This is a genomic window from Arthrobacter sp. AK01, from assembly GCF_021109375.1.
In the GTDB taxonomy this organism is placed as follows: Bacteria; Actinomycetota; Actinomycetes; order Actinomycetales; family Micrococcaceae; genus Arthrobacter.
On the sequence record NZ_JAJOHP010000038.1, the window covers coordinates 1 to 49,395 of the forward strand.

The following is a 49,395-nucleotide window of genomic DNA, read 5'->3' on the forward strand; positions in this document are numbered from 1 at the left end:
CCCCCGGGGGGGGGGAGCCCCGCATCACTAACCGGGCGGGGGGTCCGCGCACCCCGTCCCCCGCGCGGGGGGGGGGGGCGGCGGGCCGGGGGCCCCCGGCCCCCACGGCCATCGCAGGGTAGCTTGTTTGACTCCCGCAACGGCGGCCGGCACCTCCGGCGGTACCCGGTACCGTGCGTACTCGGAGGCGTTGGCGGATGCGGGGATTCCGGAACGCGACGATTTCGTTGGCTTGTTCGATGGCACCAGTGCCGGGGCCTACGCCGCGGCCACGCGGCTGCTCAGCCTGCCGGACCGGCCTACCGCCATCTACGCCACCACCGATTACGCGGCTGTCAGCGCCATTAATGCCGCCCAGCGCCTGGGCCTGGCCGTTGGCACTGATGTGGACATCATCGGCGTGGGCAACACCGTGGAAGGTGAGCGGATGTCACCATCGCTGAGCACCGTGGGTCCCGTCGATTTCTTCGACAAACTCGCCCGGGTTCTCTTGAGGCGGGCCACAGGTCCGGCCGGCACGGCCGCGACGGAGCAACCCGGCGTCCTCGACTTTCCCTGGCACTTGTTCGTGCGCGAATCGGCGCCGCACCGCAGCGCCGCAACCAGACTTTACTAGGAACCAGAAGAAGGAAAAAGCACACCATGGAAAAGGATTTGAAGGTCGGCATCGTAGGTTTCGGCCTGCGTTCAGGGCTTTGGAAACACGCCCATAAGCCGGGCCAGGGCTCCGAGGTCACCATTGTTTGCGACCTCAGTGAACGAGGCCGGGCGGACGCTGCGGAGCGCATTCCTACGGCCCGGGTCACGGACGATCTTGAGGAACTGCTGGCCAGCGGCCTGGACGCCGTCCTGGTCCTGACCCCCGATAACCAGCACGCCGCCGTCGCGGTCCGTACGCTCAAGGCGGGCATCCCCACCTTCTGCGAGAAGCCGCTCGACATCACTGTGGAGGCTGCGGACTTGATCCTTACGACGGCCTACGAAACCGGCACCCGCTTGTACGTCGGCCACAATATGCGGCACATGCCGGTGGTCGTCCAGATGCGCCAGCTCATCGAGGAAGGCCGAATTGGCGATGTCAAGGCCGTGTGGTGCCGCCACTTCGTCGGTCACGGCGGTGACTACTACTTCAAGGACTGGCATGCGCAGCGCGCCAATGTCACCTCGCTGCTGCTCCAAAAAGGTGCGCACGACATCGATGTGATCCACTGGCTTGCCGGTGGCTACACCAAGCGGGTTGCCGCCGTCGGCGATCTTGCTGTCTACGGTGACGTAGCCAACCGCAGCAACAATGCCGGCAAGCGCATGGGGGATTGGTTCTCCATGGACAACTGGCCGCCCACTGAGCAGAAGGACCTGGCGGAGGTGATCGACGTCGAGGATATCTCCATGATGAACATGGTGCTGGACAACGGCGTCCTGGCCTCTTACCAGCAGTGCCACTTCACGCCTGATTACTGGCGCAACTACACGGTGATCGGCACCAAGGGCCGGATCGAGAACCTCGGCGACGGCCCCGGGGAAACCATCAACGTGTGGACCAGTCGGACGTCAGGCTATGCAGTGCCTGACGAGGTCATCACCATCCAGGACGGGGAAGGCGGCCACGGCGGCGCGGATCCCCGCCTGATCGAGGAATTCCTGCGGTTCGCTTCCGTAGGCGGCCAGACCCAGACCAGCCCCATCGCCGCGCGCCAGGCAGTAGTGGCCGGCATCCTCGCAGCCGAATCGCTGCGCGGGGACGGCTCGGCCCGCGAGGTTCCGGAACTCCCTGAGGAGATGGTGGAGTACTTCGACGCCGGCCAGCCCGCCCTGGTCCGCGACTGACCGTCCGCGGTCAGCGGGGGCTGGATAGCTCGATAAGCTCGGTCATGACGGTTTGAAGTGACTCGCAAACCGTCATGACCGATTTCCGTTTAAGTGTCTCCGGCCGGGCCAGGATGTCGATCTTGCGCACCGAATTCACCCCTGACAGCGGTCGCAACACCACTCCGGCGTCCAGGACCCTGCGTGCCGTGAACCGCGGCAGGAGCCCGATCGCTCCGCCCGCCGAGACCAGCGCAGCGACAGTGGAGTAGTCGTTGATGCGGTGCAGCACCTCTGCCGGCCGCCCGCTCACGGCAACGACGGCGGCCAGCACATCGGCGGGGGAGTAGCCGTCGCGGCTGGTCACCCAGGATTCGCCCACGACGTCGGACGGCTCCAGTTCGTGCCGGGCTGCCAGGGCGTGGCCCGCGGGGAGCGCGATGTCCAGTGGCTCGTCGGCGAGCGGAATCACCGCCACTTTGTCTCCAGGCCACTGCGGGCTGTTGTCCATCCGGTGCGCCAAAACAAGGTCGTACCGGGCAGCCAACCCCGGGAAATCCTCCTGTGCCACGTCCTCATCGGAGAGTCGCAGCCGAGGCGACTTCCCGTCGTCGGACGACTTTCCGCTGGCCAGCAGGGCCGCCAGCGGCGCGAACAGCGCCTGGCCGGCACTGTGGAATGCGCTCACACTCACCGGCGCATCGGGAGCGTCGTGGTAGGCGCCGATTGCTGCCCGTGCATCCGCCATGGCGTTCACGACGGCGGCACCGGCCTCGGCGAGCACGCGGCCTGCGTCGGTCAGCACCAAAGCCCTGCCCTCTTTGCGCGTCAACGGGACGTCCACCGACTTCTGCAGCAGGGCGAGCTGTTGGGAAACGGCCGAGGGTGTGACCATGAGTGTCTCTGCCACGGCCTTCACGCTGCCAAGGTCGCCGAGTTCCCGGAGCATCTGCAGCTGGTGAATTTCCATTAGCAAATACTAAATCGTTGATTGAGAAGAATCTAGTTGTGCTAAATCGTCGGCGGGGATTCAATGGACTCAGCAGCAGCGAAGCAGCCCCAGCAGTGAGGAATTCCATGAAGGCTCTCTACAAATCCGGACCGCACGCAGGGTTCGAACTCGTCGACCGTCCCGAGCCCGAAGCGGGCCCCAGCGACGTGAAGATCCGTGTGATGACCACCGGCATCTGCGGTACCGACCTCCACATCCAAAGCTGGGATGCCTGGGCTCAGGGCATCATCGAAACGCCACTCATCGCAGGCCACGAGTTCTACGGCGAAGTAGTGGAAATCGGCGAGGACGTCCGCGACGTCAAGGTGGGGGACCGGGTCTCCGGCGAAGGCCACGTAGTCTGCGGCATCTGCCGTAACTGCCGCGCCGGTCGCCGCCAGATGTGCATCCACACGGTCTCCGTCGGCGTGCAGCGCGATGGCGCCTTTGCCGAGTACGTCGTCATCCCCGAAACCAACGTCTGGGTCCACCATGATGAATCCGTCACGCCGGAACTCGGCGCTATCTTCGATCCCTTCGGCAACGCCGTCCACACCGCACTGAGCTTCCCGCTGGTCGGCGAAGACGTGCTCATTACAGGTGCCGGCCCCATCGGACTTATGGCAATCGCCGTCGCCCGCCACGCCGGTGCCCGCAAGATCGCCATCACTGACGTCTCCGCGCCGCGGCTGGAACTTGCCCGCCAGATGGGTGTGGACCTTGCCGTGGACGTCTCCAAAATGCGCGTTCGCGAGGCACAGCAGGAACTGGGCATGCGCGAAGGCTTCGACATCGGTTTGGAAATGTCCGGACACCCCACGGCACTCCCTGAGATGATCGACAACATGAACCACGGCGGCCGCATCGCCATGCTCGGCCTTCCCAGCCAGTCCATCGACATCGACTGGGGCAAAGTCGTGACCCACATGCTCACGCTCAAGGGCATCTACGGCCGCGAGATGTTCGAAACCTGGTACGCCATGAGCGCCATGCTGTCCTCCAACCCCGTGCTGCACCGCAGCATCTCCGCCGTCGTCACCGACAAGCTGTCCGCAAAGGATTGGGAAAAGGGCTTCGAAATCGCCCGCAACGGTACAGGCGGCAAAGTGGTCCTCGACTGGACCGAACTGTAAGACCTGACTGCAACCGGATACCCCCAAAACCTAGGAGCACCCATGTATTCAGCCATCAAAGACCAACTGCAGGGCGAACTCGACGAGATCCGCAGCGCCGGTCTCTTCAAGACCGAACGGCACATCGACTCCCCGCAGGCCAGCCACATCGCCGCCGGCCAGCTCGGCCAGCCCGCCAACAAGGTCCTGAACTTCTGCGCCAACAACTACCTTGGCCTGGCCGACCACCCGGACATCATCGCCGCAGCAAAGTCCGCCATGGACGAGCGCGGCTTCGGCATGGCGTCCGTTCGCTTCATCTGCGGAACCCAGGACCTGCATCTGGAACTGGAGACCCGTGTCTCCGCGTTCCTGGGCACCGAGGACACCATCCTGTTCTCCAGCTGCTTCGACGCCAACGGCGGCGTGTTCGAGTCCCTCTTCGGCCCCGAAGACGCCATCATCTCGGACTCCCTGAACCACGCGTCCATCATTGACGGCATCCGCCTGAGCAAGGCCAAGCGCTTCCGCTACGCCAACCAGGACATGGCAGACCTCGAGGCCAAGCTGGTTGAAGCAGAAGGCTCCCGCCGGAAGATCATCGTCACGGACGGCGTGTTCTCCATGGACGGCTACCTCGCGCCGCTCGAGGCCATCTGCGACCTCGCCGAGAAACACGACGCTTTGGTGATGGTGGACGACTCCCACGCCGTTGGATTCATGGGACCCACAGGTGCCGGCACGCCCGAGCACGCCGGTGTTTCCGAGCGCGTGGACATCTACACGGGGACCTTCGGCAAGGCCCTCGGCGGCGCATCGGGCGGCTACGTTTCCGGTCGCGGCGAGATCGTTGCGATGCTTCGCCAGAAGGCCCGCCCCTACCTGTTCTCCAACTCGCTCGCCCCGGCCATCGTTGCGGCCACCATCAAGGCAATCGAGCTGGTCCAGGAATCCGGCGAACTCCGTACCCGCCTGTTCGAGAACGCAGCGCTGTTCCGTCGCCGGATGAGCGAGGAAGGCTTCGAGCTCCTCGACGGCGAACACGCCATCATCCCGGTCATGTTCGGTGATGCCGTGGTTGCCGCGAAGGTTGCCGACGAGATGCTCAACAACGGCGTTTTCGTCACCGCTTTCAGCTTCCCGGTGGTCCCGAAGGGCGTGGCCCGCATCCGCGTGCAGCTTTCCGCAGCCCACAGCGCGGACGACGTCGAAGCGTGCGTTCAGGCGTTCGTCAGGAGTCGCGCCGCGGTCGCCTGACCCCCTCTCACCTCCGGTGGGTTCCCGCCTGATGCTCTCTCACTCCCTTGGAGCAAGTGAGAGAGCATTTGGGTTTAGGGGCTGTTAGGTGAGAGATGGTCGGTGGGTGGCAAGGGTTGGAGGCCTGTCGCCGCGGCCGCGTCGGTCTGACAGGATGGAGCCATGGCTTCGAATTATGACGTGGTAATCGTTGGCGGCGGCATCGGGGGACTGTCGTTGGCGGCGGCTCTGGCGGGTAAGTGCACTGTTGCGCTTGTTGAGGCTGAGCAGTCCCTGGCCTTCCACACTTCGTCGCGTTCCGCGCGGCAACTCATCCCCAGCTACGGCCCAGCGGTGGTCCAGGAGCTGACCATCCGGACACTGGAGATGTTGGCGGAGAGGGATGCCCAGGCGGCGGAGCCGATCCTGACGCCTCGCGGGTTCATGCTGGTGGGGGACCAGGAGACTGTTCGCGCCGAAGCCAGCGGCAATATGCACCCCATCACCCACCAAGAGGCCATGCAGCTCTGCCCTGCGCTGAATCCAGATTCCTTCACCGCCGCAGGGCTGGATAACGGCTCCTTCGGCTGCAACGCCCCGCTGTTGCTCGAGGAACACCGCCGGACCGCCGAAGCTGCGGGCGTGGATATCATCACCGGCGCCAAGGTCCATTCGGCCCAGCGGCTGGGGAGTGGCTGGCAGGTGGGCGCGGGAACAGAAGGCTTCCAGTCCGGCGTCGTTGTCAACGCTGCCGGTGCGTGGGCGGATGAGTTGGCCGTTATCAGCGGCGTGGAAAAGCTCGGACTCCAGCCTTACCGCCGGACCGCAGCGATCGTGAACGTGGAGAACCCGTTGACGCCTGAAACACCCATGGTCTGTGCTGCAGACGACACGTTCTATTTCCGCGCCGAGGGCAACCAGGTACTGATCTCGCCGTCGGAAACGGTGCCCAGCGGAGCCGAGGACGCCAAGCCTTACCCAGGTGACGTTGAGGCGCTGATCAGCAAACTCAACGGTGTAACGTCGCTGGGCATCCGCTCCGTGGACCGTGCGTGGACAGGCCTGCGGACCGAAGCCGCGGACGGCATCCCCGTGGTGGGATTCGACGCCGAAGCGCCCGGCTTCTTCTGGTTGGCCGGACAGGGTGGCTACGGGTTCCAGACGTCCTCGGCCATCGCCGAACTTGCGGCCTCCCTGATCCTCGACCACGTCGCGGCAGACAGTCCGGAATCCCGGACAGCGGAGCAGCTCGCGGCAATACGCTGGTCCATCCGGCGCTGAACAATAGGGTCATGAGCGGAATCACGAACGGGAACAGCGGCACCACCATTGTCATCACCAACATCGGCGAGTTGATGACCCAGGACCTGGAGCATCGAGTCCTCAGGGACGCGGCGATCGTGATCGAAGGTGAGCGCATCGCCTGGATCGGCCCCGCCAAGGACGCCCCTGCCGCTGACGCGAGAATCGACGCGGAGGGCCGTGCCGTCCTGCCCGGTTGGGTTGATTCGCACTCGCACCTCGTTTTCGCCGGCGACCGCACGGCCGAGTTCGAGGCCCGCATGGCCGGCGAAAGCTACAGCGCCGGCGGAATCGCAGTCACCACGGGAGCCACACGCAGCGTCAGCGACGACGAACTAACCCGCCTCGTGCGGGACCGCGTGGCTGAAGCGGTCTCGCAAGGAACCACATACCTGGAGAGCAAAACCGGCTACGGCCTCGACGTCGCGAATGAGGCCCGCAGCGCCCGCATCGCCGCGGCCGAAGTGGACGAGGTCACCTACCTCGGCGCGCACTTGGTCCCGAAAGGCTCCGATCCGGAGGAATACACGGACCTGGTCTGCGGCCCAATGCTCGACGCCGTCCTGCCGTACGTCCGCTGGGCCGACGTCTTCTGCGAGCGGGGCGCCTTCACGGAAGACCAGTCGCGTCGCGTCCTGACGGCGGCCCGCAACGCCGGGCTCGGCCTGCGGGTCCATGGAAACCAACTGGGCGAGGGGCCCGGGGTAGCATTGGCCGTCGAGTTCGCGGCCGCCAGCGTGGACCACGTCAACTATCTCTCGGACAAGGACATCGCCTCGCTCGCAGGAACCTGGGCGGGCTGGGACCCGGCAACGGGCGCCGGCACAAGGGGAACCGTGGCAACCTGCCTTCCCGCCTGTGACCTCTCCACTCGCCAGCCCCTCGCGCCTGGCCGTGAATTGCTCGACGCCGGCGTGCAGGTAGCGCTGGCGGCCAACTGCAACCCTGGCACCTCGTACACCAGCTCCATGGCCTTCTGCGTGACCACGGCCGTCCTCCAGATGCACCTGAGCGTCCATGAGGCCGTCCGCGCAGCAACGTACGGCGGCGCCTTGGCGTTGGGCAGGGAGTCCGGGAACGACGCCGACGGCGAAAGGGCGGTGGGTTCGCTCGCCGTCGGGCATCGCGCAGACCTGCACATGCTGAAGGCGCCGTCGGCCACCCACCTGGCCTACCGTCCCGGGATCCCGCTGACACACTCGGTATGGCGGGCGGGCGCTCGGGCCGTCTGATTAAAGCAACGCGGGGTCACTTATGGCCCCTTCCGAGGTTACGGATGGGCTATAAGTGACCCCGCGTTGGGCTTACGCGCAGCTGAACTTCGCGTCGGCCCAATCACCCCAGTCGTCGCCGGCGTCGTCACCGTTCTTGTCGGCGATCAGCTCGACGTTCTGGACACCTGTGATGTCCACGTTGAGGGGAAGTGCTGCCGAATCGGCACTGAGAACGGGAGTCCTCAGCAGTTCGCGCCCATCGCCCTTGACGATAAAGACCACGGATCCGTGCAGGCCCTTGTTCAGCTTGGCGTCGTCCACTCCCACCACGGCGGTGAAGGCGTTGCACTTGGCTTCCGTTGCGATGCTGATCTTCGAGTCGGCGTGGACGCCGATGCCCTTCGGATAGACGACGCCGTCAAGCCGTAACGCGGGTCCGTCACCGGCGTTCTGCTCACCGTTGGCACGGCCGCGTTCCGCAGGTCCCCAACCGTTGGTGCTGCCGATCCACGGCAGGTCGGAGGCGAACACAGTGCCCGTCAGGACGGGCGCCGGCGGCTCCTGCGACGTCGAGGAACAGGTGAACTTGGCGTCGGCCCAGTCCGCGTGGTCGTTGCCGTTGGAGTCGCCGGCGTCGTTGGCCACCAGCTCCACGTACTGTGCTCCGGTGACGTCCACGGTCAGCGGCAGGGGAGCGCTGGTGGCGCCCAGGACAGGGGTGGTGACCTTGGTGGCGCCATCTGCCACAACGGAGAACTTCACGCTGCCCCGCGTCGGCTGGGCGTCGTCAATACCTACCGTTGCCGTAAAGGCAGTGCAGTAGCCGCCGAGGTAGTAGCGGACATTGCCGTTGGCGTGGGCACCCAAACCCTTGGCATAGACCGTGCCGTTCAGGGTGAGGGGTGTGCCGTCGCCCGTTCCCGTCCCGCCGTTGGACTGGTCCTTCTCAACGGGCCCCCAGCCGTTCGTGGCGCTGACCCAGGGGTGGTCGCTGGCGAACACGGTGGCCTGCGGTGGTTTGGGCAGCGTCCGGACGGTGGACGTCGTGCTGATGGTGCGACCGCCTGCAGGCTCTGTTGTGGTGGTGTATTTGGCCGAGGCAGTGATGGGGTAGTCGCCATCGGCCGAAGCGGGCGCGGTGATCTTCCACGTGGTGGTCAGGGTGCCCCCGGCCGGCAGGGTCGCGGCCGTTGCAGGCGTGGAAGGGGTTGCCGTCCAGCCCTCGGGAAGTTCGAGCGCAACGGCGAGGCCGCTGATGGCCGCCGGTTCGTCCGAGACGAACGTGGTGACGAAGTCCTGCGCTTTGCCCTGCTGGACCACGTCGCCTTGAAGCGCAGCCGAGAGTTGGGCGCAGGCCGGGACGGCGCCCGAGGCGCCGAGGTCCTCCACCAGGAAGTTGTCCAGGGTGAAGTCCGAACCATTCGAGCTGCCGGTTCGCTGCAGCCCCACAAAGTAGTCTCCGCAGAAGCCGGTATCGAGGATCTGCTCAAAACGGGCGGTGGTGGTTTTCGCATCGATGGCTTGGCTGCCCGTCACTGCGGGACCTGCCTGCGAGTCATAACCGGAAACCCAGGCGTATTGCCCGGCCTTGGAGTTCTGGTAGTCGAAGGACACCTTGTACTTGTGGCCCGCCTGGAACGGTACGGTCGCCTCGGTGGTGCGGTAGACCATGCCCGATCCACCGTTGGGGGCGAGGTTTTCATCGTGGGCGATCAGCGACCAGGTGCCGTCCAGCACTTCGTCGATCACGTTGGCATCCCAGCCCTTTTGGGTGAAGGGTTCGTTGCGCTCGGTGATGTGCGTGCGCGGGTCCGTGGAGCCGCCGGCGTCGCCTTTCACGAACGGTCCCCAGCCCTGGTCCACGTCCTCGAAGTCCTCGCTCAACACGCCGGTGGTTGCCACCCGGCTGGTCTTGACCGCCCGGAAGTCATCGACGCGCACGGTGGCATCGCCGTCGGCCGCTTGGACGGAAACGGTGGCCTTGGTGTTGTTCCGTGGCACGTCCACCAGCACCCGTACGCGCTGGAAAGCCGTGCCATGCTTTTCGTCGCCTGCCACGTAGTTTTCGGCGTTGGACGAATCGATGGTGACGCTTTCGGTCTTGCCGTTGATGGTGACGGAGAGCGTGGTGGGACGGGTCTTGCCGGGTTGGATTTCCACCCAGGCACTGACGGATTGGGTTCCGGCGTCCAGCTTTACTTCCTGGCTGATCGACGACGGCGTTGCCCCCATCTGAGCGTAGCGGCGGCCTTTGTCGTCGCGGACCTGGGTGACGTTGCCTGTGGGGGTCCACGGGGAGAGATCGGCACCGTTGAAGCCGGGATCGTTGAACGCAGTGCCTTTACCGAAGTCGGCCTTCTTGGGCAGATCGGCCTTGTTGTTCTTCGGGGCAAGGACATACGGCTGCTTGGCGTCGGCCGTGACGGTGACCTGCCCGTTGACCACAGGCACATCGGCCACCTTGACGCGGCCGTTGTCGGTCAGCTTGAACAGTTCAAGCGGGCCGGACGTGGCGAACTCCTTGGTGAGGGTCCACGTGCTGGCACCCCCGGCCGGGTTGTAGTGGTAGAGCTTGTCGGCCTTGCCGTTCTCCTTGGAGGACCACGGCAGCAGGTACGTTCCACCCTGCAGTACGGAGGTTCCACCCACCGTGATGTTGCGTTCCTCGGCGGTGTTTCCGGTGACGGCCAAGCCATCGGCGAGGTCGATGCGGTCGGCCGTCCACTTGGTGATCTGGTGGTGCTGCAGGAACTTGGCGGGCACGTTGGCCGTCCAGACGTTCTCGCTGAAGGCGTTGAAGTCGTTCTGGCCAGTCCAGCCTTCGAACTCCACAATGTGGCTCACGCCAAGCTTGGGATCGGGGTTCCAGACGTCCGACTGGGTGTTGTTGATGAAGCGCAGGATCTGGGAGTTGATGCCCTTGTTGGTGGATCCACCGTACTTTTCGTCGTTGGCCCAGTGGGACCAGGTGTTGTTCCGGGAAAGGTGGTCCGCCCATTCCGAGCCGACCCGGAAGCCGTTCTTGACGAGTTCCTGTTGCAGCCGCTCGGCCAGCCAGCCGAATTCGTAGTAAACGTCCACGTAGACGAAGTCCAGGTTCTTGTCCGTGGCTTCGCGCAGTTCCTTGATGCGCTGGGCGAGCTTGCCCGAGTTGATGTCCTCGCGCTGGTTCATGTAGTAGGACTGGTCCAGCCAATTCCAGCCCAGGCCTTTGTCGGCGCGCAGCAGGTCCTCGCTGAAGGACTTGGCTTCAGGGTAGATCTCGGTGGCATTGATGTGGACGCCGAAACTGGCGTTCCAGTCTTTGCCTTCCTTGACCAGCTTGTTGAGGTCCTCGAGGCCACCGGCCCGGGTGTTGAAGTTGTTGCCATAGTCCGTGTTCGCCGAGTCGTGGCCCTCGCTGGTGTAGCCCTTGAGCATGGCCACCTGACCCAGGCCGTCTGTGGCCAGGGAGATGCGTTTGACGTCGTCCAGGGTGCGCAGGAACGGGTGGGTTGCCAGGGAGGCAAAGTTGAACGGGATGTGGGTGATCACGTTGTCCGGTGTCTGTTCGCCCTTGTTGGCGCTGACCTGGATGGACCTCATGGCGATCGCCGCATCCTGCCAGTCCACGCCGCCGTCGGCATTCGCGTCAGGGGTGATGGCGACGCGGGTCCATGGAAGTTCCTCGGTGGCGTCGGAGCCCTCAGTGCGATACAGCCACTGACCGCTGGCGAGACCCATGGTGACTCCGCCTGCACCGTCGCTGACGGCTTGGCGCCAGAAGCGGCCGCGGTCCTTCGCGCCCGGCCCGGAGGACGTGTCATACAGGGCGTTGGATTCAACTGCGGCACCCAAGGTCCCGGTGTTGGCCAGTGCGTAGGCGGAGCTCTTGGCAGCGGCATCCAGGGGAGTGGACGCGGTGATCGGCGTGAATTCGTCGCCCGTAACACTCCGGTCCACGGAAAGGTTGGCGGTGGATATCTGGGCTCCGGGCTGGGTGGAGCCCACGGTCACCAGGTTCAGCCGGGGGAGTTGAAGCGTCTTCACCTGGTGCTCGGTGGAGTCCTTGATCTCCGTGACATTAAACGAGACCACGTTCTTTTTCACTGAGAGCCGGGCTTTGATCACGGTGTTGCCGAATTCGGGCACGGTCAGGACGTAGTCCCTCGCGTCCTTTCCGGAAGCGGTGGACGTTCCGGTGACCGTGTACTCCACGCCGTTGATGGTGATGGTGTTGAGCCGCGTTGTGGTGCCGTCGAGGCGGGCTTTGGAAGCTGTATGGGTATACCCGAGGACCTGCGGGAACGTGGTGGCCACATCCACCCTGAGTTGGCCGGACGTGAGGGTCGTTGAATCGGCGGCGCTGACGATCTCCGCGGGTTGGGTGGATGGGGCTGCGGTGGCGGGTTGAATAGCCAGCAGACCCAGCGAGGATGAGGCGACGACGCAGGCCAAACTTAGTGAGGCGAGGCGTCTGGGGGAGGACAAGCCGGGCATTATGCTCCTTCTTGATTTTTCCGAGCTAGTAACAATCATGTTCTTGCGGACCCGTCTAAGACTGCTGCATGGGACAGAAGTTGACAAGAGTTAACAGTCACTTAACTTAAAAGCACATGTCGGCACACGCTTTCCATGGTTATGCGACCAGCTCAGCCACCCGCAGTTAATGAGCGGTCTTCGCATGCGGATGATCCTTGTGAGATCGAAAATGATCGTTTAGTGTTTCTATAGATCAGAAAACGTCATTAAGCTGAGCGGGAGCGAAACAAACGATGAGCGAGAACACACTGGGTGCCTTCATGGACGAAGAGCTGGCCTCCCAGCCCGAAGTCTGGCAGCGCGCCGTCGAGCAAGCACGTTCCGAGCAACTGCTTCCCGCCGATGGCAAGCGCATCGCCGTCATCGGCTGCGGGACGTCCTGGTTCATGGCGCAGAGCTACGCTGCAGCCCGCGAATCCGCGGGTAAGGGCGTCACGGACGCGTTCGCGGCGTCCGAGGCTTTCCTGAACAACAACAGTGCCGATCGCCAGTACGACGCCGTTGTGGCCATTACGCGGTCAGGAACCACCACTGAGGTTCTTGAGATCCTGGCTGAGCTTCAGGGGATCGTCCCCACGGTGGCGATCATCGGCGACACCTCCTCGCCGATCGTCCCGTTGGCAGACGCCGTGATTGGACTGCCCTACGCGGATGAGCGTTCCGTGGTGCAGACCCGCTTCGCCACCACGGCATTGGTCTACATGCTGACCAGTCTCGGAATCGATGTGCAGCAAGCAATCGAGGACGCCCGGGACGCCGTCAGCGCTCCGGTCTCCCAGGAACTGCTGGACGCCGAACAATTCACTTTCCTGGGCACCGGCTGGACGGTGGGCCTGGCTCACGAGGCCGGCCTGAAAATGCGCGAGGCCGTCCAAGGCTGGACCGAGTCCTACCCCGCGATGGAGTACCGCCACGGTCCCATTTCCATTGCTGCACCTGGCCGCGTCACCTGGTTGTTCGGAACCCAGCCTGAAGGCTTGGACAACGACATGGCAGTCACCGGCGCCCTCTACATCCACACGGACAAGCATCCGCTGGCTGAACTGGCGCGGGTCCACAAGGTAACCCTGGAGCGTGCGCGCGTCCGCGGACTGAATCCGGACCTGCCCCGCAACCTGACGCGTTCCGTCATTCTCGACGCCTCCGCCTAGGCACCCGATCATGGTTCTCGGAGCCGCAGAATCACCTGTCCTTTCATTCGACGTTGGCGGGACGGACATCAAAGCTGGTCTGGTGGATGCCCGGGGGACCGTTCTGGGCATGCGCCGGGTCCCCACGCCGTTGGATTCGGCGAGGCCGGGCGAGGCGGTCCTCGACCGGCTCGCCGAGCTTGCTGCGGAGTTGGCGTCCGAGTTCCCGGGCTCACCGGCCCGCGCCGCCGGCATCATCGTTCCGGGCATCGTGGACTCTGCTGCCGGAGTTGGCGTCTACTCCGCCAACCTGGGATGGCGTGATTTCCCGTTCACTGCCGAGGCCGAGAAGCGCCTGGGAATCCCGGTGGCGTTCGATCACGATGTCCGCTCCGCTGCTGCGGTGGAACACAGCATTGGTGGCTCGAAAGAGTTCAACGACGTCGTGGTGATGGTGGTGGGAACTGGAATCGCAGCGGCCGTGTTCTCAGGTGGGAAGGCTGTCACAGCGGGCGGTTTCGCCGGCGAGCTCGGCCATGCCCAGGTGCCGGACCCTGATGCCGCCGCCGGAACCGCCAACTCCACCATCCTGGAAGCCGTAGGTTCCGCCGGGGCCATCGCGAAGCGCTACCACCGGGCGTCGGGGAACAGGGTGAATGGCGCCCGTGGCGTCCTGCTCAGGGCAAATTCGGGCGACGAACTGGCAGCCCGTATCTGGGCTGATGCCGTGGATGCCCTCGCTTTCACCATCTGCCAGTGCGTCAACATCATCGGTACCGAGGCAGTGGTTATCGGCGGAGGCCTGGCTGAAGCCGGGGATGAACTCCTGGAGCCCCTCCGCGTCCGGGTGGACCAGATCCTCGATTTCCAGCGGCGTCCCCAACTCATCCGTGCTGAGCTGGGTCAAGATGCAGGCTTGCTCGGTGCGGCCTTGAATGCCAGGGCACTCTTGGGAGGCACCCAGTGAAACGCGCTGCTGTGAACCGCATCATTACCGTCACGCCCAACCCGGCCATTGACATGACCTACACCGTGCAGGGGATCACCGAGGGCGCCAGCCACCGCGTCCCCACGCCCTTGAGCCGGGCGGGCGGCAAAGGGATCAATGTAGCCCGCGTTACGCACCAGCTCGGCTACCCCGTCCTTGCCATTGCACCCACGGGTGGGGCGGCGGGCCAAACCCTCGCTGCTGAACTCTGGACGAGTGGAGTGCCGCACGCCCTGGTGGGGGTCGCCGCCGAGACCCGCCGCAGCATCGCACTCGTCGATACCATCGCGGGGGAGACGTCCATCTTCAATGAGGAGGGCCAAGCCCTGCTGCCGGATGACTGGCGATCGCTCCGGATTGCGGTGGTTGAGGCCGTGAGCGGAAACCGCAACCTGCCGGCCTCCGTCCTGGTCGGTTCCGGAAGCCTGCCCCCTGGCGCCCCCGCGGACTTCTATCCGGAACTGGTCCGGTTGGCCCACGACGCCGGCATCCCCGCCATCATCGACACTTCCGGTCCCGGAATCATCGCGGCAGCAAAAGCTGGAGCCGACGTCCTCAAGCCCAACCACCACGAACTCGCAGAGGCCACCGGGGAGTCCAGCCTTGAAGCGGCGGCCCTTTCACTGATCGACATGGGTGCCCGCACCGTGCTCGTCAGTGCAGGTGCGGACGGGATGCTCGCCTTCGACCACGCAGCCCCCGGCGGTTACTGGAGCGCCCGCTTGCCCGAGGCGCTCAGCGGCAACCCCACAGGAGCGGGCGACGCCGGTGTGGCGGCTGCCGCCGTCGCGCTCGCCGAAGGCATTACCGAACCCCGCGAAATACTTCGCCGTGCCACCGCCTGGTCGGCCGCGGCCGTACTCATGCCCGCGGCGGGCGAAATCTCGCCGCGGTACCAGGAACTTCAAGACCAACTGATCGTGACATGGAAGGAGACCCGGTGACCCTGGTCAACACGCGGGAACTCATGGACAGGGCCGCCGCCTCCGGCACGGGCCAAGGCGCGTTCAACATCATCCACATCGAAACGGCCGAAGGGCTGGTGGCTGGAGCCGAAGCGGCCGGTGTTCCGCTGATTCTGCAGATCTCCGAGAACTGCGCCAAATACCATGGCGGGCTCGAGCCCATCGCCTCAGCCGCACTGGCGATCGCCCGTTCGGCCGCTGTGCCCGTTTCGCTTCACCTGGACCACGCCGAGTCCGAAGACCTGGCGCTCGCCGCAGTGGATCTCGGTTTCGGTTCGGTCATGTACGACGGCGCGCATCTTCCCTACGAATGGAACGTCGAAGTCACCCAGCGCGTAGCCAAGTACGCCCACGAGCGTGGTGTCTATGTGGAGGCCGAACTGGGAAAGGTGGGAGGCAAGGACGGCGCCCACGCCCCGGGCGTCCGGACGGACCCCGCTGAGGCCAAGGCATTCGTTGAGGCAACAGGAGTGGACGCGCTGGCTGTGGCTGTGGGTTCCTCCCACGCCATGACCGAGCGCAGCGCCGCTCTGGACCTGCACTTGATCACACGGCTGAAGTCCGCCGTCGGAAAACCGCTGGTCCTTCACGGCTCCTCAGGCGTCACAGACGAGGTACTCGTAGCCGCTATCGGCGCGGGTATGACTAAAATCAACGTATCCACACATTTGAACGGGTTCTTCACCCGCGCCGTCCGTGAGTACCTCGATGCCAACCCTGCAGTGGTAGATTCCCGGAAGTACATCAAGGCCGGCCGGGAAGCCCTGGTGCTGGAGTCCGCACGTATGCTGACGCTGTTCGCCAAAGCGAAATAGCAGGAACCCGCGAAAGGCTCGTCATGACCCGCACCGATCGGCTGACCGCCATCCTCGATCTCCTGGCCGAGTCCGGCCATGTGGAAGTCGAGGACATCGTGACGCGTCTTGGCGTGTCACCAGCCACGGCACGACGAGACCTGGATAGCCTCGCCAAGCAGCGGTTGCTCAGCCGGACCCGGGGTGGCGCCACCACTGGATCAGTGGCCTACGACCTTCCGGGCCGGTACAACCGTGACGATCACGCTGTGGCCAAACAGGAAATCGCCCTGGCAGCGTCTGCCTTGATCCGGCCCGGTGCTGTGATTGGGCTCAGCGGTGGAACCACCAACACAGCGTTGGCTCAGCTCCTTTCCACCCGTGAGGACCTCAACGCTCCGTCCCACACGCCCACCCTGACCGTGGTGACCAATGCCATCAACATTGCCTCGCAGCTGGCAGTGCGTCCCAACATCAAGATCATGGTCACCGGCGGCATCCTGAACCCGCGCTCCTACGAACTCGTGGGCCCCTACACCGATGTCATCATGCAGAAAGTTGCTTTGGACATCGCGTTCATTGGCGTCAACGGCGTGGACCCGGACCTCGGCCCCACCATCACCGACGAAGGCGAAGCCATGGTCAACACGGTGATGGCACGCCGGGCCACTGAATCCTATGTTGTGGCGGACTCTTCCAAGGTAGGCCGCCGTTCCTTCGCCGCCATGGCCGGCTACGACTTCAGGCACCTCATCACCGATTCCGGCATCAGCGCCGAGGACAAAGCCGCCTTCGAAGCCAAGGGCACCGAAGTCATCGTCGCGGCCGCCAGCTAGGGTACCTGCTAGAACCGCATCTTCGGTGCGTGAAGCACTGAGTCGTCAACATCCCTGGGCACCCACTGGCTGAACGGCAAATCCAAACTGTACTGCCCGTCGTCGTTCTTGATCAGTGTGCGCAGCTCGGCGTTGTCCGGGTTGTTGAGCGACTCGAAGTACTCAACTGTCCAGTGGAACCAGCGCATGCAAAACAGGCGCATGGTCAGTCCGTGCGTCACCAGGAGTGCGTTCGGGGCATAGCTGGGCTTTTGCCAGTGGCGGTAGAGCGTCTCCATGAACGATGACACGCGGTCGTACACGTCAGAGCCGGACTCACCCTCGCGGAACCGGTAGAAGAAATGGCCGTACAGGTTGCGCAGCTCCTTTTGATCTTCGATTTCCCCGGCAATTTGGAAGTTGGCCCAGTCCTGTTCCCGCAGCCGGGGTTCCTCGATCACGCGCTCGATCAGAGGTCCAAGTTTCATCGCTTCCAGGGTTTGGTAGGCCCGCAAATACGGCGATACGTAGACGCAGACCTGCTCGCCATCGAGTTTCCGGCGAAGTGCTTCGCCGGCAATCCGGGCCTGCTCCACCCCCATCTCAGTCAGGGGGATCCGATAATCCGGCACACGGTTGTAGATGGTCGTGTCGGCATTCGCGGCCGACTGTCCGTGCCGGATCATGAAGATTCTCGCTGGGGCGCCCATCCCACCAAGCATAGGTGCGTGGTTCCCGGCAAAGTGGCAGGAACTGCGGGCAAGATAGGTACATGTTCCTTGCTTCCCGCCGCCGACTGCGCGCCGAAGTACTTATTGTGCTGGGCCTTTCCCTGGGCCAGTCGGCCGTCTACTCCGTGGTGCAATTACTGGACAAGATGACGCGGGCACCGTTGGCCGACGCCACCTCAACCCTGAACAGGTCCCAAAGCACCCGGGAGTACTTCGACCTTACGTACCAACTGCTGGACATCATCTTCGCCCTGGTGCCGGTGGCCCTGGTGTTCTATTTCCTGTCCATGCATATCCAGGCGAACCGGGATGGTGAGAGCGGTTCGGCCTTCGCCCGGCTTGGCTTCAATTTTGCCCGCCCCGGGAAAGACCTGCTTCAGGGTTTGGGACTGGCGGCGGCTATCGGTATTCCATCGCTGGGTCTTTACGCGGCCGGGCGGGCCCTCGGAATCACCACGGCCATCGTGCCCAGCGGGCTGGACGCCTACTGGTGGACCGTGCCGGTGCTGGTCCTCTCGGCCATCCGGCACGCAGTCGTCGAAGAAGTGATCGTGGTGGGTTACCTCATGGACCGCTTCGGCAAGTTCGGCTGGAGCATGCCGGTAGCCATCGTTGTCAGTGCCGTCCTGCGGGGCAGCTACCACCTGTACCAGGGCTTCGGGCCGTTCATCGGCAATGTGGTCATGGGGCTGGTGTTCGCGTGGATCTACACCAAAACCAAGCGGGTGATGCCGTTGGTGATTGCCCACGCCTTGCTCGATATCGTGGCGTTTGTTGGCTTCAGCCTGTTCGGTAAGGCGGTTGGCTTGGGATAGGGCCTTAAAATTATCCGGCCGCCATCAGTGGGTGACGTCATTGGCACCCGCTGATGGCGGCCGAAGTTTTACCGGACATGGTTGACCGGTCCCGGGACTGGCCCGGATGGAGGGGGCTGTCAGATGGTGACGGCCCCGGAGGCGGTTTCGAAGGTGACGGCCAGGATGCCGGGGGTCCCGTGCGGGGCCATCCACTGGACCGCAACGTCCTCAAGCGGCTTTTCCACCGGCTCGCCCAACCACTCGGTGACGCGTTCGGCCGAGCCTGCAATGGTGAGGCTGGACATCTTGACGTCGCTCTCGTAAATCCTGGACGGGTGCAGTGCCGGGTCGCCCTCCCACTTGAGCAGGTACGGGACCTGGGGATCGGCGATCAAGCCGAGGATTCCGATTTGCTGCCACACCAGTTCGCGACCGTCCGGGAACTTGCGGTTGCCCGGAACAGCGGAGCGGCCAAGCCGGTCTTCGAACGGGGCGAGGTCCTCAACAGCGACGCACCAGCCCATCCACCCTCCTCCGGCAGCTGAGCGTGCACGAACTGCTTGGCCAAATGGTGCTTTGTCTGAAGCAGGGTGGTCCAGGACCTCCACCACTTCAAGGTACTTGTTATCCGCAAGGGGAATGATCATGTTCCGGGTACCGAAGCGCGGGTGCACTCCGCCCCGGACAGCGTCCACTCCCAATGCCGCGGAAATTCGTTCGGTAGTGGCCAAAAGGCCATCTCGTTCACAGGCGTAAGAGACGTGATCCATGCGCATGGCTTCATCTTGGCACTTTGTGATCGGGGTCTCAGCTAAGTCAAGCCTAACTAAGGTGGGATGTGTATAAACCGTGACGGTGGGCGTCATGGAGGGACGCGAAAAGACCGAAAGATTCCACCGGCGTCACAAAGCTGTCCTAGCCTCCGGACAGTTCCTAGACTGGCCCCAGCTCACACCGCACCACATTCCCGCCAAACCCATGCGTTATGAAGAGGAGAACTCCATGTCCCAAGGATGGTCTTTCGAAACCCGCCAGATCCACGCAGGCCAGGAGCCCGACTCCGCCACAGGCGCGCGGTCGCTGCCGATCTACCAGACCACGTCCTTCGTGTTCCCCAGCGCCGAAAGTGCTGCCAACCGCTTTGCCCTGGCCGAACTCGCACCCATCTATACCCGGATCGGCAACCCGACGCAGGATGCCGTGGAGCAGCGGGTTGCGAGCCTTGAAGGCGGACTGGGTGCACTCTTGCTCAGCTCCGGCCAGGCTGCCGAGACATTCGCCATCCTGAATATCGCCGAGGCCGGGGACCACATCGTAGCGAGCCCCAGCCTGTATGGCGGTACCTACAACCTGCTGGCGCACACGCTGAAGAAGTTTGGCATCTCGGTCACGTTCGTCGAGGATCCTGACAACCTGGACCAATGGCGTGACGCTGTCCAGCCGAACACCAAGCTGTTCTTCGGCGAAGTGGTTTCCAACCCCCGCCAGGATGTGCTGGATATCGAAGGCATCGCCCGTACGGCACATGAGGCCGGTGTGCCCCTGATCGTCGACAACACCCTGTCCACGCCGTACCTCATCCGACCCATCGAGTGGGGCGCGGACATCGTGGTCCATTCCGCAACCAAGTACCTGGGTGGCCATGGCTCCGCAATCGCCGGAGTGATCGTGGACTCCGGCAACTTCGACTTCGGCAAGGACCCGGAGCGTTTCCCTGGCTTCAACACGCCGGACCCGAGCTACAACGGACTCGTCTACGCCCGGGACTTGGGCAAGGACGGCGCGCTGGGTGCCAACCTTTCCTACATCCTGAAGGCCCGCGTCCAGTTGCTTCGCGACCTTGGCTCGGCTGTGTCCCCGTTCAATGCCTTCCTCATTGCCCAGGGCCTGGAGACGTTGAGCCTGCGCGTGGAACGCCACGTAGCGAACGCCACCAAGGTTGCCCAGTGGCTTGAAAGCCACGACGACGTCGAATCGGTGGCCTATGCGGGCCTGCCGTCCAGCCCGTGGTACGACCGCGGCCGAAAGTATGGCCCCAAGGGCACCGGCGCAATTGTTGCCTTCAACATCAAGGGCGGCGTGGACGCCGGCAAGCGCTTCGTGGACGGATTGGAACTGCACTCCCATGTCGCCAACATTGGCGACGTCCGTTCCCTGGTCATCCACCCGGCGTCCACCACTCACAGCCAGCTGACGGTGGAACAGCAGGTCGCTGCCGGCGTCAATCCCGGCCTGGTCCGCTTGTCCGTAGGCATTGAGCACGTCGATGACATCATCGCCGACCTCGAAGCCGGATTCAGGGCTGCCAAGGGCGCCTGACGCCCGAGCTCATCACCTCCGCCGGGAACGCCGCCCGCGCCGACGATTATTCGCCGGGCGGCACTTCCGGGTGCTTCTTCGTGAATGAAGCTGGCCCAAACCGTCACACTGTTGTCACATTCTTCGCCAGAACCGCCCTGCATTTCCTAGACTCTTCGTATTAGGTCATGAGTGCCAGCACACAGCCCCGGCTTGCTGGCCGGCAACCCTCCTCCGCGGTGGGGTGCCCCGGGTGAAGACCTGGCCTGTTCGCACGCAAGGCGACGGGCAAGCGCGAGGATAGGTGTCAAAGGAATGACCATTACTGCTACAGCCCTTCCAAAATCCGGAGAAGAAGACGGAACCGTCAAGTATGCCGGGATCGGACCGCTGGAACTTGAAGCCGGCGGACTCCTTCCGGACGTTGTCCTGGCGTATGAAACCTGGGGCCGGTTGAACGCGGACGCGTCCAACGCCGTGCTCATCGAGCATGCGCTCACGGGCAGCACGCATGTCGCCCGTGGAGCCACTGACGAAGAAGGCTGGTGGGAGCAGCTGGTGGGGCCTGGTGCCACCATCGACACCAACAAGTTCTTCGTCATCTCCATCAACATCGTGGGTGGCTGCTATGGGAGTACCGGACCATCGTCGGAAGCGCCGGACGGCAAGCCCTGGGGCTCACGTTTCCCCTTGATCACCCTGCGCGACAGCACGGAGGCCGAAGCGCGACTGGCTGATGCCCTGGGTATCGATGCCTGGCATGCTGTGTTGGGCGGTTCGATGGGCGGCGCCCGGGCACTCGAGTGGGCCGTGACATTCCCGGACCGCGTCAAACGCTGCGCCGTCATCTCGGTGGGCGCCTACAGCACGGCCGAGCAGATTGCCTTTGCGCAAGCCCAGACTTTGGCGATCAGGCAGGACCCGAACTTCAACAACGGCGACTACTACGGCGGCTCTGCGCCCGAGCACGGTCTGGCGCTGGCCCGGCGCATCGCCCACATCACCTACCGCTCGGCACTGGAGCTGGATTTCCGCTTTGGCCGGCAAGCCCAGCACCAGGAGACACCGCTTGCTGCCGCGGTGTTGGGGGAGCGTGGCCGCTACCAGGTGGAAAGCTATTTGGACCACCAAGGGACAAAGCTGGTGCGCCGTTTTGATGCCAACAGCTATATCGCCATCACCGAGGCCCTGATGTCCCATGACGTCACGCGTGGCCGCGGCTCGCTGGAAGCGTCGTTGTCGCGGACCACAGCTGAGTTTTTCGTAGCGGCAGTAGACAGCGACAGGCTCTACTTCCCGGCGCAATCGCGTGAATTGGCTGCTGCGCTCCCGGCCGACGTGCCGGTACAGGTCATTGAGGCACCCATTGGCCACGACGGGTTCCTCACCGAAATCGGGCAGCTTTCAAGCCAACTTCGCCAGGCGTTCTTCGCCTAAGCCTCCGGACGCATCAAACGGCTTAGCCGTTCATGATGTCGGCGCGCTGCTTCATGTAGTCCTCCATGGCGATCTCGCCGTTGCTGAACTTCGCGTCCAGTTCTGACAGCTTCCGTGCCCGGTAGCCCTGCGGCTCGGAGCCGCTGGATGCCGGGAACGGCGCAGGGGATGAAGGGCTCGACGGCGGCCCGGCCTGCGGTGGCGCATCCGCGGGGCGGACGACGGCCGGCTCGGATGGGTAGCCGGGGTAGTTCTGTTGCGGGAAGTTCTGTGGGGGATAGCCCGGACCCGGCAGGTTCTGCTGCGGGTACCCGGGGCCGCGGAAGTCGCCATGCTGGATCCGGCGCGCCCGGGAGCGGTTGTACATACGGATCCCGAGTGGGATCAGCCACGAGCAGACGATGATCCAGAAGATCAGATTGTTCACAGTGCAGGCCTCCTAGGTCTTCTCCCAGCTTAGCCCTGCTGCTGAAATCGACTCGGCGACGTCACACCAGCTTGGTGTCCATTCCCAGGAACCGGCCATAGCGCTCCGCCTCGGCCTCAAGTGCGGCCTGCTGCTCCGGCGTTGCCGGCCGGTTCATGCGCACGTCCAACTCACAAGCCCCGCCGGAGAAGCCATGACGCCACCAACCGGCCAGTCTGCCGTTCAGCAGGACCACGTGCAGGGGTCCGTTGTCCTCGGGGAAATATGGAGCAGTCCCGCCCAGGTAATGCCGGGACTGCGAGTAGCCCATGACGTATTCGTCGTAACACTGAATGAGGTCGACGCGGGGGAGCCCGGACTCCCCGGCAGGCGAAGAATCGCTACCGCTCGAGAGGGCCTCCGCCTCCTCTGCGGCCAGGTAAAAACCGAGACCGTCAAAGGACACCGACGCGAGGCTGCCGGGAGACAGGTCGTCAGCCACGTGCAGGCCCAGCTTCACATCTTTCATGGTCAGACCGGACCACACGGAACAGTCTTTGATGGTGGCCGGCCCGCGGCTGCTGAAGTACCTCAGTGCCAGTTGCCCCAAGGCGCGCTCGCGGGCGTCCCCGGTCAGTGAGGACGTACCAACGAAACCCGGCACTCGTTCCTGGAACAGTGCATACGTCTGTTTCAGGGCGCCACCGGCGGAGCGGACGGGGGCGCCGCTCACCAGGGTGCAGCTGATTTCCGCGTGCATCAGATGGTAGATAAACCCCAGTCCCTTGCTGGGGAAGCCGGCTTGCCCCAGTACTTCAGCCAACTCTTCGCGGGTCTTATGGGCGCCGTCCGCCACGGCCTCACCGAGGATACGGCCACTCAATGCCGCTGATTCCTCATCCACACCCGTCTGGCGGTACATGCCCTTGTTTCCCTGATGAAGCCGATCCGCCGAGAGCCCCATCAACCAGCCGAGATCGTCCCGGTGCACAAAATGCCAGGTGGGCCGGAGGATATGCGTCCGCAGGATCGTTCCGTCTGCTACAGCCTGCTCCACCTCGGTGGAGGTGCTGCCGGCCGTCCTTTGTGCCAGCGACCATCGCGCGTAGGGGAACTCCTGCGACTGGACGGCCAAGAGGTTGCGGACCACCTCTCCGGCATTCCGGGCAAGCGGAGCCCGTAACTGTTGCCTTCGCAGGCGCAGTCGCCGAACATTCTCCGCCATGCGGGTCTCGTCAGCCGTCACTGCGGTCCTCGACAAGCATTGCCGTCACCCTAACGGCGCGGCAAGAGGGTGCCGCTGGAACCAAAGACGGGTCCCGGCGTCGGACGCTTTGGACTGATGCCGTCGCCTGAAGATTGGTGTCGCAGCCTTCGGATGACCCATGGGACGAAGTACTCGCGCGCCCAGACGAGGTCGGAAGAGCGGGCCTCGCGCCATGTACGTGGGGGTAATGGTTTGGGCATCAGGGGCTCGAGTGTATGTTCTACGTTCAGTGCCTCCAGGACCATGGTTGCGATGGTGTGGTGGCCCAACGGGGAGAAATGCAGGCGGTCGACATCCCACATTTGCAGATCAGCCAACTGCCGTAGCGACCACATGTCGGCCACCACGGCGTCGTGGCGTGCCGCTACGGTACGGAGGTTCTCGTTGTAGATAGCCACCTTGCCGCGAATGCGTCCCGGGACGGAGGCGGCCGTGTCCGGGCCGTTGAACAACACCACAGTGGCGCCGCCGGAGCTCAGCTCGCCCACCGCGACGTCGAGTTTTTCAGCCAGCAGATCGGGGTCGCCGCCAGGCCGGATGAGATCGTTGCCGCCGGCCGAGATGGACACCAGGTCCGGCTGCAACTCCAGGCAGGGACCAACCTGTTCGTCCAGAATCTGCTGCAGGAGCCGGCCCCTGATGGCGAGGTTGGCATACGCGAAATCCCCGTGCCCCCGGCCAAGCTCCTCAGCGACGCGATCGGCCCAGCCGCGGTAGCCGCCGGGGTTCGCGGGTTCGGGATCGCCGATCCCTTCAGTGAACGAATCACCCAGGGCCACGTAACGGCTCCAAGGGTGTTTTTGAACAGGTTCGCCCGGCTTCAACAAAGGATTGTTCTCACTCACGCTCATATCCTGCCTCGTCACTGACAACCTACGCCACCGTAGGTTGTTACTTCCGGGTAACTGTAAGAATGGAACCATGACTGAAGCCCCCGCATTCCCCGCGCCCGTTGTCCTGTGGTCCCACGACGAAGCCGAGCGTGCCGGCAAGCCACTCCTGGTCCTGCTGCACGGCTACGGTTCCAACGAGGAGGACCTCTTCAGCCTGGCCGGGCTGTTGCCTGACGGCTTCGTGGTGGCGGCACTCCGGGCGCCGATGCCCATGGGGCCGGGCTTCACGTGGTTCCCCCTCACAGCGTCCATCGACTACTCGCTGGACGCCGTGAAGCTTGCCGCGGAATACGCGCTGGGGTGGCTGGACACGGTCAAAGCCAACCACTCATCGGTGACCTTGCTTGGCTTCTCCATGGGCATGGCGATGGCTACCACCATGGTCCGCTACCGTCCCGCGGACTTTGCTGCCGTCGTCGGACTTTCAGGTTTTGTGATCGACGCCGGCGCTGACGCCGCCTTCCGGGACCACGAACTGGATGGCTCGATGCCCATGTTCTGGGGCCGGGACCAGCAGGATCCGGTCATTACCCAGGACAAGATCGAATACACCATGGGCTGGGTGCGAAAGCACGTAGACCTCACCAAGGTGCTCTACACCGGGATGTGGCACGGCATCAACCAGCAGGAGATTGGGCACGTGGGTGAATTCCTGACCCACAAAGTCCTCACCGATTGAGTTTTTGTACAGATAACGCCCCCAAGAGCCGTTCTTGAGGGCGTTATCTGTACAAAATCCCGGTGCGTCAGGCGGCGGTGATCCGCACAGTCTGGCCGTTGACGGTCACGGTATCGCCCACGTGGAGTTGGCGGCCACGGCGGTCATCGATCTCGTCGTTGACTTTGACCAAGCCGTTCTTGATGAGCTCCGTGGCTTCGACACCGTCTTCCACGAGATTGGCAAGCTTCAGCAGTTGGCCAAGGCGGATCATGTCGTCGCGGATGGGGATCTCTTCGATTTCCGGATTGCTCATACAGTAATGATGCCTGAAGTAGTGTGGGGACGGTGCCGCAGCCTTCTCCCCGTCCTGTCCTTCCGCTCGCCCTTGGCCTCCCCATTGCAGTCGCAACAGGCTTGGTCATCCCGCTCCAAGGAAGGATCAACGGGGCACTTGGCGCCAGGCTCGAGGACGGCATTGCCGCCGCCGTGGTGAGCTTCACCACAGGCCTCCTGCTCATCAGTGCAATTTCCTTTGCAACACCCAAAGGCAGGGCCGGCCTCCAGCGCATTATCCCCGCCGTCCGGAACCGCAGCTTTCCACGCTTCTATGTCATGGCCGGTGCCATCGGTGCATTGTTCGTATTTGCCCAGTCGTTCACCGTCGCCCTGCTGGGGGTAGCGCTCTTCACTGTTGCCGCGGTGACGGGGCAGACATTGAGCGGATTGCTGGTGGACCGGATGGGCATCGGACCGGGAGGGAAACGTGCCATCACGGGAGTGCGGGTCCTGGGCAGCGTCCTGACCGTTGCCGCCGTCGCCTGGGCAGTTTCGCCCCGGTTCGGCGGCGACGCCGATATCGCCTCCCTCGTGTTGCCCGTCCTGCTGCCACTTGCTGCCGGATTCTTCATGAGCTTCCAACAAGCCATGAATGGAACGGCCACCGTTCACTACGGGACGCCGATTGCAGCCACGCTGGTCAACTTCATTGCAGGGTCAGCCATCCTCTGGATCGCATGGCTCATTAAGCTTGCCGTCGCAGGCCCGGGCAATCCGCTTCCCTCGGAGTGGTGGTACTACCTCGGCGGGCCCATGGGCTGCCTCTTTATCGGGCTGGCGGCCCTCCTGGTCCGCAGCCTCGGCGTGCTGATCACCGGCTTGGGCATGATTGCCGGTCAGCTGGTGGGATCGTTGCTGCTCGACGTCGTGATCCCCAGTCCCGGCGCCGTGGTCGCCTTGCCCACGGTGCTGGGTACGGTACTGACGCTCGCCGCCATCATCGTGGCCACCCTGCCGTGGCCCAAAGGCGCTTTTGCACGAAGAGGCCCTGCCAAAGGCCGGTAGGCTAGGAGACGCAGTGCCCCCAAGTGCTTTTTCCAGTAGGGTCAAGTACTTTGCAGTAAATTTCCCCCAGCACCCCGCCGGACAACCTCGTCCGGAAACCGGGGCTAACCACCGCGGACCGCACCCAGCGGCCCTGTAGAACAAATGGAGTACCCATGGCAGCAAAATCCGTCCTTGACCAGGTCATTTCCCTCTCCAAGCGGAGGGGCTTTGTCTTCCAGGCCGGTGAAATCTATGGTGGCTCCCGTTCCGCATGGGACTACGGTCCCCTCGGTGCGGAGCTGAAGGAAAACATCAAGCGGCAGTGGTGGCAGAGCATGGTCCGAGGCCGCGAGGACGTTGTAGGCCTGGATTCCTCCGTTATCCTTCCCCGCCAGGTATGGGAAGCATCGGGCCACGTGGAGGTCTTCTCCGATCCTTTGGTGGAGTGCCTGTCCTGCCACAAGCGCTACCGTGCAGACCACCTCGAGGAAGAGTACGAGGAAAAGAAGGGCCGTCCCGCTGAGAACGGCCTCAAGGACATTGCCTGTGCCAACTGCGGCACCCGTGGCGAATGGACGGAGCCGCAGGAATTCTCCGGCCTTCTGAAGACGTTCCTCGGCCCGGTGGCCAGCGACGAAGGTATGCACTACCTCCGCCCGGAAACCGCCCAGGGCATCTTCGTGAACTTCAACAACGTGCTCACCACCTCCCGGAAGAAGCCGCCGTTCGGCATCGGCCAGATCGGCAAGTCCTTCCGTAACGAGATCACCCCGGGCAACTTCATCTTCCGTACCCGCGAGTTCGAGCAGATGGAGATGGAGTTCTTCGTCGAGCCCGGCACCGATGAAGAGTGGCACCAGTACTGGATGAAAGAGCGCATGTCCTGGTACACGGGCCTGGGCATCCGTGAGGACAACCTCCGTTTCTTCGAGCACCCGCTGGAGAAGCTCAGCCACTACTCCAAGGGCACTACGGACATCGAATACCGTTTCGGTTTCCAAGGCTCCGAGTGGGGCGAGCTCGAAGGCATCGCCAACCGGACGGACTTCGACCTCTCCACCCACGCCAAGGCCTCGGGCACCGACCTGAGCTACTTCAACCAGGCAACCAACGAGCGCTACACCCCGTTCGTGATCGAGCCCGCCGCTGGCCTGACCCGCTCCTTCATGGCCTTCCTGATCGACGCGTACACCGAGGATGAGGCACCCAACGCCAAGGGCGGCGTCGACGTCCGTACGGTGCTGAAGCTGGATCCGCGCCTTGCCCCGGTCAAGGCCGCCGTCCTGCCCCTGAGCCGCAACGAGGACTTGTCCCCGAAGGCCAAGGCGTTGGGCGCCCAGTTGCGCAAGAACTGGAACATCGACTTCGACGACGCCGGAGCCATCGGCCGCCGCTACCGTCGCCAGGACGAGATCGGTACCCCGTTCTGCATCACCGTGGACTTCGACACGCTCGAAGACCAGGCAGTCACCATCCGTGAGCGCGACACCATGAGCCAGGAACGCGTGTCCTTGGACAAGGTTGAAGGCTACCTGGCAGCACGCTTGATCGGCGCCTGATCGTGGCTTTGGAGTACCGCGAATGGAAGGAAGGCGACGACCTCGCCCTCCTGGAGATCTGGGGTAGCCCGGAGACCCTTCCCGCCGAGCAGTTCCGTGCCGCCCTGGCGCCGTCGGGCAACCAGCCCTGGCGCCGGTGCATCGTGGCCGAGGACGTCGTGGATGGCGTACGGATTCCCGTTGCGGCAGGCGTGGTCCATGAGGCATCGCTGCACCCCGAACGCCTTTGGGTTTACATCGAGGTTGCCAAGGACCATCGCCGGGAAGGCGTCGGTGCCACGCTGCTGACCATGCTTCGCCGCGAAGCCGGGAACTCGCCGTCTGGCGTTTCCAAGCTGCGCAGCAAGGTGGAGCCGGGAACTGCTGGTGCGGCATTTGCTGCGGCTGCGGGACTGGCACCGATCCAGCGTTCGCAGCTGGTGGTTGTGGAGCCTGAGCCTCTGTCATTGCCGAGGTTCGGCGACGGTTCCGAGGAAGCTGCGTCGGAGCGTGTGGAGGACCTGGCGACTGGTTCCGTTGAGCTCAGTGATGTGGTGGGTAAGTACTACTCGCACGTCCACCACTGGGATAGCCCGGGGGAGCTGGGCGTTGCAACGGTTCAGCGCTTATTCCTGCATGACCTGACAGGTGCCCATGGCGCAATAGTCCTGCGCGCGCCCAAGGCCAGTGCCTTCGGCGAAGGCGTTCCCGCGAGCCGCAAGGGAAAGATCCAGGCGTTTGCCATCAGCTACGCCCAGGGCAACACCGACGAACCGTCGGACGTCTTCCTCGGCCATGATCCTCAACTGTCCACTGACGATGCGTCGGCTGCGGTGAGGGATCTGCTGGCGCTTATTGCCTACCAGCACCCGGTGTTGTTGGAAGTTGACGAATCGATGACGGCCCTGCGGAATGTCCTCACTCCGTTGCTGGAATCAGGCAAGGCCCACGTGCGCGGTGCGGATACGTTGATCGTGAGCGACTGACCACTGTTTCCGCACGTCAGGATCCCACGCCGTCCGTCACCATGGGGCAGCGTGGGATCCTGCGTTTAAGCTTCGCCGTGGGACACCCGTCATCGCTGGAGCCAACTCGGCGGGCGGGTGACATCCGAATCCGCGCGTCCAAAGCCGGTCATTGTGGCGACAAGGAATGTGAACGTCCTGGGTCGTGGGGTGTCCGGTGCCCGCGTAGGGTTGAGGCATGAGGTTTTGCTGCTGATGGGCCACGGTCACTCCCACGGTCATTCTGAAAGTTCCGAGCCAACCCCGCAGGCTCTTGCCTCGCGGAAGAGGGCCAACTGGATATTGGCGGCCATACTTGTTCCGCTGGGCGTCCTGACCTTGGTGGCCATGATGGTCATGTGGCCCTCGGGCAGCCGGGAAGGGATCACTTTCTCAAGCCCGTACCAGGCTGCCCCGGGCGTCACGTTCGATACCGGCCGGATCCAGAGCGTGGTGGTGGAAAGCTGCACGCAAACCGGCCAGACGGATACGGGCCAAACAGGCACCGGCCAAACGGACACCGGCCAAAACAACCAGTCCGGCGGCTCGCAGTGCACGTTCGCCTTTACGGAGCCGGACAAGGGCGGGGATGTAGTCAAGGTGGTCATCAACCCTGACGTTGCCATGTCCCACGGCGTGGACGTGGGGGACTCCATCCGGTACCTGAACCTCTCCGCGGTCCAGGGTGCCAACGCGGGCAGCGGCGCTCCTGCCTATGTCTTTGTCGATTTTGTCCGCAGCATTCCCATCGCGCTGCTGGCCGTCCTGTACGCGGCGGTGGTTATCGCGGTTGCCCGTTGGCGCGGCTTCCGGGCGCTCCTTGGGCTGGTGGGTGCGTACTTCGTCCTGGTCAGCTTCATCCTGCCCGGATTGGTGGAGGGCAAACCCCCGCTGCTGCTGGCGTTGGTGGGGTCCACGGTGATCATGATCGGGGTCCTGTATTTTGCGCACGGATTCTCGGCGCGAACGTCCACGGCCCTCTTGGGGACCATTTTTGGGCTCAGCATCACAGCGCTGTTGGCGGCCTGGGCTACGGATGCCGCCAACCTGGCCGGCGTCGGAAACCACGATGCCTCAACGCTGGTGAACATGTCGAGCCAGATCTCCATCTCCGGGATCATTCTCTGCGGCCTGATCATTTCCGGCCTGGGCGTGCTTAATGACGTCACCATTACCCAGTCCTCGGCAGTGTGGGAACTCTATGAACTGGCGCCCAACACCAGCGCCCGCAAACTGTTCACCTCGGCCATGCGAATCGGCCGGGACCACATCGCCTCCACGGTGTACACCATCGCTTTTGCCTACGCGGGCGCAGCCCTTCCGATACTCATCATCGTGATGCTCTACGACCGTCCCTTGGCTGAAGCGCTCACCAGCGCCGAACTCTCCGAAGAAGTCATCCGAACGCTCGTGGGTTCCATCGGGCTGGTTCTTGCGATCCCGGTCACGACGCTGATCGCCGTCCTCGTCGTCAAGGCGACCGGCATGAAGCGCCCAGCTCCTGCGGACGGGCCGTCGGTTGGTCCCGACGACGTCGAGGACACCGGCGCGCTGGCGGCAGCGGCCGCCGTCGCGCGGTCCGACGCGCACGACGCCGGAACCCGCCTCGACGCTCCCGCCAAACCTGCACGGCCGGGCAGCCGCCGCGCCCAGCGGGAAGCGGAGCGGCGCAGCCCGGAATAGCCCACTGATGACATTTGTCACCCAGAAGGTGTGACACCGTCCAGGGGTGCGACGGGCAGGACGCGGGTTGACTTGGTTGCAGAACAACAGCAACCAGGGAGAGCCATGAAAGCAGCAGGTGTGCCGGCCGTTCAGGCCGCCGGACTTCACAAGAGCTTTGGAAAGGTCCACGCAGTTCGCGGGCTGGACCTGACGGTGCAGCAGGGGGAGGTGGTGGCCTTCCTTGGCCCCAATGGCGCCGGCAAGACCACCACCATCGACATGATCCTTGGGCTGAGCACCCCGGACCGGGGCAGTGTCTCGGTCTTCGGGCACACGCCACGGGCTGCGATTGCCAGGGGCCAGGTGGCTGCAGTGATGCAGACCGGTGGCTTGCTGCGGGATATCAGCGTCCGGGAGACGGTGCAGCTCACTGCAGCGATGTTCGACTCCTCGCGCCCCGTTGACGAAGTCCTGACCCGCGCAGGCATCCTGGACATCGCGGACAGGAGGGTGGAGAAGTGTTCCGGCGGGCAACAGCAGCGCCTGCGCTTTGCCATGGCGTTGGTCTCCGACCCCGGGCTGCTCATCCTCGATGAACCGACCACCGGTATGGACGTAGCGGGGCGCCGTGATTTTTGGACTGCCATCAGGGCCGACGCGTCGCGGGGGAGAACCGTCATCTTCGCCACCCACTATCTTGAGGAGGCTGATGCCTACGCGGACCGGATTGTGTTGGTCCGCCAAGGGGCTGTTGTTGCCGACGGCACGGCAGCACAGGTGAAGAACCTCGCGTCCGGACGGACGGTCCGGGCAGCGCTGCCGCCGGGGGACCGGGAGCTGCTGGCCGGGCTGCCGCCGGCCGCCACAGTGGAGTACGACGCCGGGCGCGTCACCGTCCGAACCTCCGACTCGGACACAGTGGTCCGCTACCTGCTCAACAACACCGGTGCCCACGACCTTGAAGTGGTCGCCCACAACCTGGAGGAGGCCTTCGTGGCGCTCACCGCGGACGAACCCGGGACGGGCGCTATCCACCACGCGTTGGAAGGAGACCGGGCATGAGCCAGGCACCAGCCATCCAGGACCGGAAGCCATCCGCAGGCGGCATCAACCGCACCTTCCTGTGGATAGAAATCAAGCGGATGCTCCGAAACCGCAGGACCGTCATCTTTACCGTCCTGATGCCGGCCATCTTCTTCTTCATCTTTGGGCTGTCCAACAAGGACCAACTGCTTCCCAACGGCCATAGCTACGGGCAGTACATCCTGATCAGCCTCACCGTCTACGCGGCCATGACGGCAGCCACAGGTGCGGGCAGCCAGGTGGCTGTTGAACGGGCGCAGGGCTGGAGCAGGCAACTGCGGCTCACCCCGCTCCTGCCGGGGGCCTACATTGCCGTCAAGGCAGCGGCGGCGCTGACCTTGTCCCTGGTAGCCGTCATTGCCCAATTCGTCATTGGTGCCATCGCCGGGGTGACCATGGACCCGCAGATCTGGCTGACCGCGGGCCTGGTTGCCTGGTTGGGGTCCCTGGTCTTCGCCGCCCTGGGCCTGTTCGTCGGGTACCTCATGCCAAGCCAGAACGTCATGCAGATCCTTGGCCCGGCGCTCGCCATCCTGGCCATGTTGGGAGGATTGTTCATGCCGATCGAGATCATGGGAGACACCTTCGGCGAGATTGCGAAGTTCACACCGGCCTACGGGATCGGACAATTGGCGCGCAGCCCCATCACCGGCGATTTTGATGCCCTCTGGATCGTTAACGTGCTGGTATGGCTGGCCATCTTCGTTGGCGGGGCGGCCATGGCCTTCCGCCGTGACACAAAACGTGTCTGAGCGCGTCCCGCGGTGACTATTGTGGGATCCATGAGCAGCCCTGGCCTTGGCGACACGTTCCGTGGGCCCGGGCCCCGCAAATGGTTCGTAGGAGCCGGATTCTCCATCATCCTCTGGGCCTGGCCCACGTGGAACCTGGTGTGGTCGGTGGACGAACCCCCGCTATGGAAGGTGGCTGCTTCCGCATCGCTGGTGGCTTTCTTCGCCGCCTACGCCGTCCTGCCGATGTTCAGCCGGAGCCGCGGAACCAGAACGGGACTCGCCTGTACGGGGATCCTGTTGGCTTTGAACGGCCTTGTCATTCTCCTGGTAGGCAAGGAGGCATTGTGGACCTGGCCGTTCCTCGCATGCGCCATCGCCATGACCGTGCTGCCGCCACGTGTGGACTTTTTCCTCATCCTTGCCATGGCCGCTGTGTCCTTGGCGACGGAACTGATAACCGGTACCCCCGAGCAGGCGTTCTTCCAGCCCGCCCTCATCCTGTCGCTCGGCCTCATGATGTCCTCCTTTGCACGGCTGATCCGGCAGACGGTCCAGCTCCGCGAGGCGCAAACCGAACTGGCCGACGCCGCAGTGGCTGCCGAGCGCAGCCGCGTCGCCCGGGACATGCACGACATTCTGGGGCACTCCTTGACGGTGATCGCTGTCAAAGCGGAGCTGGCCGGGCGGTTGATGGAAGGATCACCCGCGGATCCGGCCACGGACAGGGCCGCCGCGGAAATCAGCGATGTGCAGGACCTGGCCCGAGGCGCGCTCGCAGATGTCAGGGCCACTGTTGCCGGTTACCGGGGAGTGAACGTCCTTGCCGAGCTCGCAGCGGCCCGGTCAGCTCTCGAGTCGGCGGGGATCAATGCTGAATTGCCCGGCTCGGTGGAGCAGGTGCCGGCCAGGCACCGGGAACTGTTCGGCTGGGTGCTCAGGGAAGGCATCACGAACGTGGTTCGGCACTCAGGCGCCGGCCGCTGCCGGGTCCTGTTGACGGCGTCGAGCGTCATGGTGGAGGACGACGGCGTCGGGCCAGGTGCCGCGGGATCTTTCGGTAGCGGCCTGGCCGGGATCCGCGAAAGGGCAGCGGCTGCCGGTGGCAGCGTTAATGTGGGCTTGAGTGACCTGGGAGGGTTCAGATTGGTTGTTGAGGTATGACTATCCGTTTGGTGATTGCCGACGACCAAGCGTTGGTCCGCGGGGCTTTGGCCGCTTTGCTGGGGCTTGAGCCGGACATCGAGGTGGTGGCTGAGCTGGGTGACGGAACAGGAGTGGCGGACGCCGTCGTGGAATACGCTGCGGATGTGGCCATGCTCGACGTCGAGATGCCCGGGTTGGATGGCATCAGTGCCGCAGCGGCCGTCCGCCGGGCGGCGCCTTCGTGCCGGGTCCTCATGGTCACCACATTCGGTCGGCCGGGCTACCTCAAGAGGGCCATGCAGGCCGGAGCGTCGGGCTTCGTGGTCAAGGACACGCCTGCGCGCCAGCTGGCTGAGGCGGTCAGGCGCGTGCACCGCGGACTGCGCGTAGTGGATCCCGTCCTCGCCGCTGAGTCGTTGACCTCCGGCGACAGCCCGCTGACCGAACGTGAGGCGGACGTGCTTCGGGCAGCGTCCGACGGCGGCACCGTGGCAGACATTGCCAAGGCCGCGATGCTCTCCGAGGGGACAGTACGGAACTACCTCTCCGCGGCCATGGCCAAGACAGGCGGAAGGACCAGGGCAGAAGCGGTCCGGTTGGCCGCGGACAATGGCTGGCTTCTCTAGGGTTTCCCGCCGATTTGCCCGCATTTGCAACAATGGATGGGTGACTGTAGTAGCGACGCCCCCTGCACCAAAGCTCGAGCTCCCGCCATTGAAGCTCGGTGGGATCACCGTGGACACCCCGGTAATCCTCGCCCCCATGGCGGGCATCACCAACTCTGCCTTCCGCAGGCTCTGCCGTGAATACGGCGGCGGCATGTACGTGGCCGAGATGGTGACCTCGCGTGCCCTCGTGGAGCGGACGCCGGAATCGCTGCGCATCATCTCCCACGATGAGGACGAGAAAGTCCGATCGGTGCAGCTCTACGGCGTGGATCCTGTGACCGTTGGTGCCGCAGTGCGCATGCTCGTGGAAGAAGACCGGGCAGATCACATCGACCTTAACTTTGGGTGCCCGGTGCCCAAAGTCACCCGACGCGGCGGCGGCTCTGCCCTGCCGTGGAAGATCGACCTCTTCACGTCCATCGTGAACACAGCAGTCAAGGAAGCGTGCAAGGGCGGCATCCCGCTGACCATCAAGATGCGCAAGGGCATCGATGAGGACCACCTGACGTACCTCGACGCCGGCCGCATCGCCCGCGACGCCGGAGTGGCCGCCGTCGCACTGCACGGCCGAACCGCCGCGCAGTTCTATTCCGGCCAGGCCGACTGGTCCGCCATTGCCCGCCTCCGCGAGGCATTGCCCGACATCCCGGTGCTGGGCAACGGCGATATCTGGTCCGCTGAGGACGCTGTCCGCATGGTCCGGGAAACCGGCGTGGACGGCGTCGTCGTCGGCCGTGGTTGCCAGGGGCGCCCGTGGCTGTTCGGTGACCTGCAGGCCGCCTTTGAAGGCAGCGACCAGCGACACCGCCCGGGCCTGCGTGAAGTAGCCGAGGGCGTTTACCGGCACGCCGAACTGATGGTGGAGACCTTCGGGAACGACGAATACAAAGCGCTCCGCGAGATCCGCAAGCACATGGCCTGGTACTTCAAGGGCTACGTGGTGGGCGGGGAACTGCGTGCCAAGCTGGCCACCGTGCCCACCCTGGAAGTCCTGCGCGAATACCTTGACGAGCTGGACATGGATTCGCCCTACCCCGGAGTTGATTCCGAGGGTCCCCGCGGCCGCGCAGGTTCGCCAAAAAAGCCCGCGTTGCCCAAGGACTGGCTGGTCAGCCGTCAGCTGAACGCTGAACAGAGCGCGGAAATCTCCGCTGCGGAGCTGGACGTTTCGGGCGGCTAGCCTCACACGTGTAAGACTGACTCAAGAAGCTCCACACCCCGGCGCTTGGAGGAGGCAGATACCCATGGGAACCGAAGCAGTGCTTGGCCACAACGGAACCAGTCACGATTATGTGTTGGCCATTCCCGGATACGCCGAGGCGGATTCAGCACGGTGGGTCGAAGAGTATCGCAAGACCACGTACCGTTCGGACTTTGAACGGGACCGTGCCCGGGTCCTGCATTCCTCGGCACTGCGCAGGCTGGGCGCCAAGACCCAGGTGGTCGCCCCGGACACGGACGACTTTGTCCGCACCCGGCTGACGCACAGCCTCGAAGTCGCACAGGTTGGCCGTGAGCTTGGCCGCTCCTTGGGCTGTGATCCTGACGTCGTGGATACAGCCTGCCTGAGCCATGACCTGGGACACCCGCCCTTCGGCCACAACGGCGAATCCGCTTTGAACGAGGTGGCTCACACCATCGGTGGTTTCGAAGGCAATGCCCAAACACTGCGCCTGCTGACTCGGCTCGAACCCAAGGTCCTGGGCGAGGACGGCAGGCCCGCGGGACTCAACCTGACCCGCGCCAGCCTGGACGCCGCATCCAAATACCCGTGGTCCGCCGTCGACGCCCCCGTCATCCACGGCCACCGCACCAGCAAGTTCGGCGCCTACGAAGACGACCTTCCCGTGTTTGAGTGGCTGCGTGAAGGCGCCCCCGGAAACCGCTCGTGCATCGAGGCCCAGGTGATGGACCTCGCAGACGACATTTCGTACTCGGTCCACGACGTCGAAGACGCTATTGTCGCCGGCCATTTCCAGCTCAAATGGATGGAAAACCCGGATCACCGGGCGCGCGTGGTGGGTTACACCAAACAGTGGTACCTGCCGCACAACGACCCCGCCGAAATCGATGCGGCCCTGGCCCGGTTGGAAGCCACCAGGGTTTGGGTCCGCGAGGCCGATGGCAGCCGGAAGTCCATGGCCGCCCTGAAGGACATGACCAGCCAGTTGATCGGCCGGTTCTGCCAGAGTGCAATGGAAACCACCCGGGACCATTTCGGGCCCGCCAACCTGACCCGCTACGACGCCGAACTCATGGTTCCCGAGGACACCGTCACCGAGATCGCGGTCCTCAAGGGCCTTGCCACCACCTTCGTCATCTCCACAGACCACCGCCAGCCGGTCTACGAACGCCAGCGCGAGGTGCTGCACGCCCTCGTGGGTGTCTTGAACGCCACCGGCGACCGTCACCTGGAGCCGATGTTCGCTGCGGACTGGCGCGACGCCGTCGACGACGGTGCCCGGCTGCGCGTGGTGATCGACCAGGTCGCATCGCTGACGGACGTGTCCGCGCTGGCCATGTATGAACGCCTTGTGGGCAGCCTCCCGTCCCTTTGGTGAGGGCCGGTGCGTTTGGCCGGAGCGACTAGGATGGTCACGTGGCTGGCCTGATCAAACGTGAAGATATCGACGAAGTACGCCAGCGCACGGATATCAAGGAAGTCGTTGACGGATACGTCACGCTCAAAGGCGCGGGACTGGGCAGCTTCAAGGGACTGTGCCCCTTCCACGACGAGCGATCGCCCTCCTTCACCGTCCGCCCACAAGTGGGCAGGTACCACTGCTTCGGCTGCGGCGAGGACGGCGACGCTATCTCCTTCGTCCAGAAAATGGACCACAGCTCGTTCCATGAGGCCGTCGAGAAGCTGGCTGCAAGGATCGGCTACGAGCTGCGCTACGAGGACGGCGGAACCGGTCCCAGCCGCGAGGAAGTGGGCAAACGCCAGCGCTTGCTGGACGCGCACAAGATCGCCGATGAGTTCTTCCGCGCCCAGCTGCTGACTCCCGGGGCGGCCGAAGGACGCAACTTCCTGGATGGCCGCGGCTTTGACCGCGCGGCCGCTGAGCATTTCGGTGTGGGCTATGCTCCGCAGGGTTGGGACGCTCTCCTGAAGCACCTTCGTGGCCGTGGGTTCACTGACGCTGAGTTGAAACTCACAGGGATGTTTTCTGAGGGGAACAGGGGCATCTACGACCGCTTCCGGGGAAGACTCATCTGGCCCATCCGCGACATTGCCGGCGACACCATCGGCTTCGGCGCCCGCAAGCTTTACGAGGACGATCAGGGCCCCAAGTACCTGAATACCCCTGAGACCACGCTCTACAAGAAATCCCAGGTCCTCTACGGCATCGACATCGCCAAGCGGAACATCGCCAAGGAGCGCCAACTGGTGGTGGTGGAGGGGTACACCGACGTTATGGCCTGCCACCTCGCAGGAGTCACGACGGCGGTAGCCACCTGCGGTACTGCGTTCGGCACCGAACACATCAAGGTCGCCCGGCGGCTGCTTTCGGACGACGGCAGCGGCGGGGAGGTCATCTTCACGTTCGACGGCGACGCCGCCGGCCAGAAGGCCGCCCTGAGGGCTTTTGAGGAAGACCAGCGCTTCACGGCCCAGACCTACGTCGCCGTGGAGCCCACGGGTGCCGATCCCTGCGATCTTCGCCAACTCAAGGGCGACGCCGCGGTGCGCGACCTCATCGGTACCCGGAAGCCGCTTTTTGAGTTCGCCATCAGGGCCACTTTGCGCCGGCACAACCTGGACACCGTGGAAGGCCGTGTGGCCGCATTGCGGGAAGCCGCCCCCGTGGTGGCACAGATCAGGGACTCTGCCACGCGGCCCGGCTATACGCGCAACCTGGCTGGCTGGTTGGGCATGCCCATCGAGGAAGTCAGCAGCTATGTTGGGGCGGCGGCCAAGCGCGCAGCGTCCGGCGGCAGCACGTCGGGTCCCTCCGGCGCAGCTGAACAATCCGCGGCGGCGGCAGCACCGCCGTCGAGCGGTCCTGTCTTCCAACGGCCCGACCCCAGGGACCCGATAGCGGGTATGGAACGCCAGGCCCTGGAAGTTGTCCTCCAGGAGCCCGCGGTGCTTGGCGGGGGAGCGTGGGAACGTTTCGAGGCCTCGTACTTTGCCACCCCTGCCTATGCTGCCGTCCACACGGCAGTGCGCGCCGCTGGCCTCGCCCATGCGGCTGATCCGGTGGCGTGGGTGGAACAGGTCCGCCAGGAAGTTCCCGAGCCGCTGCGGCCTTTGGTGTCCGAGCTTGCTGTCACACCGTTGCCCGCCAGCACTCCCGAAGCCATGCAGCGGTACTGCCGGGACATCCTGGCCCGCCTCTTCGAACTGCAGATCACACGCATCAAAGCTGACAAGATGGGCCAGTTGCAGCGCTTGGACGCAGGAGCCAACCCGGAGGAATTCCAGCGCCTGAACCGGGAGCTCATGCAGTTGGAAATGGAACGTCGCGCGCTGCGTTCCGACGGCTGAGAACCTCGATTTCGTTTTCCGGCAGGCCCCTGTTAAGCTAGTAACCGCTTCATTCCTCCGTAGCTCAATTGGCAGAGCATTCGACTGTTAATCGAAGGGTTACTGGTTCAAGTCCAGTCGGAGGAGCGCGCAATACCCCCGTTCCGGTAATCCGGAATGGGGGTATTTTTTATACCCCCAGGGGGTATGCCGGGCCGATTTCGCATTCCGGTGAAACCTTTGCTAAAGTCATAACCGCTTCATTCCTCCGTAGCTCAATTGGCAGAGCATTCGACTGTTAATCGAAGGGTTACTGGTTCAAGTCCAGTCGGAGGAGCACAAGGACCCCGTACCGGCTTCCCGCCGGTGCGGGGTTCGTCTTTTTCAGACGAAATCCATCTCCACCTGCAGGAAGCGGGCTGCCTCGGCCACGGCTGCCAGGAACGAATCCTGTTCTGTAGGTGGTGTCCTGGGTTCGCGGGGATGCCACTCGTGCGGAGCTGAGTAGACGCGGGTGAAGCCGCCACCGGGTGGTGCGTAGAAAATTCCGAAACGCTGGACAGGCCACTCAGGCGAGGTCTCGGGCGCAACCAGCAGGGCTGCGTCGGCTTCGGGGTTGTACCACTGGGCAATGGGGCGGCGCCGGTCGTCGGTGAAGAGTCCTGCGGCGTAGAGGGCGGCTGACTGCGGGCTGGTCACTGAGCACAGACGATCCCACCACAGCGGCAGGATGCGTTCATCCCGTCGCTGCCAGGGTGCCGGAAGCGGCTGCAGCTCTTGCCAATGTGGCACAGCTCAACTTTATCGCCGGTAGGTGGCGCGCAAAAGGGTTCTAGCGCGAGAGCCCCAGACGCGGATAGAGCACCTCGAAGCCTTTGGTCAGTCCCGCGTTCAGGGCGATACCCACGTGTCCGCCGTTGGGGACCTCGTAGTAGGTGACGGTCATGCCTGCTGCCTGTGCAGCAGCGGAGACGGCTTTGGCGGCGGCCACGTACGTCACGTCGTCGGAGCCAACAGTGAAGACGGCCGTGGTGTCAGGGAATTGCTTGCCCTTCATGATGTTGATGGGCTTCTGGGCGTCGTAATCCGCCTGGTTGCCGCCGAAGATGGCTGCAAGATTGCCTGCCGGATCCTCGGCGCCCGGGAACTCTTCACCGGAGATGTCCACCACGTTGCCCCACATTTTCGGGTATTTAACGGCGAAGGAGATGGCGCACTGGCCGCCGTTGGAGTAACCGGCGATGGTCCAATGCTCCCGGTCCGGGAGGATGTTCAGGTTGGCTTTGGCCCAGTTCACCACGTCCTCATTGATGTACTTCTCCACGTTGCCGTACTTGGCAGTGTCCAAGCAGAGGTTGTCGTTCTCATCAGGGCCGATCTGGTCCGCGACGATGGCAATCGGGGCAAGGCCGTTGTTCTTCGCCGCGAATTCATCCAACGCAGCCGATACGTACTGGGGGTCGGGGAGGCCGGGCTGGCCCATCATGAGGACGTACAGGGGCAACCGTGGCGGGTTGTCCGTCAGGGCCGCAGGAGGCAGGTAGATGCCGGCGGGCCGGGCGTCAAAGCCCGAGGCCGTTGCCGGTATCACCTGGGTGCCCACCTTGCCCTTGGACGGCATGGTGGCCGGGGGTTTCCAGCTTTGCCAGAGCGGACCTGCGGGGATGGACGCATCCGGGTTTGGCTTTTTCAGCTGGATGGCCCCCTCAGTGGAGATCCCCAATGCCGAGCCCAACGTCTTGTTCAGCCCGAACTCGGCGTTGATGCCCAGGGCGGCTACCAGGAGGAACACTGGAATGGCGAATGCCGCCACCACTTTCCGCCACGGCCGGCTATGGCGGAAGCTGACCGCGGCCAGGCCCAACGCAGCGAAGCAGGCGACGGCCCAGAACCACACACGTGGTGTCAGGCCCACGTGGAAGACATCCATGACGTCCTCAATGAGCCACACAGTCAGCCACCCCAGCAACGCAGCCGACACAACGGCGACGATCGCGGTGAGTGCCCAGCGTGCAGTCGGCCTGAGGAACAGTACAAGGAAGAACACGGCGCCGATAGCCCCGGCAATGGCCATGACGACAGGACCGCTGATGTCAAGTTTCAGGATGTCGTCCATGGCTAGGAAATCCGTCCGGGCCTCATGCGGCGGGCTCCCTTGCCACCATCTGGCGCAGCAGGCCTGCGCTTTGCGCGGGGGAGAGGCCCGGGAGATAAGCGGAGCCCACGGCGATACCGATGGATGGCAACGCCAAGGGGTCCTGGTAGTACATATACAGGGTCCTGTGCTCTGGCTGGAACCGTGACTTGAAGGCTGCCAGGGACTTAAAGCCGTACATGGGTTCGAGTGCATTTCCGAGCAGTGCCAGGACCCGGTCCAAGGAACTTCGGTCACCCTCAGCAACGTCAGCTCCGGCATTGGCGAGCGGCGAGCCGGACAAGGAGATCCGCGGGACTTCTTCCCTGAAATGGGTCACGGCGGAGGCGATGAGGAATTCCATGACGCCCTTGAATCCGGTGGTCCGGCGCCGCATGAAGTCCAGGGTCCATCCGGAGATGACGCCGTCGCGGAACACCGGCAACCAGCTGGTGACTCCGTGGACCAGCCCTTCATCATCCACTGCCACGCAGCAGAGGACTTCGGGATCCTTCAATTCACTCAGGCCGCCCAACGTGAAGCCCATTTCGGGGAGGGCCTTGTCCGCTACCCATTCTTCGGAGATCTCTGCCAGCTGCGCCCTGGTTCCCGGAGGCATCGCATGGTAGGGATACCAGTGGTCCTTGATGGACAGCTTGTCTGCCCGGTTCAGCGCCGTGCGGACGTTCTGCCACTCCTTGCCCTTGAAGGTCATGGCCTGGACATTCAGGAGGGTCTCTTCCGCCACTTCCAGTTTTCGGAATCCCCTGGAAAGGAGCGGGCCGTCCAGCTCGGCAGTGGCTGAATAGAAGCACGGGGTGAGTCCCAGGCCGGCGCAGTGTTTCAGGAAGCCCGTGGCTGCGTCCGCATGGTGTTCCTCCGCGCCGAAAGGCCCGGCAACTGTGAGTGCCACGCCGTTGTGTACCTGATAGGCAACGCCGGCCTTCCGGTCCGGCGTGAACCAGTACTGGTTGTTGTCCCACAAAGCCATCCAGGACAGCGTGCCGCCGCCGTCGTGGAGCAACTCCCGGGTGTGCCCCAGGTCTGCTGCCGGATCCGTGGCAAGCTGCCTGAAACGCCGGAAGTTGTTCAGGACCAGTACCAGGATGCAGAGCCAGATGATGTCCCCGCCAAGTCCGTACAGCACCGTGCTCAACAGGCCTTGCGGGAGAGCGACGACAAAGGGAACCGGGAAGGGAACCAGGATGTGGGTCAGTTGTCCGGCAAGGTCCCACAGCGTTGAGCGGCCCGGATTGCCTTCGACGAACCAGAACGCCACGTAAAGGACTATGGCGGCGACTGCCAGGATGAGTGAGCTCCGGCCCAGTACCCGGTATCCGGCATCGCTGGACTCCACCCGGAACTTGTGGCGGTTGGCCAGCAGCAGCGCCACGATGATCACCGGGGCGAGAACAGCCGGGACCGCATAGAGAAGGAGGTAGCCGAAGTCGTCATCGCCCAGGGTGACGTCCGGATCGCTCACGTACTGGAGGATGGACAGGACAGTCACGGCGGCCAGGTACGCCTGGATCACCAGGGTCAGGCGGTACGCCAGGCGGCGGCCGCGGCGAAGCCCCTCGGCGCAAACCAGCAGCAAGAGGACCGGAATCAGTGTCAGGATTGCTGCGCCGAAGCTTTGCACGCCCACGATGCTTTGCAGAGCCACGCAGTTGTTGTCGTTGTTGCAGGCTTCCTTGACTTCGTCGGCGTCGGGACTGGCTTGGAGCATGACCTCCGAGACGACGGACAGTGGCCCGATTTCCCACGTCCCGGTAAGTTGCGTCAGCAAAGGTCCGACGGCGAAGACGCCCACCACGGTGCCCACCAGGAAACGCGTCTCACGGAGAGTCGAGGAATGCAGCGAGCCTGCCCGGCGCCGGAGGACCAGCGACTGGACAGCCCAGCCGGCCACGGTGCCGATCACTGCGCCGGCAAGCGCCTGGAGTGTTTGGGCCACTCCTACGAACAGGGCGAACATCAATGTGGCGGCCAACAGCCACGTCCTTAGCCGCCGACGCCATAATGCGTCCACTGCCGCCGTCGCACATCCCAGCGCGGCGGCAGCGCCGCCATAGGAACCCACCGCGTATTCGCCGCCGAGGAAACTCAGCCACTGGTCGCTGGCGTCGGTCCCGAAGGCCACCAAGGCCACAAGGACCAGGGCGCTGAGGGCTGATCCGCCGACGAAGGCGGCGAGGGCGAGCCACGGGCCCATGACGCGCTCGGCGATACCCACGCCCACCAGGATCGCGGCCGCGCAGGCCAAATAGTCGAGCAGGGAGGAAGCAAAGAAAGCTGACGTGAATATGGACCACCAAGGTCCTGGGTCCACCGCCAATCCCAGGCCCACCTGGTCCAGCAACGCCTCACTGGGTCCACTCAGCAGGCTCCCAGTCGCAGCCCCCAGGATCCACAGCGATGCCACCAGGCCCAGCGTCAGGGGCAGCCGCCGCACTGTTGCCAAGCCGCGGACACCGCCCCATAATCCCACAGCCGCGCTCATGTGATGTCCCCTTCACCGGTCCGGCACCGGCTACCCCGGCTGGCCACCATTCTGCCTTGCGGGACGCTGTTAGGGGAGGGGGTTGAAAAGTTCGACGGCGGCAGGCCGCTTTGCGGGGTGCGGTTAGTCCCGCTTCCAGGGGCCAGGGTTCACCCGGTACAGCACGGCGGCACCGATGACGGCCCCCAGGATCGCGCCGAACAGCGCGCTTCCTGCCGCCCGGCCGAGGAGCGCGCCGGCAGTGGCGCCAAGCACGGCGCCAAGGAAGAGTCCTCTGCCGTTACGGTGCGGTTTGTTGGTCATGATCCCAGCCTACGGGTGTGTTCCTAATGGATGGAGGGAACGGTGCGGGGCCGGACCACCAGCCACAGGGCGGCGATCGCGCCGGTGATGCACGCGGCCATGACGGCTCCCATGGGGACTGCGGAGCTGACGCCCAGCCAACCGACCACCGGAGGCACAATTCCGGCCATCATGAACTGCGATGCGCCCAGGAGGGAGGCCGCCGTGCCTGCTTGGGCGCCATGGTTGGCCAAAGACAGGACCTGAACGCACGGGAACATGAAGCCGGTTGCACAGATGTAGAACCACAAAGGAATCAGAATGCCCCACAATCCCACCTGGAACAGGTCCAGAACGATGATCAGGATGGCCATGAGCAGCATGAAGACCGTTGCTCCGGCCACGATCCACTGAGGGGCCACCCGTCTGATCAGGCGTGAGCTGATCTGGACACCGGCAACAATGCCCAGGGAATTGATGCCGAAAAGGATTCCGTACTCCTGCGGCGAAAAGCCGTAGATGTCCTGGAACAGGAAGGTCGAGGCCGAGAGATAAGCAAACAACCCACCGAAGTTCAGGCTTCCCACCAGCACCATGCCCACAAATATCCGGTCCGTCAGGACCGACTTGTAACGCTGCCCCACCGTGGTGGTGGATTTGCCCCGCTGGTCGGCCGGGAGTGTCTCGCGGATGAAGAAGATGGAGGCAAGGATCACCAGCAGGCCGTAGCCGGCCAGGAAGTAGAAAATGCCGGGCCACGGGAAAGCCAGCAGCAACTGCGAGCCGATGACCGGGGCCAGGATGGGAGCCAGGCCGTTGACGAGTGACATGCGCGAAAACATCCGGACCATGGAATAGCCGTGGAAGAGGTCCCGGACCATGGCCATGGCCACCACGCCACCGCCTGCCGCGCCGATTCCCATGAGGACACGGAACAGGGACAGCATCCCGATGTCCGTTGCCAGCGCAGCGCCAAGGGACGAACCGATATGGACGGCCGTGGCAAGGATGAGTGGCAGACGGCGCCCCACTTTGTCGCTGAACGGTCCCACCACCAGTTGGCCGAGCCCGAAACCAACGGTGGTACCTGTCAGGGTGAGCTGGATGGCCGCAGCCGAGACGTCGAAACTTTCCTCGAGCGCCGGGAACGCCGGGAGGTATAGGTCGATCGTGAATGGACCCAGTGCAGTCAGGGCACCCAGCAGGAGAATGTAGACAAGTTTTTCGCGTCGGCTCAGGGAATCGCCCGGAGCAATGGGAGAGGTCACGATCATCTATCCTATGGCCCGGATCATATTTATTGGGCGTATGACGGGCGCGCCGCAGTGTGGTCCCGAAAGTTCAGCAGGAACCTGAATGATAGCTTTGAGGACAGGTGTCCGCGGCTGTAGATTTCAGGCCGCGTTCGCCTTACACGATGCCCAGAGGAAAGCAGTTAGGCGGAACCCATGAGTGGACGTCACACCGGCCGGACCAGTCAAGGACCAGCCATTCGTACTTTGCCGAAGACCCTCAAGCTCGTTGCACGGTTGGCCCCACGGCAAATCAACGACGAAATTGCCTTGGCCAAGGTGGAACTCAAGCGCAAGGCCACCCAGGTAGGCATAGCGGGCGCCTTCTTCGGCGTTGCCCTGGTTTTCCTCACGCTTCTGGTGATCGCCCTGGTCGTTGCCGCCATACTGGGACTGGCAACCATCATGCCCGGTTGGCTCGCGGCCCTGATCGTCGCAGCGTTCTTCCTCCTGATTGTCGCCATCGCGTCCTTGATAGGCGTTGCCAAGTTCAAGAAGGCCATGCCCTTGGTTCCCGAGGACACCATCCGGGGCATCAAGCACGATCTCGGAATTGCCAAGGAAGGCTCGTCCTTCGATGAGTCGATCCTGGATCCCAACTCGCCAGCTGCCAAGGCTGCCAAAGCTGAGAAGGAAGCCGCAGCGGAGAAGGCCAAGGCCGAGAAGGCCGCCAAGGAAGCTGCGAAGGAAGCGGACGCCGTCAAGGCCCCCACGGAAGCCGAGCTTCGCTCGCGCCTGAAGAAGCGCCGCGAGCACCTGACCGGGGTCCGTGACGAACTTGGCGAGCAGTTGGACGTTAAGAAGCAGGGACAGGCTTTGCTGGACAGCGCCAACGGCAAGTTCCAGGAAGGCAAGGAATTCGCGGCCGCGAAGCTGGCCGACATCGGAGATTCAGTGCCGGATAACCTTTCCGAACGGCTCGCTGCCCGCTGGAAGGATCTCGCGGCGTTCGCGACCGCTGCCGTGGTCTTCGTGGTTGCCCTGAGGAAGCTGCTGAAGAAGTAGGCCACTATCCGAGGCAACAGAGACTGACAACGAGGAAGGGGGACACGAGTGAGATTGATCGGTGCTGGTTCGCACCCTGACCGCCCTCAGGTTGACCACGACCTCATCTTCACAGTCCCCAACATCCTCACGGTCCTGCGCTTCATGGGTGTGCCGCTGTTCGTCTGGCTCGTTTTGTCGGAACAGGAGTACGGTTTTGCGGTCCTGGTGCTCGTCATCATGGGCAGCACCGACTGGGTGGATGGCTACATAGCCAGGCGCTTCGACCAAACCTCCAAGCTGGGCCGCATCCTGGATCCCATGGCGGACCGGGCTGCGCTCCTGGCCGTTGCCTTCACGTTGGCGATTGCCGGCGTCGTGCAGTGGTGGTACTTGGCCGCGCTGTTGGTGCCCGACGCCATCCTGGCCATCGCATCGCTGTTCTACTTCCGTAGCCACCCGGACCTTCCGGTCAGCATTATTGGAAAAGTCCGCACGGCACTGCTGCTGGTCGGCACCCCCTTGCTCGTCCTGTCCAAGCTGCCCATACCTTTCACTGAGGTGTACTTCGTGATCGCTTGGACATTCCTGGGCATCGGGCTTCTGGGCCACTGGATCGCGGCCTACAACTATTTCTGGGCCATCTTGCGTAAGGGTAAAGAATTGAAGACCGACGACGGCGGACACGGCTGATGGTGTGGCTGGCGGTTTTCCTTGCGGTACTTGGCGCCTTCTTCCTGGCGATTGGCGCCCAACGGCAGGGCAGCGCGGTCAAAGCCGATACCGGCGGCCTTGCGCTCAGCTCCAACGGATTCCTGCGGCTCCTGCGTAATCCGCGCTGGATGCTCGGACTGCTGTTCCTTGCCCTCGGAATGGTCATGAACGCCATCGCTTTGGTGTCTGCGCCCCTCACCGTCGTCCAACCGATCGGCGCGATCGCGCTCGTGATCACCACGGTGGTCAACGCCAAGGACCAGGGCCTGAGCATCAACCGCGCCACCGTCGTGGCCATCAGCGCCTGTGTCACGGGGTCGGCATTGTTCGTGTTGCTGGCAGTGTTCGTCACCCAGGAGAACCACCACGTCAACGCCGAAGACGAGCTGACAATCGTTCTGCTCCTGGCCGTGGCCGTGGGAATTTTCGGGACTTTGGCCGTCATGTTCAAGCACCGGATGAGTGCTTTTGTGTACATCCTGGGAGCCGGGGTCCTCTTCGGCTTCGTGGCCGTCCTGACCCGCATTATCGGCAAGCACCTGCTAGATCCCAATGGCCTGTTCCTGCTCAACGTCCAGTGGTACACGCTCATTGCCATTGCGGCCGCCGGGGGGCTCGGTTCCTGGTTCGTGCAGAGTGCGTACTCGGGAGGCCCGCCGGACCTCGTCATCGCCGGCCTGACCGTTATTGACCCCATGGTGGGCATCGCCATTGGGATTGTGATCCTTGGTGAGCTTCGTCCCGATGTCCACGCCGTGATGGCTATCGCCATGGCTGCGGCGGCTACGCTTGCTATCGTGGGGGTTATTGCCCTGAGCCGGCATCATCCGGAAGTCACCAAACGCAAGAAGGACGCGAAGGCGGCTGCCAGCAAGAAGGCCTAGGGCAGCGCTATACCTTGCGCCGCCGCTACACGCGGACCGGCAACCCGGCGACAACGCAGCAATGCCACCAGCATTGCTGTCCGCACCGTGACCATCAGGAGTTCTCCACGTGACCATTCCCGACACCAACAAGCCCCTCACGATTTTGATTGCGGCAGACACCTATCCGCCGCACGTCAATGGTGCCGCCCAGTTCGGCTACCGCCTGGCCAAGGGGATGACGGCACGTGGGCACAATGTGCATGTGTTGGCCTGCCGGCCGGACTCGGGCAAGAGCTATACGGAGTTCCGGGACGAAGCGACTGTCCACCGTCTTCGCTCGCACGGCGTCTTCACGCACGAGTACTTCCGCATCTGTTTCCCGTGGGAAATCAAGAAGGAAATCAGCCTGCTGTTCGACAAGGTCCAGCCGGACGTTGTCCACATCCAGAGCCACTACATGATTGGCGAGCACGTTCTCTACGAGGCCGTGAAGCGTGGCATCAGGATTGTAGCCACCAACCACTTCATGCCGGAGAACCTGAATCCGTTCCTGCCGTTCCCGCAGTGGTTCAAGGACATCGTGGGCCGTATCTCCTGGAAGGACATGGGCAAGGTCATGGGCCAGGCAGACGTGGTCACCACGCCCACGCCGCTCGCCGCCAAGGCAATGCACCAGCATGCCTTCCTTCGCAAAGTCCTGCCCCTGTCCAACGGCATCGACTCTTCCGCTTACGAGCTCCAGCCAGGGGAGACCATCGAGCCGCACAGCAACCCCACGGTCCTTTTTGCCGGACGCCTGGCCGAAGAGAAGCACGTGGACGTCCTCATTGATGCCGTGGCCAAGACTCCGCGTGCATTGAACGTGCACCTGGAAATCGTTGGCGGCGGCGAAGTCCGTCCGGCCCTCGAAGCGCAGGTAGCGAAGCTTGGGCTGGGGGATCGCGTGAAGTTCCTTGGCTTGGCCAGCGATGAAGACCTGCGTGAGGCTTACATCAAGGCCGATATTTTCTGCATGCCCGGAACAGCTGAGCTCCAATCACTGGTGACCTTGGAAGCCATGTCCGCTTCCACCCCCGTGCTGCTGGCCAACGCCATGGCATTGCCGCATCTGGTCCGTGACGGTGAGAACGGCTACCTGTTTACGCCGAACGACAGCAACGAGCTCGCTGCCAAGATCACCCAACTGGTGGAGCTTCCCCAGGATGAGTTGGAAGCCATGGGCAAGCTGAGCCGCGAGATGGTGGAGCCGCACAGCATCAACGGCACACTCCAGACCTTCGAGGACCTCTACCGTGGAGCTTCCTACGAGGACAAAGTAGTGTGACCAAAGCACTCCCCGGCACCTATTAGAATTGCTGGAGTGCTTTGCCCGGAACAGCTGCTTTGCGGTGGCGTTCCCGGGCGTCAAGGGGCTATAGCTCAGCTGGTTAGAGCGCGGGACTCATAATCCTAAGGTCCTCGGTTCAAGTCCGAGTAGCCCTACACATTTCACGGGAGCGGGGGGGGGGGGGGGGGGGGGGGGGGGGGGGGGGGGGGGGGGGGGGGGGGGGGAGGGGGGGAGGGGGGGGTGTGGGTAGTGGTGGTATATATAATTATAAGTTGATGGACGAGAGGGGGAGGAAGAAGA

At 63.8% G+C, this 49,395-nt stretch carries 42 protein-coding genes, 3 tRNA genes, 1 pseudogene and 1 riboswitch; of the genes and pseudogenes, 33 read left to right on the top strand and 13 right to left on the bottom strand.

The features are described 5' to 3' along the window. Positions 1-115: 115 nt before the first annotated feature. Together LN996_RS14235 and LN996_RS14240 are read left to right on the top strand one after the other, a co-directional pair. Positions 116-616 (top strand): annotated as a pseudogene (locus LN996_RS14235) (substrate-binding domain-containing protein); the annotation flags it as partial. 26 nt (positions 617-642) lie between these two features. Beyond that, positions 643-1,827, top strand: a complete 1,185-nt coding sequence (locus LN996_RS14240) for a Gfo/Idh/MocA family protein (protein ID WP_231341022.1) — start codon at positions 643-645, stop codon at positions 1,825-1,827. Positions 1,828-1,837: 10 nt separating this feature from the next. On the opposite strand, the gene LN996_RS14245 is transcribed toward LN996_RS14240, so the two are convergent. Further along, entirely contained in the window at positions 1,838-2,776 is a 939-nt protein-coding gene (locus LN996_RS14245; protein WP_231341023.1) for a LysR family transcriptional regulator, read from the bottom strand. A gap of 107 nt (positions 2,777-2,883) precedes the next feature. Between LN996_RS14245 and tdh the strand changes: the two genes are divergently transcribed. From tdh to hutI, 4 genes are all read left to right on the top strand, one after another. Then, positions 2,884-3,930 (top strand): L-threonine 3-dehydrogenase, encoded by a 1,047-nt coding sequence (gene tdh, locus LN996_RS14250; RefSeq protein ID WP_231341024.1) that lies wholly within the window; start codon positions 2,884-2,886, stop codon positions 3,928-3,930. Positions 3,931-3,972: 42 nt separating this feature from the next. Continuing rightward, on the top strand, positions 3,973-5,166 hold the full coding sequence (locus LN996_RS14255) for a glycine C-acetyltransferase (RefSeq protein ID WP_231341025.1): 1,194 nt from the start codon (positions 3,973-3,975) through the stop codon (positions 5,164-5,166). 162 nt (positions 5,167-5,328) lie between these two features. Continuing rightward, entirely contained in the window at positions 5,329-6,426 is a 1,098-nt protein-coding gene (locus tag LN996_RS14260) for an FAD-binding oxidoreductase (RefSeq protein ID WP_231341026.1), read from the top strand. An 11-nt stretch (positions 6,427-6,437) separates the two neighbouring features. Next, positions 6,438-7,679 carry an imidazolonepropionase gene (hutI, locus tag LN996_RS14265; protein ID WP_269215734.1) on the top strand — a complete coding sequence of 414 codons (1,242 nt, stop codon included), beginning with the start codon at positions 6,438-6,440 and terminating at the stop codon, positions 7,677-7,679. Between the two features lie 72 nt (positions 7,680-7,751). On the opposite strand, the gene LN996_RS14270 is transcribed toward hutI, so the two are convergent. Next, positions 7,752-12,140, bottom strand: a complete 4,389-nt coding sequence (locus LN996_RS14270; protein WP_231341027.1) for an endo-alpha-N-acetylgalactosaminidase family protein — start codon at positions 12,138-12,140, stop codon at positions 7,752-7,754. 275 nt (positions 12,141-12,415) lie between these two features. Here LN996_RS14270 and LN996_RS14275 point away from each other — a divergent pair, with 275 nt between their 5' ends. Genes LN996_RS14275 through LN996_RS14295 form a run of 5 tightly spaced genes read left to right on the top strand, consistent with a single transcriptional unit; the run spans position 12,416 to position 16,895 of the window. Beyond that, entirely contained in the window at positions 12,416-13,333 is a 918-nt protein-coding gene (locus tag LN996_RS14275) for an SIS domain-containing protein (protein WP_231341028.1), read from the top strand. Positions 13,334-13,343: 10 nt separating this feature from the next. Then, positions 13,344-14,279, top strand: coding sequence for an ROK family protein (locus LN996_RS14280; RefSeq protein ID WP_231341029.1), 936 nt, complete (start codon positions 13,344-13,346; stop codon positions 14,277-14,279). Further along, on the top strand, positions 14,276-15,244 hold the full coding sequence (locus LN996_RS14285) for a 1-phosphofructokinase family hexose kinase (protein WP_231341030.1): 969 nt from the start codon (positions 14,276-14,278) through the stop codon (positions 15,242-15,244). Before LN996_RS14280 ends, LN996_RS14285 begins: the two co-directional genes overlap by 4 nt. Further along, positions 15,226-16,080, top strand: coding sequence for a class II fructose-bisphosphate aldolase (locus LN996_RS14290; RefSeq protein ID WP_231341031.1), 855 nt, complete (start codon positions 15,226-15,228; stop codon positions 16,078-16,080). Before LN996_RS14285 ends, LN996_RS14290 begins: the two co-directional genes overlap by 19 nt. A gap of 23 nt (positions 16,081-16,103) precedes the next feature. After that, positions 16,104-16,895, top strand: coding sequence for a DeoR/GlpR family DNA-binding transcription regulator (locus tag LN996_RS14295; RefSeq protein WP_231341032.1), 792 nt, complete (start codon positions 16,104-16,106; stop codon positions 16,893-16,895). A gap of 8 nt (positions 16,896-16,903) precedes the next feature. On the opposite strand, the gene LN996_RS14300 is transcribed toward LN996_RS14295, so the two are convergent. After that, a complete protein-coding gene (locus LN996_RS14300) occupies positions 16,904-17,584 on the bottom strand; it encodes a histidine phosphatase family protein (RefSeq protein ID WP_231341033.1) in 681 nt (226 codons plus the stop codon). Positions 17,585-17,646: 62 nt separating this feature from the next. Here LN996_RS14300 and LN996_RS14305 point away from each other — a divergent pair, with 62 nt between their 5' ends. Then, positions 17,647-18,420 carry a CPBP family intramembrane glutamic endopeptidase gene (locus LN996_RS14305; RefSeq protein ID WP_231341034.1) on the top strand — a complete coding sequence of 258 codons (774 nt, stop codon included), beginning with the start codon at positions 17,647-17,649 and terminating at the stop codon, positions 18,418-18,420. Positions 18,421-18,539: 119 nt separating this feature from the next. Here the strand turns inward: LN996_RS14305 and LN996_RS14310 are convergent, their stop codons facing one another. Further along, the gene (locus tag LN996_RS14310; RefSeq protein ID WP_231341035.1) at positions 18,540-19,178 is read right to left on the bottom strand and encodes a VOC family protein; all 639 of its coding nucleotides are present in this window, start codon (positions 19,176-19,178) and stop codon (positions 18,540-18,542) included. A gap of 202 nt (positions 19,179-19,380) precedes the next feature. Between LN996_RS14310 and LN996_RS14315 the strand changes: the two genes are divergently transcribed. Continuing rightward, on the top strand, positions 19,381-20,721 hold the full coding sequence (locus tag LN996_RS14315) for a bifunctional o-acetylhomoserine/o-acetylserine sulfhydrylase (protein ID WP_256491246.1): 1,341 nt from the start codon (positions 19,381-19,383) through the stop codon (positions 20,719-20,721). Positions 20,722-20,884: 163 nt separating this feature from the next. Further along, positions 20,885-21,001, top strand: a riboswitch (SAM riboswitch). Positions 21,002-21,015: 14 nt separating this feature from the next. Beyond that, positions 21,016-22,137, top strand: coding sequence for a homoserine O-acetyltransferase (locus LN996_RS14320; protein ID WP_231341037.1), 1,122 nt, complete (start codon positions 21,016-21,018; stop codon positions 22,135-22,137). A 22-nt stretch (positions 22,138-22,159) separates the two neighbouring features. Here the strand turns inward: LN996_RS14320 and LN996_RS14325 are convergent, their stop codons facing one another. The 3 genes from LN996_RS14325 to LN996_RS14335 all read right to left on the bottom strand — a co-directional run bounded on the left by LN996_RS14325 (position 22,160) and on the right by LN996_RS14335 (position 24,661). Then, a complete protein-coding gene (locus LN996_RS14325; protein ID WP_231341038.1) occupies positions 22,160-22,564 on the bottom strand; it encodes a DUF2076 domain-containing protein in 405 nt (134 codons plus the stop codon). A 61-nt stretch (positions 22,565-22,625) separates the two neighbouring features. Beyond that, a complete protein-coding gene (locus LN996_RS14330; protein ID WP_231341060.1) occupies positions 22,626-23,768 on the bottom strand; it encodes a winged helix DNA-binding domain-containing protein in 1,143 nt (380 codons plus the stop codon). 50 nt (positions 23,769-23,818) lie between these two features. Further along, positions 23,819-24,661, bottom strand: a complete 843-nt coding sequence (locus tag LN996_RS14335; protein ID WP_231341039.1) for an SGNH/GDSL hydrolase family protein — start codon at positions 24,659-24,661, stop codon at positions 23,819-23,821. A 70-nt stretch (positions 24,662-24,731) separates the two neighbouring features. On the opposite strand from LN996_RS14335, the gene LN996_RS14340 reads away from it, so the two are divergent. After that, a complete protein-coding gene (locus LN996_RS14340) occupies positions 24,732-25,382 on the top strand; it encodes an alpha/beta hydrolase (protein ID WP_231341040.1) in 651 nt (216 codons plus the stop codon). A 67-nt stretch (positions 25,383-25,449) separates the two neighbouring features. Here the strand turns inward: LN996_RS14340 and LN996_RS14345 are convergent, their stop codons facing one another. Next, on the bottom strand, positions 25,450-25,677 hold the full coding sequence (locus tag LN996_RS14345; RefSeq protein WP_231341041.1) for an RNA-binding S4 domain-containing protein: 228 nt from the start codon (positions 25,675-25,677) through the stop codon (positions 25,450-25,452). Between the two features lie 23 nt (positions 25,678-25,700). Between LN996_RS14345 and LN996_RS14350 the strand changes: the two genes are divergently transcribed. From LN996_RS14350 to LN996_RS14410, 13 genes are all read left to right on the top strand, one after another. Further along, positions 25,701-26,705 (top strand): DMT family transporter, encoded by a 1,005-nt coding sequence (locus tag LN996_RS14350; RefSeq protein ID WP_231341042.1) that lies wholly within the window; start codon positions 25,701-25,703, stop codon positions 26,703-26,705. A gap of 155 nt (positions 26,706-26,860) precedes the next feature. Beyond that, positions 26,861-28,246: a glycine--tRNA ligase gene (locus LN996_RS14355; RefSeq protein WP_090819307.1), complete on the top strand. Its 1,386-nt coding sequence runs from the start codon at positions 26,861-26,863 to the stop codon at positions 28,244-28,246. 2 nt (positions 28,247-28,248) lie between these two features. Further along, positions 28,249-29,211 carry a GNAT family N-acetyltransferase gene (locus tag LN996_RS14360; RefSeq protein WP_231341043.1) on the top strand — a complete coding sequence of 321 codons (963 nt, stop codon included), beginning with the start codon at positions 28,249-28,251 and terminating at the stop codon, positions 29,209-29,211. Positions 29,212-29,445: 234 nt separating this feature from the next. After that, positions 29,446-30,912: a YibE/F family protein gene (locus LN996_RS14365; protein ID WP_231341061.1), complete on the top strand. Its 1,467-nt coding sequence runs from the start codon at positions 29,446-29,448 to the stop codon at positions 30,910-30,912. A gap of 105 nt (positions 30,913-31,017) precedes the next feature. Continuing rightward, a complete protein-coding gene (locus tag LN996_RS14370) occupies positions 31,018-31,956 on the top strand; it encodes an ABC transporter ATP-binding protein (protein ID WP_231341044.1) in 939 nt (312 codons plus the stop codon). Next, the gene (locus LN996_RS14375; protein ID WP_231341045.1) at positions 31,953-32,729 is read left to right on the top strand and encodes an ABC transporter permease; all 777 of its coding nucleotides are present in this window, start codon (positions 31,953-31,955) and stop codon (positions 32,727-32,729) included. The genes LN996_RS14370 and LN996_RS14375 overlap by 4 nt, the downstream gene beginning before the upstream one ends. 30 nt (positions 32,730-32,759) lie before the next feature. Then, positions 32,760-33,872 (top strand): sensor histidine kinase, encoded by a 1,113-nt coding sequence (locus LN996_RS14380; protein ID WP_231341046.1) that lies wholly within the window; start codon positions 32,760-32,762, stop codon positions 33,870-33,872. Continuing rightward, the gene (locus LN996_RS14385) at positions 33,869-34,480 is read left to right on the top strand and encodes a response regulator (RefSeq protein ID WP_231341047.1); all 612 of its coding nucleotides are present in this window, start codon (positions 33,869-33,871) and stop codon (positions 34,478-34,480) included. The genes LN996_RS14380 and LN996_RS14385 overlap by 4 nt, the downstream gene beginning before the upstream one ends. A gap of 40 nt (positions 34,481-34,520) precedes the next feature. Then, positions 34,521-35,702, top strand: coding sequence for a tRNA dihydrouridine synthase DusB (gene dusB / locus LN996_RS14390; RefSeq protein WP_231341048.1), 1,182 nt, complete (start codon positions 34,521-34,523; stop codon positions 35,700-35,702). A 64-nt stretch (positions 35,703-35,766) separates the two neighbouring features. After that, on the top strand, positions 35,767-37,083 hold the full coding sequence (locus LN996_RS14395) for a deoxyguanosinetriphosphate triphosphohydrolase (RefSeq protein ID WP_231341049.1): 1,317 nt from the start codon (positions 35,767-35,769) through the stop codon (positions 37,081-37,083). Positions 37,084-37,121: 38 nt separating this feature from the next. Continuing rightward, positions 37,122-39,014 carry a DNA primase gene (gene dnaG / locus LN996_RS14400; RefSeq protein WP_231341050.1) on the top strand — a complete coding sequence of 631 codons (1,893 nt, stop codon included), beginning with the start codon at positions 37,122-37,124 and terminating at the stop codon, positions 39,012-39,014. A 53-nt stretch (positions 39,015-39,067) separates the two neighbouring features. After that, positions 39,068-39,140: transfer RNA gene (locus tag LN996_RS14405), tRNA-Asn, on the top strand. A 117-nt stretch (positions 39,141-39,257) separates the two neighbouring features. Then, positions 39,258-39,330 (top strand) — tRNA-Asn (locus LN996_RS14410). 47 nt (positions 39,331-39,377) lie between these two features. On the opposite strand, the gene LN996_RS14415 is transcribed toward LN996_RS14410, so the two are convergent. From LN996_RS14415 to LN996_RS14435, 5 genes are all read right to left on the bottom strand, one after another. Continuing rightward, entirely contained in the window at positions 39,378-39,785 is a 408-nt protein-coding gene (locus LN996_RS14415; RefSeq protein WP_231341051.1) for a hypothetical protein, read from the bottom strand. A 40-nt stretch (positions 39,786-39,825) separates the two neighbouring features. After that, on the bottom strand, positions 39,826-41,109 hold the full coding sequence (locus LN996_RS14420) for an alpha/beta hydrolase-fold protein (RefSeq protein WP_231341052.1): 1,284 nt from the start codon (positions 41,107-41,109) through the stop codon (positions 39,826-39,828). Between the two features lie 22 nt (positions 41,110-41,131). Further along, complete coding sequence (locus LN996_RS14425; protein WP_231341053.1) at positions 41,132-43,630, bottom strand: bifunctional lysylphosphatidylglycerol flippase/synthetase MprF; 2,499 nt, start codon at positions 43,628-43,630, stop codon at positions 41,132-41,134. A gap of 123 nt (positions 43,631-43,753) precedes the next feature. Continuing rightward, on the bottom strand, positions 43,754-43,933 hold the full coding sequence (locus LN996_RS14430) for a glycine zipper domain-containing protein (protein WP_231341054.1): 180 nt from the start codon (positions 43,931-43,933) through the stop codon (positions 43,754-43,756). A gap of 23 nt (positions 43,934-43,956) precedes the next feature. Continuing rightward, on the bottom strand, positions 43,957-45,186 hold the full coding sequence (locus LN996_RS14435) for a multidrug effflux MFS transporter (protein ID WP_231341055.1): 1,230 nt from the start codon (positions 45,184-45,186) through the stop codon (positions 43,957-43,959). Between the two features lie 174 nt (positions 45,187-45,360). On the opposite strand from LN996_RS14435, the gene LN996_RS14440 reads away from it, so the two are divergent. The 5 genes from LN996_RS14440 (at position 45,361) to LN996_RS14460 (ending at position 49,250) form a co-directional block, all read left to right on the top strand. Next, positions 45,361-46,209, top strand: coding sequence for a phage holin family protein (locus LN996_RS14440; protein ID WP_231341056.1), 849 nt, complete (start codon positions 45,361-45,363; stop codon positions 46,207-46,209). 48 nt (positions 46,210-46,257) lie between these two features. Next, complete coding sequence (locus LN996_RS14445; RefSeq protein ID WP_231341057.1) at positions 46,258-46,881, top strand: CDP-alcohol phosphatidyltransferase family protein; 624 nt, start codon at positions 46,258-46,260, stop codon at positions 46,879-46,881. Next, complete coding sequence (locus LN996_RS14450) at positions 46,881-47,786, top strand: DMT family transporter (protein WP_159707880.1); 906 nt, start codon at positions 46,881-46,883, stop codon at positions 47,784-47,786. Before LN996_RS14445 ends, LN996_RS14450 begins: the two co-directional genes overlap by 1 nt. Positions 47,787-47,895: 109 nt before the next feature. Further along, positions 47,896-49,092, top strand: a complete 1,197-nt coding sequence (locus LN996_RS14455) for a glycosyltransferase (RefSeq protein ID WP_231341058.1) — start codon at positions 47,896-47,898, stop codon at positions 49,090-49,092. Between the two features lie 84 nt (positions 49,093-49,176). Beyond that, positions 49,177-49,250 (top strand) — tRNA-Ile (locus LN996_RS14460). Positions 49,251-49,395 lie beyond the last annotated feature (145 nt).

What these genes read in the sequence shown, in the direction of transcription:
- LN996_RS14260 (WP_231341026.1), top strand. Translation starts at nt 5,329, where the DNA reads ATGGCTTCGAATTATGACGTGGTAATCGTTGGCGGCGGCATCGGGGGA.
- LN996_RS14305 (WP_231341034.1), top strand. Translation starts at nt 17,647, where the DNA reads ATGTTCCTTGCTTCCCGCCGCCGACTGCGCGCCGAAGTACTTATTGTG.
- LN996_RS14315 (WP_256491246.1), top strand. Translation starts at nt 19,381, where the DNA reads ATGCGTTATGAAGAGGAGAACTCCATGTCCCAAGGATGGTCTTTCGAA.
- tdh (WP_231341024.1), top strand. Translation starts at nt 2,884, where the DNA reads ATGAAGGCTCTCTACAAATCCGGACCGCACGCAGGGTTCGAACTCGTC.
- LN996_RS14435 (WP_231341055.1), bottom strand. Translation starts at nt 45,186, where the DNA reads ATGATCGTGACCTCTCCCATTGCTCCGGGCGATTCCCTGAGCCGACGC.
- LN996_RS14355 (WP_090819307.1), top strand. Translation starts at nt 26,861, where the DNA reads ATGGCAGCAAAATCCGTCCTTGACCAGGTCATTTCCCTCTCCAAGCGG.
- LN996_RS14370 (WP_231341044.1), top strand. Translation starts at nt 31,018, where the DNA reads ATGAAAGCAGCAGGTGTGCCGGCCGTTCAGGCCGCCGGACTTCACAAG.
- LN996_RS14330 (WP_231341060.1), bottom strand. Translation starts at nt 23,768, where the DNA reads ATGGCGGAGAATGTTCGGCGACTGCGCCTGCGAAGGCAACAGTTACGG.
- LN996_RS14280 (WP_231341029.1), top strand. Translation starts at nt 13,344, where the DNA reads ATGGTTCTCGGAGCCGCAGAATCACCTGTCCTTTCATTCGACGTTGGC.
- LN996_RS14385 (WP_231341047.1), top strand. Translation starts at nt 33,869, where the DNA reads ATGACTATCCGTTTGGTGATTGCCGACGACCAAGCGTTGGTCCGCGGG.
- LN996_RS14240 (WP_231341022.1), top strand. Translation starts at nt 643, where the DNA reads ATGGAAAAGGATTTGAAGGTCGGCATCGTAGGTTTCGGCCTGCGTTCA.
- LN996_RS14290 (WP_231341031.1), top strand. Translation starts at nt 15,226, where the DNA reads ATGGAAGGAGACCCGGTGACCCTGGTCAACACGCGGGAACTCATGGAC.
- LN996_RS14450 (WP_159707880.1), top strand. Translation starts at nt 46,881, where the DNA reads ATGGTGTGGCTGGCGGTTTTCCTTGCGGTACTTGGCGCCTTCTTCCTG.
- LN996_RS14345 (WP_231341041.1), bottom strand. Translation starts at nt 25,677, where the DNA reads ATGAGCAATCCGGAAATCGAAGAGATCCCCATCCGCGACGACATGATC.
- LN996_RS14420 (WP_231341052.1), bottom strand. Translation starts at nt 41,109, where the DNA reads ATGGACGACATCCTGAAACTTGACATCAGCGGTCCTGTCGTCATGGCC.
- LN996_RS14425 (WP_231341053.1), bottom strand. Translation starts at nt 43,630, where the DNA reads ATGAGCGCGGCTGTGGGATTATGGGGCGGTGTCCGCGGCTTGGCAACA.
- LN996_RS14395 (WP_231341049.1), top strand. Translation starts at nt 35,767, where the DNA reads ATGGGAACCGAAGCAGTGCTTGGCCACAACGGAACCAGTCACGATTAT.
- LN996_RS14375 (WP_231341045.1), top strand. Translation starts at nt 31,953, where the DNA reads ATGAGCCAGGCACCAGCCATCCAGGACCGGAAGCCATCCGCAGGCGGC.
- LN996_RS14295 (WP_231341032.1), top strand. Translation starts at nt 16,104, where the DNA reads ATGACCCGCACCGATCGGCTGACCGCCATCCTCGATCTCCTGGCCGAG.
- LN996_RS14270 (WP_231341027.1), bottom strand. Translation starts at nt 12,140, where the DNA reads ATGCCCGGCTTGTCCTCCCCCAGACGCCTCGCCTCACTAAGTTTGGCC.
- LN996_RS14255 (WP_231341025.1), top strand. Translation starts at nt 3,973, where the DNA reads ATGTATTCAGCCATCAAAGACCAACTGCAGGGCGAACTCGACGAGATC.
- LN996_RS14310 (WP_231341035.1), bottom strand. Translation starts at nt 19,178, where the DNA reads ATGCGCATGGATCACGTCTCTTACGCCTGTGAACGAGATGGCCTTTTG.
- LN996_RS14430 (WP_231341054.1), bottom strand. Translation starts at nt 43,933, where the DNA reads ATGACCAACAAACCGCACCGTAACGGCAGAGGACTCTTCCTTGGCGCC.
- LN996_RS14245 (WP_231341023.1), bottom strand. Translation starts at nt 2,776, where the DNA reads ATGGAAATTCACCAGCTGCAGATGCTCCGGGAACTCGGCGACCTTGGC.
- LN996_RS14380 (WP_231341046.1), top strand. Translation starts at nt 32,760, where the DNA reads ATGAGCAGCCCTGGCCTTGGCGACACGTTCCGTGGGCCCGGGCCCCGC.
- LN996_RS14440 (WP_231341056.1), top strand. Translation starts at nt 45,361, where the DNA reads ATGAGTGGACGTCACACCGGCCGGACCAGTCAAGGACCAGCCATTCGT.
- hutI (WP_269215734.1), top strand. Translation starts at nt 6,438, where the DNA reads ATGAGCGGAATCACGAACGGGAACAGCGGCACCACCATTGTCATCACC.
- LN996_RS14365 (WP_231341061.1), top strand. Translation starts at nt 29,446, where the DNA reads ATGGGCCACGGTCACTCCCACGGTCATTCTGAAAGTTCCGAGCCAACC.
- LN996_RS14300 (WP_231341033.1), bottom strand. Translation starts at nt 17,584, where the DNA reads ATGGGCGCCCCAGCGAGAATCTTCATGATCCGGCACGGACAGTCGGCC.
- LN996_RS14320 (WP_231341037.1), top strand. Translation starts at nt 21,016, where the DNA reads ATGACCATTACTGCTACAGCCCTTCCAAAATCCGGAGAAGAAGACGGA.
- LN996_RS14275 (WP_231341028.1), top strand. Translation starts at nt 12,416, where the DNA reads ATGAGCGAGAACACACTGGGTGCCTTCATGGACGAAGAGCTGGCCTCC.
- LN996_RS14335 (WP_231341039.1), bottom strand. Translation starts at nt 24,661, where the DNA reads ATGAGCGTGAGTGAGAACAATCCTTTGTTGAAGCCGGGCGAACCTGTT.
- LN996_RS14340 (WP_231341040.1), top strand. Translation starts at nt 24,732, where the DNA reads ATGACTGAAGCCCCCGCATTCCCCGCGCCCGTTGTCCTGTGGTCCCAC.